The 56,708-nt window shown below is 62.0% G+C and carries 60 protein-coding genes (1 of these 60 running past the window's edge); 22 read left to right on the plus strand and 38 right to left on the minus strand.

What is annotated here, in order from left to right; all coding sequences use genetic code 11:
* The 5 genes from ACYP01_RS14585 to ACYP01_RS14605 all read right to left on the minus strand — a co-directional run.
* Positions 1-258 (minus strand): MBL fold metallo-hydrolase (locus tag ACYP01_RS14585; protein ID WP_459680758.1); only part of this gene is annotated, 258 nt, incomplete at its 3' end.
* Positions 255-1,343, minus strand: coding sequence for an S-(hydroxymethyl)mycothiol dehydrogenase (locus ACYP01_RS14590; RefSeq protein WP_007730860.1), 1,089 nt, complete (start codon positions 1,341-1,343; stop codon positions 255-257). The genes ACYP01_RS14585 and ACYP01_RS14590, both read right to left, overlap by 4 nt.
* Before the next feature lie 148 nt (positions 1,344-1,491).
* A complete protein-coding gene (locus ACYP01_RS14595; RefSeq protein ID WP_459680760.1) occupies positions 1,492-2,754 on the minus strand; it encodes a helix-turn-helix transcriptional regulator in 1,263 nt (420 codons plus the stop codon).
* Positions 2,755-2,776: 22 nt separating this feature from the next.
* On the minus strand, positions 2,777-3,946 hold the full coding sequence (locus tag ACYP01_RS14600) for a DUF4185 domain-containing protein (protein ID WP_459680762.1): 1,170 nt from the start codon (positions 3,944-3,946) through the stop codon (positions 2,777-2,779).
* A gap of 119 nt (positions 3,947-4,065) precedes the next feature.
* Complete coding sequence (locus tag ACYP01_RS14605; RefSeq protein WP_459680764.1) at positions 4,066-4,692, minus strand: type 1 glutamine amidotransferase; 627 nt, start codon at positions 4,690-4,692, stop codon at positions 4,066-4,068.
* Positions 4,693-4,901: 209 nt separating this feature from the next.
* Here ACYP01_RS14605 and ACYP01_RS14610 point away from each other — a divergent pair, with 209 nt between their 5' ends.
* The 6 genes from ACYP01_RS14610 (at position 4,902) to ACYP01_RS14635 (ending at position 10,236) form a co-directional block, all read left to right on the plus strand.
* The gene (locus ACYP01_RS14610) at positions 4,902-5,405 is read left to right on the plus strand and encodes a hypothetical protein (protein WP_459680766.1); all 504 of its coding nucleotides are present in this window, start codon (positions 4,902-4,904) and stop codon (positions 5,403-5,405) included.
* Positions 5,406-5,534: 129 nt separating this feature from the next.
* On the plus strand, positions 5,535-6,311 hold the full coding sequence (cuyB, locus tag ACYP01_RS14615) for a cysteate racemase (protein ID WP_235808427.1): 777 nt from the start codon (positions 5,535-5,537) through the stop codon (positions 6,309-6,311).
* 36 nt (positions 6,312-6,347) lie between these two features.
* Positions 6,348-7,031: a GntR family transcriptional regulator gene (locus ACYP01_RS14620; protein WP_003942830.1), complete on the plus strand. Its 684-nt coding sequence runs from the start codon at positions 6,348-6,350 to the stop codon at positions 7,029-7,031.
* 61 nt (positions 7,032-7,092) lie between these two features.
* Positions 7,093-7,470 carry an ArsR/SmtB family transcription factor gene (locus ACYP01_RS14625; RefSeq protein ID WP_003942971.1) on the plus strand — a complete coding sequence of 126 codons (378 nt, stop codon included), beginning with the start codon at positions 7,093-7,095 and terminating at the stop codon, positions 7,468-7,470.
* The gene (locus ACYP01_RS14630) at positions 7,467-8,063 is read left to right on the plus strand and encodes an SRPBCC domain-containing protein (RefSeq protein ID WP_042446276.1); all 597 of its coding nucleotides are present in this window, start codon (positions 7,467-7,469) and stop codon (positions 8,061-8,063) included. The genes ACYP01_RS14625 and ACYP01_RS14630 overlap by 4 nt, the downstream gene beginning before the upstream one ends.
* Before the next feature lie 133 nt (positions 8,064-8,196).
* Positions 8,197-10,236 (plus strand): YhgE/Pip family protein, encoded by a 2,040-nt coding sequence (locus tag ACYP01_RS14635; RefSeq protein WP_459680771.1) that lies wholly within the window; start codon positions 8,197-8,199, stop codon positions 10,234-10,236.
* Positions 10,237-10,242: 6 nt separating this feature from the next.
* Here the strand turns inward: ACYP01_RS14635 and ACYP01_RS14640 are convergent, their stop codons facing one another.
* From ACYP01_RS14640 to ACYP01_RS14695, 12 genes are all read right to left on the minus strand, one after another.
* Complete coding sequence (locus tag ACYP01_RS14640; protein WP_064113694.1) at positions 10,243-11,442, minus strand: DUF4185 domain-containing protein; 1,200 nt, start codon at positions 11,440-11,442, stop codon at positions 10,243-10,245.
* A 173-nt stretch (positions 11,443-11,615) separates the two neighbouring features.
* Positions 11,616-12,401: a RhlG family 3-oxoacyl-ACP reductase gene (locus tag ACYP01_RS14645; RefSeq protein WP_007730838.1), complete on the minus strand. Its 786-nt coding sequence runs from the start codon at positions 12,399-12,401 to the stop codon at positions 11,616-11,618.
* A complete protein-coding gene (locus ACYP01_RS14650) occupies positions 12,398-13,597 on the minus strand; it encodes an acetyl-CoA C-acyltransferase (RefSeq protein ID WP_459680775.1) in 1,200 nt (399 codons plus the stop codon). The genes ACYP01_RS14645 and ACYP01_RS14650 overlap by 4 nt, the downstream gene beginning before the upstream one ends.
* 79 nt (positions 13,598-13,676) lie before the next feature.
* Entirely contained in the window at positions 13,677-14,660 is a 984-nt protein-coding gene (locus ACYP01_RS14655) for an NADPH:quinone oxidoreductase family protein (RefSeq protein WP_003943088.1), read from the minus strand.
* Positions 14,661-14,691: 31 nt separating this feature from the next.
* A complete protein-coding gene (locus ACYP01_RS14660) occupies positions 14,692-15,789 on the minus strand; it encodes an acyl-CoA dehydrogenase family protein (RefSeq protein WP_192712777.1) in 1,098 nt (365 codons plus the stop codon).
* The gene (locus ACYP01_RS14665; protein WP_065455054.1) at positions 15,786-16,979 is read right to left on the minus strand and encodes an acyl-CoA dehydrogenase family protein; all 1,194 of its coding nucleotides are present in this window, start codon (positions 16,977-16,979) and stop codon (positions 15,786-15,788) included. The genes ACYP01_RS14660 and ACYP01_RS14665 overlap by 4 nt, the downstream gene beginning before the upstream one ends.
* Before the next feature lie 34 nt (positions 16,980-17,013).
* Positions 17,014-17,772, minus strand: a complete 759-nt coding sequence (gene fabG / locus ACYP01_RS14670) for a 3-oxoacyl-ACP reductase FabG (protein WP_020909429.1) — start codon at positions 17,770-17,772, stop codon at positions 17,014-17,016.
* Positions 17,773-17,817: 45 nt separating this feature from the next.
* Complete coding sequence (locus tag ACYP01_RS14675) at positions 17,818-18,852, minus strand: phosphotransferase family protein (protein ID WP_039973187.1); 1,035 nt, start codon at positions 18,850-18,852, stop codon at positions 17,818-17,820.
* Positions 18,845-19,627, minus strand: coding sequence for an SDR family oxidoreductase (locus ACYP01_RS14680; RefSeq protein WP_007730827.1), 783 nt, complete (start codon positions 19,625-19,627; stop codon positions 18,845-18,847). Before ACYP01_RS14680 ends, ACYP01_RS14675 begins: the two co-directional genes overlap by 8 nt.
* A 1-nt stretch (position 19,628) precedes the next feature.
* The gene (locus tag ACYP01_RS14685; protein WP_019745701.1) at positions 19,629-20,849 is read right to left on the minus strand and encodes an acyl-CoA dehydrogenase family protein; all 1,221 of its coding nucleotides are present in this window, start codon (positions 20,847-20,849) and stop codon (positions 19,629-19,631) included.
* Positions 20,836-21,639, minus strand: a complete 804-nt coding sequence (locus tag ACYP01_RS14690) for an enoyl-CoA hydratase-related protein (RefSeq protein ID WP_208690158.1) — start codon at positions 21,637-21,639, stop codon at positions 20,836-20,838. The genes ACYP01_RS14685 and ACYP01_RS14690 overlap by 14 nt, the downstream gene beginning before the upstream one ends.
* Positions 21,636-22,457, minus strand: coding sequence for an SDR family oxidoreductase (locus tag ACYP01_RS14695; RefSeq protein ID WP_003942864.1), 822 nt, complete (start codon positions 22,455-22,457; stop codon positions 21,636-21,638). Before ACYP01_RS14695 ends, ACYP01_RS14690 begins: the two co-directional genes overlap by 4 nt.
* 157 nt (positions 22,458-22,614) lie before the next feature.
* Between ACYP01_RS14695 and ACYP01_RS14700 the strand changes: the two genes are divergently transcribed.
* The gene (locus ACYP01_RS14700; protein ID WP_003942878.1) at positions 22,615-23,091 is read left to right on the plus strand and encodes a MaoC family dehydratase; all 477 of its coding nucleotides are present in this window, start codon (positions 22,615-22,617) and stop codon (positions 23,089-23,091) included.
* 73 nt (positions 23,092-23,164) lie between these two features.
* Here ACYP01_RS14700 and ACYP01_RS14705 read toward each other — a convergent pair whose 3' ends face one another.
* Positions 23,165-23,845: a TetR/AcrR family transcriptional regulator gene (locus ACYP01_RS14705; RefSeq protein WP_095972835.1), complete on the minus strand. Its 681-nt coding sequence runs from the start codon at positions 23,843-23,845 to the stop codon at positions 23,165-23,167.
* Between the two features lie 137 nt (positions 23,846-23,982).
* Between ACYP01_RS14705 and ACYP01_RS14710 the strand changes: the two genes are divergently transcribed.
* Positions 23,983-25,485, plus strand: coding sequence for a class I adenylate-forming enzyme family protein (locus ACYP01_RS14710; RefSeq protein ID WP_007730820.1), 1,503 nt, complete (start codon positions 23,983-23,985; stop codon positions 25,483-25,485).
* A 74-nt stretch (positions 25,486-25,559) separates the two neighbouring features.
* On the opposite strand, the gene ACYP01_RS14715 is transcribed toward ACYP01_RS14710, so the two are convergent.
* The 6 genes from ACYP01_RS14715 to ACYP01_RS14740 form a co-directional block, all read right to left on the minus strand.
* Complete coding sequence (locus ACYP01_RS14715) at positions 25,560-25,847, minus strand: putative quinol monooxygenase (protein ID WP_007730819.1); 288 nt, start codon at positions 25,845-25,847, stop codon at positions 25,560-25,562.
* 55 nt (positions 25,848-25,902) lie between these two features.
* On the minus strand, positions 25,903-26,535 hold the full coding sequence (locus ACYP01_RS14720; protein ID WP_459680784.1) for an HAD family hydrolase: 633 nt from the start codon (positions 26,533-26,535) through the stop codon (positions 25,903-25,905).
* 38 nt (positions 26,536-26,573) lie between these two features.
* Positions 26,574-27,248 (minus strand): TetR/AcrR family transcriptional regulator, encoded by a 675-nt coding sequence (locus tag ACYP01_RS14725; protein WP_007730817.1) that lies wholly within the window; start codon positions 27,246-27,248, stop codon positions 26,574-26,576.
* A gap of 68 nt (positions 27,249-27,316) precedes the next feature.
* Positions 27,317-28,708, minus strand: a complete 1,392-nt coding sequence (locus ACYP01_RS14730; RefSeq protein ID WP_030536042.1) for an MFS transporter — start codon at positions 28,706-28,708, stop codon at positions 27,317-27,319.
* Between the two features lie 250 nt (positions 28,709-28,958).
* Entirely contained in the window at positions 28,959-30,614 is a 1,656-nt protein-coding gene (locus ACYP01_RS14735) for an AMP-binding protein (RefSeq protein WP_459680787.1), read from the minus strand.
* A gap of 3 nt (positions 30,615-30,617) precedes the next feature.
* Positions 30,618-31,589 carry a phosphotriesterase family protein gene (locus ACYP01_RS14740; RefSeq protein ID WP_003943005.1) on the minus strand — a complete coding sequence of 324 codons (972 nt, stop codon included), beginning with the start codon at positions 31,587-31,589 and terminating at the stop codon, positions 30,618-30,620.
* 157 nt (positions 31,590-31,746) lie between these two features.
* On the opposite strand from ACYP01_RS14740, the gene ACYP01_RS14745 reads away from it, so the two are divergent.
* The 3 genes from ACYP01_RS14745 to ACYP01_RS14755 all read left to right on the plus strand — a co-directional run bounded on the left by ACYP01_RS14745 (position 31,747) and on the right by ACYP01_RS14755 (position 33,936).
* On the plus strand, positions 31,747-32,307 hold the full coding sequence (locus ACYP01_RS14745; RefSeq protein ID WP_003943195.1) for a QsdR family transcriptional regulator: 561 nt from the start codon (positions 31,747-31,749) through the stop codon (positions 32,305-32,307).
* A 102-nt stretch (positions 32,308-32,409) separates the two neighbouring features.
* Positions 32,410-33,114: a FadR/GntR family transcriptional regulator gene (locus ACYP01_RS14750; protein ID WP_003943086.1), complete on the plus strand. Its 705-nt coding sequence runs from the start codon at positions 32,410-32,412 to the stop codon at positions 33,112-33,114.
* A gap of 15 nt (positions 33,115-33,129) precedes the next feature.
* Entirely contained in the window at positions 33,130-33,936 is an 807-nt protein-coding gene (locus ACYP01_RS14755) for an ABC transporter ATP-binding protein (protein WP_058038325.1), read from the plus strand.
* 12 nt (positions 33,937-33,948) lie between these two features.
* On the opposite strand, the gene soxR is transcribed toward ACYP01_RS14755, so the two are convergent.
* Positions 33,949-34,389, minus strand: a complete 441-nt coding sequence (soxR, locus tag ACYP01_RS14760; RefSeq protein ID WP_003943238.1) for a redox-sensitive transcriptional activator SoxR — start codon at positions 34,387-34,389, stop codon at positions 33,949-33,951.
* 63 nt (positions 34,390-34,452) lie between these two features.
* On the opposite strand from soxR, the gene ACYP01_RS14765 reads away from it, so the two are divergent.
* Both ACYP01_RS14765 and ACYP01_RS14770 read left to right on the plus strand, forming a co-directional pair.
* Positions 34,453-35,883 (plus strand): MFS transporter, encoded by a 1,431-nt coding sequence (locus ACYP01_RS14765; RefSeq protein ID WP_007730802.1) that lies wholly within the window; start codon positions 34,453-34,455, stop codon positions 35,881-35,883.
* Between the two features lie 32 nt (positions 35,884-35,915).
* Positions 35,916-36,128 (plus strand): helix-hairpin-helix domain-containing protein, encoded by a 213-nt coding sequence (locus ACYP01_RS14770; RefSeq protein ID WP_007730800.1) that lies wholly within the window; start codon positions 35,916-35,918, stop codon positions 36,126-36,128.
* 9 nt (positions 36,129-36,137) lie between these two features.
* On the opposite strand, the gene ACYP01_RS14775 is transcribed toward ACYP01_RS14770, so the two are convergent.
* From ACYP01_RS14775 to ACYP01_RS14785, 3 genes are all read right to left on the minus strand, one after another.
* On the minus strand, positions 36,138-37,232 hold the full coding sequence (locus tag ACYP01_RS14775) for a GGDEF domain-containing protein (protein WP_083056378.1): 1,095 nt from the start codon (positions 37,230-37,232) through the stop codon (positions 36,138-36,140).
* Between the two features lie 147 nt (positions 37,233-37,379).
* Positions 37,380-38,519: an EstA family serine hydrolase gene (locus ACYP01_RS14780; protein WP_003942999.1), complete on the minus strand. Its 1,140-nt coding sequence runs from the start codon at positions 38,517-38,519 to the stop codon at positions 37,380-37,382.
* A 104-nt stretch (positions 38,520-38,623) separates the two neighbouring features.
* A complete protein-coding gene (locus tag ACYP01_RS14785; RefSeq protein WP_003943120.1) occupies positions 38,624-39,517 on the minus strand; it encodes an oxygenase MpaB family protein in 894 nt (297 codons plus the stop codon).
* Between the two features lie 95 nt (positions 39,518-39,612).
* Here ACYP01_RS14785 and ACYP01_RS14790 point away from each other — a divergent pair, with 95 nt between their 5' ends.
* A complete protein-coding gene (locus ACYP01_RS14790) occupies positions 39,613-40,233 on the plus strand; it encodes a TetR/AcrR family transcriptional regulator (protein ID WP_050794026.1) in 621 nt (206 codons plus the stop codon).
* Between the two features lie 9 nt (positions 40,234-40,242).
* Here the strand turns inward: ACYP01_RS14790 and ACYP01_RS14795 are convergent, their stop codons facing one another.
* Both ACYP01_RS14795 and ACYP01_RS14800 read right to left on the minus strand, forming a co-directional pair.
* On the minus strand, positions 40,243-40,935 hold the full coding sequence (locus ACYP01_RS14795) for a GntR family transcriptional regulator (RefSeq protein WP_003942905.1): 693 nt from the start codon (positions 40,933-40,935) through the stop codon (positions 40,243-40,245).
* Between the two features lie 9 nt (positions 40,936-40,944).
* Positions 40,945-42,087 (minus strand): acyl-CoA dehydrogenase family protein, encoded by a 1,143-nt coding sequence (locus ACYP01_RS14800; RefSeq protein ID WP_459680795.1) that lies wholly within the window; start codon positions 42,085-42,087, stop codon positions 40,945-40,947.
* 127 nt (positions 42,088-42,214) lie between these two features.
* Between ACYP01_RS14800 and ACYP01_RS14805 the strand changes: the two genes are divergently transcribed.
* Positions 42,215-43,741: an aldehyde dehydrogenase family protein gene (locus ACYP01_RS14805; protein WP_166502742.1), complete on the plus strand. Its 1,527-nt coding sequence runs from the start codon at positions 42,215-42,217 to the stop codon at positions 43,739-43,741.
* Positions 43,742-43,753: 12 nt separating this feature from the next.
* Here ACYP01_RS14805 and sfnG read toward each other — a convergent pair whose 3' ends face one another.
* On the minus strand, positions 43,754-44,878 hold the full coding sequence (gene sfnG / locus ACYP01_RS14810) for a dimethylsulfone monooxygenase SfnG (RefSeq protein WP_007730790.1): 1,125 nt from the start codon (positions 44,876-44,878) through the stop codon (positions 43,754-43,756).
* A gap of 98 nt (positions 44,879-44,976) precedes the next feature.
* Here sfnG and ACYP01_RS14815 point away from each other — a divergent pair, with 98 nt between their 5' ends.
* A complete protein-coding gene (locus ACYP01_RS14815) occupies positions 44,977-46,197 on the plus strand; it encodes an SfnB family sulfur acquisition oxidoreductase (protein WP_459680798.1) in 1,221 nt (406 codons plus the stop codon).
* A gap of 6 nt (positions 46,198-46,203) precedes the next feature.
* Here the strand turns inward: ACYP01_RS14815 and ACYP01_RS14820 are convergent, their stop codons facing one another.
* Complete coding sequence (locus tag ACYP01_RS14820) at positions 46,204-46,866, minus strand: TetR/AcrR family transcriptional regulator (protein ID WP_003943078.1); 663 nt, start codon at positions 46,864-46,866, stop codon at positions 46,204-46,206.
* A gap of 119 nt (positions 46,867-46,985) precedes the next feature.
* Here ACYP01_RS14820 and ACYP01_RS14825 point away from each other — a divergent pair, with 119 nt between their 5' ends.
* Complete coding sequence (locus ACYP01_RS14825; protein WP_459680802.1) at positions 46,986-48,380, plus strand: MFS transporter; 1,395 nt, start codon at positions 46,986-46,988, stop codon at positions 48,378-48,380.
* A 6-nt stretch (positions 48,381-48,386) separates the two neighbouring features.
* Positions 48,387-49,382: an ABC transporter substrate-binding protein gene (locus ACYP01_RS14830; RefSeq protein ID WP_003943156.1), complete on the plus strand. Its 996-nt coding sequence runs from the start codon at positions 48,387-48,389 to the stop codon at positions 49,380-49,382.
* On the opposite strand, the gene ACYP01_RS14835 is transcribed toward ACYP01_RS14830, so the two are convergent.
* A complete protein-coding gene (locus ACYP01_RS14835; RefSeq protein ID WP_030536057.1) occupies positions 49,369-50,196 on the minus strand; it encodes a helix-turn-helix domain-containing protein in 828 nt (275 codons plus the stop codon). The two genes, ACYP01_RS14830 and ACYP01_RS14835, sit on opposite strands and share 14 nt — an antisense overlap.
* Before the next feature lie 140 nt (positions 50,197-50,336).
* Between ACYP01_RS14835 and ACYP01_RS14840 the strand changes: the two genes are divergently transcribed.
* Both ACYP01_RS14840 and ACYP01_RS14845 read left to right on the plus strand, forming a co-directional pair.
* Entirely contained in the window at positions 50,337-51,005 is a 669-nt protein-coding gene (locus ACYP01_RS14840) for a DsbA family protein (protein WP_007730785.1), read from the plus strand.
* 147 nt (positions 51,006-51,152) lie between these two features.
* Positions 51,153-51,584 (plus strand): MarR family winged helix-turn-helix transcriptional regulator, encoded by a 432-nt coding sequence (locus tag ACYP01_RS14845; RefSeq protein WP_459680806.1) that lies wholly within the window; start codon positions 51,153-51,155, stop codon positions 51,582-51,584.
* Positions 51,585-51,637: 53 nt separating this feature from the next.
* On the opposite strand, the gene ACYP01_RS14850 is transcribed toward ACYP01_RS14845, so the two are convergent.
* Both ACYP01_RS14850 and ACYP01_RS14855 read right to left on the minus strand, forming a co-directional pair.
* The gene (locus ACYP01_RS14850; RefSeq protein WP_459680808.1) at positions 51,638-52,330 is read right to left on the minus strand and encodes an alpha/beta hydrolase; all 693 of its coding nucleotides are present in this window, start codon (positions 52,328-52,330) and stop codon (positions 51,638-51,640) included.
* A gap of 189 nt (positions 52,331-52,519) precedes the next feature.
* Positions 52,520-52,687: a hypothetical protein gene (locus tag ACYP01_RS14855; protein WP_225320434.1), complete on the minus strand. Its 168-nt coding sequence runs from the start codon at positions 52,685-52,687 to the stop codon at positions 52,520-52,522.
* Between ACYP01_RS14855 and ACYP01_RS14860 the strand changes: the two genes are divergently transcribed.
* Complete coding sequence (locus ACYP01_RS14860) at positions 52,610-53,413, plus strand: AraC family transcriptional regulator (protein WP_311094905.1); 804 nt, start codon at positions 52,610-52,612, stop codon at positions 53,411-53,413. The two genes, ACYP01_RS14855 and ACYP01_RS14860, sit on opposite strands and share 78 nt — an antisense overlap.
* Before the next feature lie 2 nt (positions 53,414-53,415).
* Here ACYP01_RS14860 and ACYP01_RS14865 read toward each other — a convergent pair whose 3' ends face one another.
* Genes ACYP01_RS14865 through ACYP01_RS14875 form a run of 3 tightly spaced genes read right to left on the minus strand, consistent with a single transcriptional unit; the run spans position 53,416 to position 56,071 of the window.
* Entirely contained in the window at positions 53,416-54,144 is a 729-nt protein-coding gene (locus ACYP01_RS14865) for a YdcF family protein (RefSeq protein ID WP_030536059.1), read from the minus strand.
* A gap of 55 nt (positions 54,145-54,199) precedes the next feature.
* Positions 54,200-54,727 carry a hypothetical protein gene (locus ACYP01_RS14870; RefSeq protein ID WP_459680810.1) on the minus strand — a complete coding sequence of 176 codons (528 nt, stop codon included), beginning with the start codon at positions 54,725-54,727 and terminating at the stop codon, positions 54,200-54,202.
* A gap of 60 nt (positions 54,728-54,787) precedes the next feature.
* Complete coding sequence (locus tag ACYP01_RS14875; RefSeq protein WP_054826048.1) at positions 54,788-56,071, minus strand: PucR family transcriptional regulator; 1,284 nt, start codon at positions 56,069-56,071, stop codon at positions 54,788-54,790.
* 136 nt (positions 56,072-56,207) lie between these two features.
* On the opposite strand from ACYP01_RS14875, the gene ACYP01_RS14880 reads away from it, so the two are divergent.
* Positions 56,208-56,708 carry the 5' portion of an SGNH/GDSL hydrolase family protein gene (locus ACYP01_RS14880; protein ID WP_218680062.1) on the plus strand. Its footprint extends 375 nt past the window's final position, so only the first 501 of its 876 coding nucleotides appear in the window; its start codon is at positions 56,208-56,210; the stop codon falls past the right edge of the window.

The raw sequence follows: 56,708 nt of genomic DNA on the forward strand, positions 1-56,708 counted from the left end.
CAGGTAGATCGGAGCGTCGAGTTTCTCGGCCAGCTCCGGCGCAACGGTGACGTGGTCGGTGTGGCCGTGGGTGCAGACGATTCCGATCACCTTGCGTCCACCGACAGCGTCGATGATCGGCTGCGCGGTGTGAGCTGCGTCGACGATCACCACTTCGTTGTCGTCACCGATCAGCCAGATGTTGTTGTCGACGTCCCATGTTCCGCCGTCGAGGCTGAACGTGCCCGAGGTGACGACGCGATCGACTCGCAATGTCACAGGACCACCACCGAACGGAGAACCTCGCCGCGGTGCATCGTCTCGAATGCCTTCTCGACCTCGTCGAGCTTGATGCGCTCGCTGACGAACTTCTCGAGCGGCAGACGCCCCTGCTGGTACAGGTCGACCAGAACGGGGAAGTCACGCTCGGGCAGGCAATCGCCGTACCACGACGACTTGAGGGCTCCGCCGCGCGAGAAGAAGTCCACCAGCGGCATTTCCAGCTTCATATCCGGCGTCGGAACTCCCACCAGCACTACGGTTCCCGCGAGATCGCGGGCGTAGAACGCCTGCTTCCAGGTCTCGGGACGGCCGACTGCGTCGACAACCACGTCGGCGCCGAAACCTCCGGTCAGCTCCTGGACTGCCTCGACGACGTCGTCGACCTCGGTGGCATTGATCGTGTGCGTGGCACCAAGTTCCGTGGCCCACTCCAGCTTTCGCGGATCCCGGTCGATGGCGATGATGGTATTGGCACCGGCCAGGCGTGAACCCATGATCGCTGCGTCGCCGACGCCGCCACACCCGATCACGGCCACCGAATCACCGCGTCCGACGTTGCCGGTGTTCATCGCGGCACCCATGCCGGCCATGACGCCGCAACCGAGCAGTCCGACGACAGCCGGATCGGCCGAGGCGTCGACCTTGGTGCACTGGCCTTCGTGAACGAGCGTCTTGTCTGCGAACGCGCCGATGCCGAGTGCCGGCGTCAGTTCGGTGCCGTCTTCGAGCGTCATCTTCTGCTCGGCGTTGAACGTGTCGAAGCAGTACTGCGGGCGGCCACGCTTACACGCACGACACTGCCCGCACACGGCACGCCAGTTGAGGACGACGAAGTCGCCCACCTCGACGTGAGTGACACCGGGGCCGACGCTCTCGACGATGCCCGACGCCTCGTGCCCGAGCAGGAACGGGTACTCGTCGTTGATTCCGCCGTCGCGGTAGGTCAGGTCGGTGTGGCACACACCGCACGCTGCAATGGCGACCACTACCTCGTTGGCGCCGGGATCGGGAATCGTGATGGGGACGATTTCGACGGGGGCACCCTTGGATCGGGCGATGACGCCGCGTACCTGCTGTGGCATGGCTTTGCTCCTGGCTTCGTGCGATTGAGGACGTGTCGTCACATGGCGCCGTGTTTTCACATTGCGATATGTGCACTCGTTGAAAGGTTAGCCCGAAGCAGGTGCCCGCAACCCTGGTCGAACTGACTGACCGACCTGGCCGAAAGGACTAGGGTGCGGGCTTCACGCCGGCCTCCGCGCCCGCGGCGGCCGCCGCACCCCGACTCTCGACGCCCAATTTTCGCAGGACCCCGGCAACATGAAACTTGACTGTGCTCTCACTGACGCCGAGTCGCTCCGAGATTGCCTTGTTGCGCCGTCCGGCCACCAGATGCTCGAGTACCTCGAACTCCCGCGGAGCCAGTTCCGTCAGGACGTCGCGGTTCGGTAGGGCGACGGGCGCGTCGAGCGGGATGGTTGCGCTGATCCGGTTCCCCCACCCGGGCGTCGACTCGGATTCGACGGTTCCGCCCAAAGTCTCTACCCTCGAACGCAATTGGCGTTGCACGTCAACCACGTCGGCTTCACCACCACCGTCGTCGCGAATGTCGATCGAGAGCGAAGCCGCGTCGAGCGTCCAGGCCACCCGGATACGCGAGAGCGTCTGCTGATCCGACAAGGCCAAGACCGCGCCGCGGACGACCGCGCGGGCGCCGTGCGCCACTTCACCGGGTAACCCACGCCCGTCGACGGGTGGCTCCACCAACTCCAACGCGATTTCCCGATGCTTGAGCAGCGAACGCAATTCCCCACGCATCCGCGCAAAAGCGGTGGTGGTCGACTCCTCGGCCAACTCGCGGTGCACGTCGACGGCCGAACGCAGGCCGATCAGAGCCGAGGCCGCAGTCTCCCTTGCCGAGGTTCGCGCACGTGTGTCGTCGAGATCCGCCGAGCGCAGCGTCGCCAGCATCGTCTCGAGGGTGGCCGCATGCACCTCCGTCATCTCTGCCACGGTGCGTGCACGCTCGGACGACGCTGCCCGCGACTCGGCGAGATATGCCGGACTCGCGTTCCGCACCTGGAGCTGAATTCCGGTTGCAGTCACCGCGAACAGTGCCTGGATCAATTCGAGGGATGCTGTCTTCACCGGTACGGGGTGCGGCGTCAGAACGAGAAGCGTATCGGTTCGATCAAGCATCGCGAGCACCTCACGGTCCCGGCCGGCGACAGCGCATTTTCCCCGAAAGATCTGTCCGACAGTGAGATCCGTACGGATACGGTCGAGTTCGGCGATGGTCACACGATCGACGACGGCTGGATCCCCAGCGACCTTGCGCGGCCTACCGGTGCATTCACGGGTGAAGATCACCAGGGAAGTGTGCGGCGCCATGTCCGCGATCAACGTCGAAAATCGTCGGCCGATTTCGGGTAGTGGTCCCACCAACACGTCTCGAAGGGCGGTGATCAGTAGCGCATTGTCGGTGGTGCTCACCGGTCAACGATAACCATCCGGTTCACTGGTGCAGCGTGGTCTTCATGAGCATCACGTTGTAGTCGGACCAGGTGGTGGCGAGAAAGTAGAGGTCCTGCCCCTGTGACCAGGGGTGCATGTACGCGCCGTAGAGGCCCGGAACCTCGTCGGTGCCGATCACTACGTCGGGTGCACTCCACGGGCCGGTCAGGTCCGACGCCGTCCGCAGCACCAGCGCTCCCCACTCGTTGGAGTACATCGCGACGAACTTGCCGAGATAGTCGTTGTACTGCACCGACAGTTCGCTGACATCCCCGTCGAGAACTACTGCAGCGGCAGCGGGATTGTTGGGGACCCATGCTTTTCCGTCCCAGTATTCGTACGCCGCGACGTCCGCGATGGAGGCTTCCTTGACCCGCGAGAGGCGCCCCTCGCCGAAACGTCCCGCGGGGGTACCGAAGTTGTAGACGTAACCACCGTCTTTGACAAAGGAACCCATCTGGAAGTTGTCGTTACCCGTCAACGGCAGATTGGGCCGGGACGAGGCCGGTTCGACCTGCCAGGTCTCACCGTTGTCGTGCGAGGACGCGATCTGCGAGAAGTTGGTGACCCACTCGCCCGACCCTCCCCACGAGCGAATCGACATGTAATTGACGTATTGAACGCCACCCACCGAGATACCCGTCGTCGGAATGCTGCTGGTTTCGACACCGGTGACTTTCAGACTTCCGATGATCTCGCGCGAGTGATTCGGCCGGTCGGTCGGCGAGGAGTCGATGTTCATGCCGTCGGACAGATTTCCGTCCGAGCTACGGAACAGGACGTTGCTGCGCCAGTCACCGACCACCCCGGAACACAGGGGGTCAGATCCGATGCCGACGGTGTCGCCGAAGGCTGTCAGGACCTGACCTGCGCCGTTGTCCCACATGATGCCGAGATCCGTGCCGAGAACGTTGAAACGCTCGACGGTTTGGTTGGGGCTGAGCGCGCCGGTGATGTACTCGACCGCCGAGGTGCGGCCCTGCAGTTCCGGAAGTTTCCCGTCCGTTCCGTTGAGCCAGGGAATCGGATTGGTCGGCCCACCTGATTGATCCAAGCTGCCGGTGACGTTGCAATCCCACGGGGATGCATGAGCCTGGGTCGCCCCCAAGACCGCGGTCGACGCGAGTACACACGTCACTGCAGCTATCGATATCTTCCGTATCCGGCGCATCGCTCCCCTTTCGCGGGGGAGATCCGGACTCTACGAGGTGTCTTGCTCGACCGGATCGGTTCATCCACCCACGACAACACAAGGTAACAGGTAAATCGGTCAATCAGGACAAAACGGCCTTATTCAACAGAGATCGATTTCAACCACTTCTCCATCACGGCTGCGGCAATCTCGAGCCCCTGCGACTCGGCTGCACCCAACTGCTCCATGAAGATGCGCGGACCGTCCACTCCCAACGAAGCATGCAGCGAATCGCGGTACTCGGCCAGTTCCATCCACTCGCGCGCCACCGCGGAGGACGCTTCGAGGTGAAACTGAACGGCGTAACTCTGCTTGTATCGGAAGAGTTGATTCGAATACTTGGCTGAACCAGCGAGCCGCACCGCGTCGTTCGGTATGTCGAAGGTATCCGAATGCCATTGCATTGCAAGAAATGTGGAGGGCAGATCTCCCCAGACCGGATCTTGCCGACCCTCGACAGTCAAGGTGATCTCCTCAACTCCGACTTCGGGTACCGCTCCCGTGTAGACGCGAGCACCCAGCGCTGCGGCGAGCAACTGCGAACCCAGACACACTCCCCACACCGGGACGTCGTTCTCAACCAGATCGCGAATGTATTCGATCTCGGATGCCAACCACTCGACCTCGCCCTGATCGCCGACGCCCATCGGCCCGCCCATCACGATCACGGCGTCGAACCGTCGATGTGCCGGAAGCGGGTCGGTGCCCAGAAGAACAGTCTGCACGTCTCCGTAGCTCTCCAGGACAGGCGAATACGCCGCTGGGGGTTCACACTGCGCGTGTCGTAGTTCCAGAAAATGCATGTAGGCAATTCCTCTCGAATCCGGTGCCGAAAGCCTATGGTTCTATTCGACATAAGGCACATCGACGGCGTCGGATGTGCTCTGCGCTCGAATCTCCGCTTTCATCGCCCCTTTACCGACAAGGAACGTCTGTGCGCGCACCACACCTCTTTTCGACATCGATTCGCCCGCCCTCAACTGCCGTTCGCATCGGACTCAGCGCATTCGCCTTGGCGTCACTTGCCGCGTGCTCAGGAACAAGCACCGACAGCGAGGCCGAATCAACATCCACCGCGACCACCACTGCAACCTCGACAACTCAACCCACGACGACTCGGGCTCCATTGACCACCTCGGTGATCGGTACGACGAATTCTCCACTGGCCACGACCCCAGTCGCCGCGGAAGTGACGCCCGCTGCAGCTCCCGCGATCATGCCCAACGTCGTGTGCATGAATCTTCAAGGCGCGCAGGACACCATTCAGTCGGCCGGAGTCTTCTTCTCCAGAAGTGCTGACGCAACCGGCGCGGGTCGACGCCAACTGGTCGATTCCAACTGGATTGTCGTCGATCAGACACCCTCTGCCGGAAGTCCTTTCGGGGAAATCGAAGCCGTGCTCTCGGCCGTGAAGATCGGCGAACCGAACCCTTGCTGATCGACTGAGTTTTCGAACTTCGCAATTCCGGGAACGCTGCGCCTTACTTGACAACCACCTCCGATCTCCTTCACTGTAGTCAACATTACGAGTATCCAATATATTGGATGCGAAAGGTTGGATTGCAATATGAAGGTGCAACGAATACGGCAGAGCGTCAACTCTCCGGCGGCCATGAGCGACCCCGTCATCGGAATACTCGGAGGCATGGGGCCCGCCGCTACTGCCGACTTCTACTCCAAACTCGTTGCGCTGACACCAGGTTCGACGGATCAGGAGCACCCCAAAGTTGTCATCTGGGCCGATCCCACCGTTCCCGACCGGACATTGGCACTCACCGAGAACGGCCCTGACCCCACCCCCTGGCTGATCCGCGGTGCGCGCGTTCTCCGAGAGTCGGGCGCGACGACGCTCGCCATCCCATGCAATACCGCCCACGCCTTCCTGCCCGCCATCTCGTCCCAACTGGGACTTCCCGTCGTCCACATGATCGACGAAGTCGCTCGGCACATCCGGACGCTCTCACCCGCCGTCACATCCGTCGGACTATTGGCCACCACGGGGACGGTCCGCACCGGGTTGTATCAACAATGGCTGTCGGAATACTCGATTGACGTCCTGGTGCCCGGACCTGCGATCCAGGACGAACTGGTGATGCCGGCGATCCGAGCAATCAAGAGCGGCAACGTCGGAGACGAGACCACCGACAAGCTCGTCAGGGCCGCTGATCTTCTCGTCGAATCGGGCGCGCAGGTCGTCGTGGCCGGATGCACCGAGATTCCGCTCGGACTGCCCGCCGACGCCACAACCTGTCAGATCATCGATCCGGCAACAATTCTCGCCCGCGCTCTGCTCCGGCGGGTTGCAGATGCCCGGAGACACCCTTCGATGGTCGTTTCGGGCTGACCTGCAGCAGGGAGGCTGCAGAGTACGATATCCAGTATGTTGCGTGGCGGTAAACCGGTTGAGCGAGCACGAATGAGCGACATCGCTCTCGAACGCATTCGCGAAGCGATCGTCACGGGTGAATTGGCGCCGGGCTCGAAGATCAAGGACAGCGAACTCGCCGAGTATCTGGGCTTGAGCAGAACTCCGGTCCGCGAAGCGCTCGCAAGGCTGGTCGACACCGGACTCGTGGAAGCGAAACCCGGTGCGTACACACGCATCACCACCCTCGACCGCGGCGACGTCGAGGCAACACTCGCAGTCATCGAAGCTCTCGACCAACTGGCCGTCGTCACCGCTGTACCGAATCTCACCGACGAGATGATCGGGGCGATGCGTTCGGCCAACAAGGACTTCGCTGCCGCCGTCAAGCGAAACGACATAGGCCGAGCCCTGACCGCTGACGATCGCCTACACAGCGTCATCATCGATGCTGCGGCGAATCCGCTGTTGAAGAAGCTGATTCACCAGGTTCACCCACAAATTCACCGCATCTACTACCGCAAGTTCTCGAGCCTCCTCGGGAGCCAGGACTCCGTCGATCATCACAACAGACTGATCAAGCTGTGCGCAGACCACGATGCCGAGGCGGCAGCGACGCTGTCAGCCGAACATCGACGCCATCTCGGCGGGCTGATCGGCGAACTTTTCGACGCCGACGAGTTCGCGCTCTCGGACTGACCGAGTCCGGGTACAAGTTTCGGCGCTTGCCTATATTGGTCATTGCCGATATAAATGACTGGTGCATGCATTCGACGTTCTCGGAGACCCAGTGCGGCGACGAATCATGGAACTCCTGTCCGGCGGCGAGCGCTCGGCGGGTCAGATCGCCGAAGTCGTGGCAGCGGAGTTCGGAATCTCGCAACCGACCGCGTCCGGACACCTGCGAGTACTCCGAGAAAACGGATTCGCCACCGTCCGCAGCGAAGGCACCAGGCGTCTCTATGCCGTCGAGCCCGCGCCATTGCAAGAAGTGGACCAATGGCTCGACGGATTCCGGCAGTTCTGGAGCGGCCCTCTCGACGCATTGGCCACAGAACTCGCACGCGGGAAACGACGCGGCTCGAAGCGGAGCAGATCTTCACAATCGAATTCTTCCGACGAAGGAGACTCACAATGACCGAGATCGCGAACCAGGACACCAGCCTCACCGCGGTGGAGCGGAGCATGGGTAACCGCGACATCGCAGAAGGTTCGGCTCGAACTGCCGTACTCAAGCGCCGCTACAACGCGTCGGTCGACGACGTCTGGGATGCCATCACGACCCCTGACCGCATCAACCGTTTCTTCCTTCCGGTGAGCGGAGACTTCCAGGTGGGCGGCTCGTACGCCTTCGAAGGCCAGGCAAGTGGCGAGATCCTGGCCTGCGACGCCCCACACCTGCTGCGACTGCAGTGGACACCGCCCGGCGATCGCGGATACAGCGATCAGGTCGAGATCCGGCTGACTGCAGACGGCCCCGACGCCACCTGGCTCGAGTTGGAGCACGCCTCCGTCGCCGATGTCTTCCGCAACGACCCGGACACCGGCTGCTACGGCGTCGGAACCGGCTGGGAAGGCCCACTTCACTACCTGGGCGAATACTTGCGCGGCACTCTCCCTGATGCGCCGAGCACCGAGTGGTACACCTTCGACGAAGCAGAGGAGCTTCGTCTGGCCAACTTCCGAGGGTGGGAGTGGGCAAAGATCGAGGCAGAGCACGGCGACCGATAACGCCCAATTCTTCGAAAACGGTCACAGGATGGCCGTTTGCTTTGTATCGTGACCGAGCTGGACGTATGTCCAGCAGTTTTGGTGGCTTCCTTTCGTGCCACACCTGCTTCGGTCCACGAGAAGAGAGCTCCACATGGCGCCACAACCCGTAGTCGACAACGCGGCCACGACGCGACGAACGCACATCATCCGGACAGTTCTCGCTGTCCTCGTCATCGCACCGCTGTCGATTGCGGCGTTCTACATGTGGGCACTGTGGGATCCGGGCGACACGGTCAACCGCTTGCCCGTCGCCATCGTCAACGCCGATGCGGGCACAGAACTCGACGGAACACGTCTGCAAGCCGGCGATGAAGTTGTTGCCGCGCTCGTCGAGAGCGGAGACGTTGCATGGAAGGTCGTCTCGGAACAGGAAGCCGCCGACGGCGTCAACGACGGCACCTATTACTTCTCGGTCGTCATTCCGAAAACTTTCAGCGCGGATGTGGCCAGTGCCGCATCAGGTTCGGGCCGCAAGGCCGAACTCGACGTCTTGTACAACGACTACAACAGTCTGGTCGCCGGCCCGGTCGGTGAAAGCATCATCGCTCAAGTGCGCTCGGCGGTCTCCGAGTCGATCGGCGAGCAGTCCATCGACCAGGTGCTGGTCGGGTTGAGTGAACTCGGAACAGGATTCGGTGAAGCAGCAGCAGGAGCGCAACAGCTGTCCGACGGATCCTCCGAAGCGCTTGCCGGAACCAACGAGCTCTACGCTGGAAGCAAGGAACTCGCCACCGGCATGGGCGAAGCAAATCAGGGCGGCAAGGAGCTGGCCGCCGGAGCCGGCGAGCTGGCTGCCGGAGCTGGCGAAGCTGCTGCAGGCTCGGGCGAGCTGAGCAGCGGACTCAACCAGTTGGTCGGGGGCACCGACGAACTCGGCGCAGGCGCCCGACAGATCAGCGAAGTGGTCGACATGGTCACCACCCCGGTACTCGACCTCGCGGGGTCCTCGGACGCCGTCGTCGGTCAGATCGACGCCCTCACGTCGATGCTTCGAAACTCGGCCGATCCGGTCTCCGCCGGACTCGTCGAAGCCCTGGGTGGACTGCGGGCTTCCCTGACTGCACAACCGTCGGACGACGACGTGATCGGTCAGCTCGGTCAGCTTCGCGACGGCGCGCGGGAAATCTCGCGGCAGCTCACTGATCCGAGCAGCGACTACCGTGGTGGGCTCCTTGCCGCCGCGGCCGGTGCAGGTGAACTCAACACCGGCCTGGGCCAACTGTCCGACGGCGCAGGCCAACTCGCTACCGGTGCACAGGAACTCTCCACCGGGCTGGGGCAGTTGGACACTGGAAGTATTGCGCTCCGTGACGGTCTCGGGCAGCTATCGGCCGGCGTCGGCGAGCTCGACGCGGGCAGCGCGCAACTCGCCACCGGTTTGTCCGACGGTGCCGCCCAGGTACCGCAGTTCACGGACGACGAGCGCGCCACCACGGCCAATCTCCTCTCTTCCCCGGTTGCCGTCGACGCGCGGAACAACTATCCCGCAGCCGGTTTCGGGCCGGGAGCCGTACCTGCCGTGATCTCGGTGGCACTGTTCCTGTGCGGAATTCTCACGTGGTTCGTCGTCCGCCCACGACGCGGACGTTCACTGAACTCGCACACCAGCGTGGTACGTGAGGGGCTGCGCCGCTACCGCATTCCCGCCCTGGTCACCTTGGTCGCGGCGCTCGTGTTGTCGGTGGTGTCACTGACCGTGGCAAACGTCGAACCACCTAGTGTTCTGGCGATGATCGCAGTGATGATCCTGGTGGGTGCCGCCGCGGTCAGCTCGGGCAGGCTCTTCACCGTTGTGTTCGGTGCCGTCAACGGAACCTTCATCGCTCTGGGCGCCTTGATGATTCAGATCTTCGCCTTCGGCGCGGTATACCCCATCGAACAGATGCCGACGGTTCTGCAGTGGCTGCACGCTCTGATGCCACTCACGTGGGCGCGCAACGCCATGCGCATGGTCCTTGTCGGATACTACGGCCCGAAATTCTGGGTGGCGGTAATCGCTCTGGCTGCCTTGGTGATCGGAGCCGTCCTGTTCACCATCTGGTGGCGCCGCCGACAAGAACCGCCGACCGACGCCGATGACGACGCGCCGATCACCGAGGAGATCGTGTACCTCCAGCAAACGCAAGCGTGAGCCGGATCAGCGAACGAGCGTCGTACGCATCAACATGACGTTGTAGTCGGCCCACGTGGTGGCAAGGAAGTACAGATCCGAACCACTGGACCACGGGTGGATGTATGCGGCGTAAATACCGGGAACCTCGACCAGATTGACCAGTGTCTCCGGTGCCGTCCACGGACCGACCGGACTGGGAGCGGTTCGCATCACGATCGAACTGAACGCGTCGGCGTACATCGCCACGAACTTGCCGAGGAACTCGTTGTACTGAACGGAGACCTCACCGATGCGGCCGTCCATGACGGGTACGGCCGCAGCGGGATCGGCAAGGATCCAGCCGTTTCCGTTCCAGTACTCGTAGGCGGAAAGATCGAGGATCGCCCCCTCTGGCACGCGAGAAAGTCGAACCTCGCCGGATCGTCCCGCGGGGGTTCCGTAGTTGTAGACGAACCCGCCGTCCTTCACCATCGAGCTCATCTGGAAGTTCTCGCTACCGGCGACGGGGGCGACACCCGCGGGAAGAACCCCACCGATGTTGGGGCGCAAAGTTTCCGGACGAGTGGTCCACGTTTCGCCGTTGTCTGAGGAGGTGGCAATCTGCGAGTAGTTCGTGCTCCACTGCCCGGCCTCGCCCCAGTTACGCACCGACATGTAGCTCAGATACTGCACACCGTTCACTGCGATGCCGCTCGTGGGGATGCTGGAGGCCTCGACACCCGGAATCTTCAGACCGGAAATGATCTCACGCGCCTGAGCTGTGCCGTCCATCGGCGCACTGTCGATGCGCATACCGTCGGCGAGTACCCGATCCGAGCTGCGGAAGAGTACATTGCTTCGCCACTCGCCCACCAAACCGTCGCAGCCGGGGTTACGACTGAGCCCGGTGGTATCGCCGAAAGCGGTCAGAATCTGCCCCGCACCGTTGTCCCACATGATGCCCAGGTCGGTACCCAGGACATTGAAGCGATCAACGGTCTTGTTTGGACTGTATGTCCCGGTGACCTTTTCGATCGCGGTAGTACGACCGGATAGACCTGGCAACCCTCCGGTGTTGCCGTTGAGCCACGGCGCCGCATTGGCCGGACCACCGCTACTACCGACGCCACTGACTCCGACGCAGCCCGGCGCAGCCATCGCCGGCGAAGCCACCGCCGTGACGGCAGCAGCTGCCAGAGCAGCAACTACCCCGAACACCCCCAACGATCTCCCCGCGCGAAACATGACTCCCCCAAGGCCGGGATTGTTGGTGTTGTCGTCGTCGTTCCCCCCGAACCTCGGACAATCTAGCAACTGCAGTCACAGATAACCCAATCAGACAAAGACGCGAAAAGGCCTGAAAGTCATAGTAGTTCAGACTTTCAGGCCTTTTCGGACAGAGAAGATCAGTCAGTAGGTCAGCGCGCTCCGCTCGCACCGCCGTCGAGTGGAATCACCGCGCCGGTCAGATAAGCCCCGGCACGTGAAGCCAGGAAAATGGCAAGACCTGCAGCATCCTGGGGAGTTCCGACCCTGCCCAACGGGACCGAGTCCGCCACAGCCTTTGCACTCTGTTCGTCCTCGAGGAGGAATGCCATCATCTTCGACGGGAACGGGCCCGGCGCAATGGCATTGACCGTGATCTGTTCCCCCGCAAGCGTTGCCGCGAGCTTGCGCGTCAACATGTGCACCGCAGCCTTACTGGCTCCGTACGAGAAGTTCTCCGAACCCGACACCACGAGTCCGTCGATCGATCCGATATTGATCACGCGCGCGGGATCTTCCGCCGTGGCTGCAGACCGCAACTGCGGCAACAGCTTCTGCGTCAGTAGGAAGATTGCCTTGACATTGATGTCGAAAATCTTGTCGAAGCCTGCGGCCGGAAAATCGTCGACGGGAGCTCCCCACGTGGCACCGGCGTTGTTGACCAGTACGTCGAGCGTCGGCGAAATCTCGGCGACCTTCGCAGCGAGGCTCTCGACCCCCTCGTCCGTGGACAGATCGGCCGGATGCGAAATGCAGGTGCCGAACTCCGAAAGCTCTCGCGCGGCTTCGTCACAGGCTTCGGCCTTTCGGGCCGAAATGACGACCGTCGCTCCGCCTTCGACAAACCCGCGAGCGATCATGTATCCGATGCCGCGTGATCCACCGGTGACCACAACGGTCTTGCCACTGACGTCGAACAGTCCCTCGATCAAGCTCATGCGACCTCGAAAAGCCCGGCAGCACCCATACCGCCGCCGATGCACATGGTCACCACCACGAGCTTGGCTCCGCGCCGTTTTCCTTCAAGAAGAGCATGGCCGACCAGACGAGCCCCCGTCATTCCGTACGGATGGCCGACGGAGATACCGCCGCCGTCGACGTTGTACTTCTCGGGATCGATCCCGAGCTTGTCGCGGCAGTACAGGGCCTGAGAGGCGAAGGCCTCGTTGAGTTCCCAGAGATCGATGTCGTCGACCTTCAGGCCGTGAAGATCCAGCAGACGCGGAATCGCGAACACCGGTCCGATGCCCATCTCGTCGGGAGCGCAACCCGCGACAGCCATGCCACGGTAGATACCGAGAGGCGCCAACCCGCGGCGTTGCGCCTCGCCTGCCTCCATCAGCACCGACGCCGAAGCGCCGTCGGAGAGCTGAGACGAGTTGCCCGCAGTGATGGACGAATGAGCACTGACAGTCCCGTCGGCCAGAACCGGTCGCAGACTCGACAGCCCTTCCAACGTGGTGGAAGCGCGGTTGCCTTCGTCGCGGGTCTGCGTCACGGACTCGCTGCGGATCTCACCCGTCTCCTTGTCCTGCACCTGCTTGATCGAGGGCAGCGGGACGATCTCGAGATCGAACCGACCTGCGTCCTGGGCCGCTGCGGTCCGCTGCTGGGAGATGAGCGCGAACTCGTCCTGCTGCTCGCGGGTGACTCCGTAGCGCTCGGCGACGATCTCGGCCGTGTGCAGCATCGGCATGTAGATCGACGGCTTGTTTTCCTTCAGCCACGGATCAGCCGCGCGGAAGTTGTTCATGTGATCGTTCTGGACCAACGAGATCGATTCGACTCCGCCGCCGACCGCGATCTGCATTCCGTCGTCCACGATCTGCTTTGCTGCGGTCGCGATGGCCATGAGCCCGGACGAGCACTGACGATCGATCGTCATTCCGGACACCGAGTCCGGAAGCCCGGCCCGCAGTACCGCTTGCCGCGCGACGTTGCCGCCGGAAGAGCCCTGCTGCAGCGCGGCGCCGAGGATGACGTCCTCGACCTCGCCGCCCTCGAGGCCCGCGCGCTGAACTGCATTCGAAATGGCATGTGCAGCAAGCTCTTGAGCCTGAGTGTTGTTGAACGCGCCGCGGTACGCCTTACCGATCGGGGTACGGGCGGTGGAAACGATGACAGCTTGCCTCATCGGGGAATCCTTTCGTCGAACACGAAGTGCTGTGCGCCTTTATTAACCGCCGGGGGTTAATAAAGGCGCACAGCAAGAATCAGGGCTGGAACACGACGCGACCGACAGTGGTGCCGTCGCCGAGGCGACCGATACCGTCGGCAACGTCCGTCAACGACAACCGCTCACTGATCAGTGGTTTGACCAAGCCGGCATCGGCGAGCCTGGTGAGCTCGACGTGGCAGTCGTCGATGGCCTGCTGGTTGTAGGCCTTGTACAGCCCCCAGTGCAGTCCGATGATCGAATAGTTTTTGATGAGAGCGTGATTGAGTGCCGGCTGCGGGATCGTGCCACCGGCGAAGCCGATGATGACGATCCGTCCCTCGAAGGCGATGCACTTGGTGGACTTCGCGTATGCGTCGCCGCCGACCGGATCGAAGACCACGTCGGCGCCCTTGCCGCCGGTGAACTCCTTGACCGCTGCCACGAAGTCCTCACTGTGACGGTCTACGACGAGGTCTGCGCCGAGCTTGCGCGCGTACTCGGCCTTGTCCGGGCCGCCGACGACACCGATCACCTTGGCGCCTGCCGCCTTGCCGAGTTGCACTGCCGCACTACCGACACCACCCGCAGCAGCGTGGACCAACAACGTCTCACCCTCGAGCAGTTGGGTGCGGCGATGCAGAGCGAACCACGCTGTCTGATAGCCGATGCTCAGAGCGGATGCTTCCGCGTCGTCGAGAGCCGACGGCGCCGGGAACGTGTTGTTCTGATCCAGTACCGAGTACTCGGCGAATCCGCCGGACGGCAGACTCGGATTACCGATCACCCGGTCCCCCACTGCGAATTTGGTCACCGATTCACCGACCGAGACCACTTCACCACACAGTTCGACACCGGGTGTGAAGGGCAGCGGCGGCTTGATCTGGTACTCACCCCGGCACATGAGGACGTCGGGGAAGTTGGCCGGAGCCGCCAGCACCTTGACCAACATCTCCGTCGCATTCGGGGTGGGATCCGCGGTCTCCTCCAACGCGAGCACATCGCGGGGTTGACCGAGTTCGTTGACGCGCCAAGCCTTCACAGCAATTCTCCAGACAGATAGTGGGTGAGTTTCAGGACGAGATCGGGAGGTCGACCAACTCGGCGAGGCGTCCCCGATGCTGATACGCGGTTCCCAGCGACAGCTGATCGCTCTTCGCCCGTTTGAGGTACAGGTGCGCCGGATACTCCCACGTCATTCCGATACCACCATGAAGTTGGACGCACTCCTCCGCAGCATGAACCGCGACGCCGCTGCAGAATGCCTGGGCCACCGTCGCTGCGATCGCCGCATCGACGTCGCCGCGTGCATAGGTGTCCGCCGCATATCGTGCTGCCGCTCCCGAAGAGCTGACTTCGAGCCAGAGATCGGCGAGGCGGTGCTTGATCGCCTGGTACGAACCGATCGCCCGGCCGAACTGCTTGCGCTCCTTCACATACGCGAGAGTCGTTTCGAGGCACCACTGAGCTACAGCGAACTGTTCGGACGCCAGCAGTGCGCTTCCGCAGAGCAACGCTTCCTCAACCGCTTGCGCCGCGTTGCCGCTGTCGACACGGACCGACGACGACCCCGAGAACTCGACGTCCGCCAATCGGCGCGTCATGTCCAGGGACAGAACCGGCGTGACGGTGGCGTCGGCGATCCGAACGGTGTGCAGCTCCAGACCGCTCTCACCGGCAACCGGAACAACAAGAACATCGGACTCGGCGACGCCGGCAACCGTCGTGACGCTGCCGACGAGTCCACTCGCCGTTGCCTTGACAGTGGGTGTGAAAGTTCCTGGTGCAGTGGACAACGGGACGATCAGAGCAGCCGTCGAATCCCCCGCCGCCAATTGACCGAGCACCTCGGTCTCGCCGGCCTTCAGCAACGCCGTGGTCGCCAGCACAGCGCTGGTGAAGAACGGAACGGGAGCGACCGCACGTCCGATCTCCTCCATCACGACCGCCGCCTCACGCGTCGACGCACCTGCCCCGCCCAGTTCTTCGGGTACCAGCAGTCCCGCCAAACCGAGTTCCGACGCCAGCGACTTCCACAGCCCGGTGAAGTCGGCGGACACGTCGTCGTACGCCGTGACCACGGTGTCGGCACCGGCACGCTCGCTCAGCAGTCGTCTGACGCTGGCTCGCAGATCTTGTTCGGTCTCGGAGTACAACAGATCGGCGCTCATCGGGGTAAGTCCTTCCATGCGATGTCCTTGTCGACGCGATGCTCGGGCGGCAACCCGAGTACACGTTCTGCGATGACGTTGCGCAGGATCTCCGACGTTCCGCCCTCGATCGAATTGCCCTTGGCTCGCAGGTACCGGTATCCGGGTTCACGCCCGGTGAAGTCGACGGAATCCGGTCGACGCAGCGTCCAGTCGTCGTAGCGCAGACCGGCTTCGCCGTGCAGCTCGAGGTCGAAACCCGAAATCTGCTGAGCCAAACCGGCAAACGCGAGCTTCATTCCCGAGCCTTCGGGGCCGGGCTGGCCGGCGGCGAGCTGCTGGCGCAGTCGCTCACCGGTCAGACGCGCAACTTCGGATTCGGTCCAGAGCCGCATCAACTCGTCGTGCATCGCCGGATTACGCAGCTCGGGCTCGTCACGCCAGGCCTGAGCGACCTTTCCGATCATGCCTCCCTCACGCGGTGCGCCCGAACCGATGGCAACACGCTCGTTGTTCAGGGTGGTGGTCGCAACCTTCCACCCCTGGCCTTCGGCTCCGAGGCGATTGGCGTCCGGAATCCTGACGTCCGTGAGGAATACCTCGTTGAATTCGGCCTCGCCGGTGATCTGACGCAGCGGCCGGACATCGACGCCCGGATCGGTCATGTCGCAGATGAAGTAGCTCAGACCCGCATGCTTGGAACGTGACGGATCGGTCCTGGCCACGAGAATCGCCAGCTGCGCATTCTGCGCGCCCGACGTCCATACCTTCTGCCCGTTGACTATCCAGTCGCCGCCGTCGCGGACGGCGCGGGTAGCGACGGCCGCGAGGTCCGAACCTGCGCCCGGTTCACTGAACAGCTGGCAGTAGACCGTCTCCGCAGTCCACAACGGGCGCAGGAACTTCTGCTTCTGCTCCTCGGTGCCGAAGGCAGCGATGGTCGGTGCCGCCATGCCCAGTCCGATCCCGTTCTTGCCGGTGGCCGGGCCCGGTGCACCGGCGGCCTCCAGCTGAGCGTTCACCTGACGCTGAAAGCTCTGCGGTACACCGAGTCCCCCATGACCTTCGGGGAAATGAACCCACGCCAGTCCGGCGTCGAATCGTGCGCCGAGGAAATCCGATACCGACACGCTGTTCGGATCGTTCTCCGCGAGAAGCGTGTTCACCTTTTCGGTGAGATCACGCGATACTGCCTCTTCGTCGAAAGCCATGCCCATTCCTTCGGTTCGAGCGGTGAGCGGACGGTCAGTCCTTCGGTCCACCGGCGACGTAGACGACCTGACCGGAAACGAAGCCCGCGCCTTCGCTGACGAAGAACGACGCGGTGTGCGCGATGTCCTCGGGCTGACCGACACGGTTGACCGGAATCTGCGAAGCGGCAGCGGTCTTGAAGTCCTCGAAGCCGACGCCCATGCGCTCGGCCGTTGCGGCGGTCATCTCGGTTTCGATGAATCCGGGGGCAATAGCGTTCGCGGTCACGCCGAACTTGCCCAGCTCGAAGGCCAATGTCTTGGTGAAGCCCTGCATTCCGGCCTTCGCAGCGGAGTAGTTGACCTGTCCACGATTACCGAGAGCCGACGTGCTCGAGAGGTTCACGATGCGGCCGAACTTCGCTTCCACCATGTACTTCTGCACCGCACGCGACATGAGGAACGCTCCGCGCAGGTGGACGTTCATCACCGAATCCCACTCGGCAACACTCATCTTGAACAGAAGGTTGTCGCGAGTGATACCGGCATTGTTGATCAGCACGGTAGGTGCACCCAGTTCTGCGGCCACACGATCCACTGCTGCAGCAACCGAAGCCTCGTCGGAGACGTCAGCGCCGACGGCCAGCGCCTGTCCGCCTGCGGCCTTGATCGCGTCGACGGTTCCCGCACACGCCGCTTCGTCGAGGTCGAGCACGGCGACGGCAAAACCGTCTTCCGACAGTCGCTTCGCTACTGCCGCACCGATTCCGCGTGCTGCACCCGTAACAATTGCGGTTCTACGTTCCTGGCTCACTGGCCCTCCATACTTTCGTGATTCGACGGACACCGGACGATCTCGTCAGATCCCGGCCTGATCTGCAATTTCCCTGGCTTTGGCGACCAAGGCGTCAATACGTTCCACGGTGGGAGTTCCGCTCTCGGCGGCATTCTGCGGTTCGTCGCGGGCGCGACGCATCACGCCCTCGGCGATCACGGCAATCTTCCACAGTCCCAACGTGTGCCAGAACTTCAGCGCAGCAGGATCCCGTCCGGTGGCCTCGAGATAGATCCGGGAGATCTCCTCTCGCGAGGGGAATCCCGGGAGTGCCGATGCCGGGAAATCGCCGCCGGTATTCTCACCAGCCGCCGGCCAGTACGCCAACAAGCTTCCGACGTCCGCCAACGGATCACCGAGTGTGCACAGTTCCCAGTCGAGGGCCGCGACAACTTCGCCGTTGCTCGCCGAGGTGATCACATTGCGTAGGTGAAAGTCGCCGTGCACCAACGTGGTTTCAGTGTGATCCGGCTGGGCTGCAATCAGGCGTCGGGTGAGATCGTCGAGATCAGGGCATTCCCGCGTCTTCGACTGTTCCCATTGACCTCCCCAACGCTTCAACTGCCGTGCAGCGTAGGGCTTGTGGCTCGCCAGGTCGTCGAGACCGGCCTGCTCGAGGTCGACGGCGTGTATCTTCGCCAGCGTCTGAGCGAGCGAGATTCCGATTGCCCGGCGACGATCTTCCGACAACGCCTCCGCAAGAGGCATTCGGTCCACCACTTCGCCGTCCACGAATTCCATGAGGAGCAGCGGAACTTCGGTGACGGCAGGATCCTCGGTCAACCCGAATACTCTCGGCGAAGGCACGTCGGTGGATTCGAGAGCGCTCAGGATTCGAGCCTCACGCGCCACGTCGTGAGCCGAGGCCAGCAGATGCCCCAGCGGTGGGCGTCGTAGCACCCAGCGATTGCCGTCCTGATCGCGAACCAGGTACGTGAGATTCGACTGCCCCAAGCCGATTCGATCGAAGGACAACGGCCCGGAAAAGTCGATCCCCAGGCCTGCGATCCACCCGGTGACCGCTTCGGTATCGAGTCCCACTACTCCGACGCTAGCCACCGACGGACGCTCCCTGCCGGAACGGGAGTGCGTCACCCAACAACTGGCCACCGTCGATGGTCATGATCTCACCGGTGATCCACTGGGCTGCATCCGAAACCAGGAAGGCAATGGCAGCGGCCACGTCCTCGGGTTCACCGATGCGTCCGAGAGCAGTCGACGCGGACACCGCTTCTTCGTGTTCTTTCCACAGAGCTTCGGCGAGTTTGGTTCTCACCACTCCCGGCGCAACGGCATTGACACGAATCTTCGGTGACAACTCGAGCGCCAACTGCTTGGTGATGTGGATCAGAGCAGCCTTCGACGCGTTGTACGTACCGATTCCCGCCTCGAACGCCATGCCGCCGATCGAAGCGGTGTTGACCACGGAACCACCGTGCTCGCCCATCCAGGCCCGCGCTGCGAGGCCGGTCCACAGGACTGGAGCCCACACGTTGACGTCGAAAGTCTTGGCGAAGCGCGAGTGATCCTGGTTGATGATCGGCCCGAACGACGGGTTGGTGCCCGCGTTGTTCACCAAGATGTCGAGACTGCCGAAACGCTCGATCGTCTGCTCGACGCACTTGCGTGCAGCATCCTCGTCCGTCGCGTGAGCGCCGACGCCGATCGCGTTGCCGTTCACCTGCGCGGCAGCCGCATCTGCGGATTCCTGTGAGCGCGAAGTCAGTACGACGTTTCCGCCCGCCGCCGCAATCGCCTGCGCGGTCGCGAGGCCGATGCCCCGCGATGCGCCTGTGACGATTGCCGTCTTACCTGTGAGATCCAGTCCTGCCATGTCAGTTCGCCTTGACTTCGCGGTACTTGCGCAGTTCCTGCTTGGCGATGGCGCGCTTGTGCACCTCGTCCGGGCCGTCGGCCAGGCGAAGGGTGCGCATGTGGGCGTAAGCCATCGCGAGCGGGAAGTCGTCGGTGACGCCGCCACCGCCGTGAACCTGGATGGCGCGGTCGATGATCTTGAGCGCGATGTTCGGTGCCGCAACCTTGATGGCTGCGATCTCGGTGCGCGCTTCCTTGTTGCCCACCGTGTCCATCATGTGTGCGGCCTTGAGTGTGAGGAGTCGAACCATCTCGATGTCGATACGAGCCTCGGCGATCCAGTCCTGGATATTCGCGTTGTCACTGACGGGCTTCCCGAAGGTGATGCGGGTGGATGCGCGCTTGCACATCAGTTCCAGTGCGCGCTCGGCCATTCCGATTGCACGCATGCAGTGGTGGATGCGGCCGGGGCCGAGGCGGGCCTGGCTGATCGCGAATCCTTCACCCTCACCGGCGAGAATGTCCTTGGCCGGGACGCGCACGTCCTCGAAAGTGATCTCGCCGTGTCCTTCGCGGTCCTGGTAGCCGAAAACCGGCAGGTTGCGCAGGATCGTGACGCCGGGAGCATCGATCGGCACGACCATCATCGACTGCTGACGGTGGGTGGCGGCATTGAAGTCGGTCTTACCCATGACGATCAGAACCTTGCAGTTCTGGTGCAAGGCGTTGGAAGCGAACCACTTACGGCCGTTCAGCACGTACTCGTCGCCGTCACGGTCCATACGGAGCTGGATGTTGGTGGCGTCGGAGCTGGCAACCTCGGGCTCGGTCATCGCGAAAGCGGAACGAATTTCGCCTTCGAGAAGCGGCTTGAGATACTTCTCCTTGTGCTCGTCGGTGCCGAAGAGCGTGAGCACCTCCATGTTTCCCGTGTCCGGAGCGGCGCAGTTGGTGGCCTCGGAGGCCAGGTGGCTGCGGCCCATGATCTCCGCGAGCGGTGCGTATTCCAGGTTGGTCAGGCCGGGGCCCCATTCGGGATGGGGATGGAAGAGGTTCCACAGCCCGCGGGCCTTGGCTTCCTTCTTCAAGTCGTCGATGATCGGCGGCTGGAAGTGCGGGTTACCGGACTCACGCATCTGCTCTTCGTAGACCGCTTCGGCCGGGTAAACGTGCTTGTCCATGAAATCGAGCAGTTCGGCCTGGTACTTCTTGGTGCGATCCGAGAACTCAAACACTGACATGTGAACTCCTGACAGAGAGGGAAGGAAAATTAGGGGCTCGATGTTCGAGATGGCTGTTGACGCCCTCGACGACATCCGGGCCGTGAAATGCGTTCAGCATCAGCGATTCCGCACGCCCGGCGGAATCGGTGAAGGTCGAGTGCGCGTCGGCACTCATCTGAGATTTGATGACGGAGAGGGACGTCGGCGAGCAGTTCGCCGCGATGTCCTCGGCGTAAGCAATCGCCGCGTCCAGAACGTCACCGCCGGTGACCAGGTGGTCGATCAAACCGATGCGGTACGCCTCGTCGGCATCCACCATCCGGCTGGAAAGCAGAAGATCGACTGCTCGACTGTGCCCGACCAAGCGGGGCAACATCCAGGAGATGCCGTACTCCGCAATCAGGCCTCGACGCGCGAACGCGGTAGTGAATCGTGTTGCGCTCGAACCGAAACGAACGTCGCAGTACAGAGCCTCGACCATTCCGAGCCCTGCGGCGACGCCGTTGACGGCGGCGATCAGCGGCTTGCGGATGGTGGTCGGGAAATGACGGTCTCGCGGCCGGACAAGATCACTTTCGGAGACTTCGCCGACGTTCTTCAAATTGCCGAGGTCAGCCCCCGAGCAGAATCCTCGGCCGGAGCCGGTGACAACAATTGCTCGGACACTGGGATCTTCGTCTGCCACGGCCAGAAAGTCGTAGTACTGATCTTCGAGCTCGTTGGTCCACGCGTTGAGAACGCGGGGCCGATTGAATGTCAGAACCAGCACCGCTCCTCTCTGCTCGGAGAGAACGAGTTCCTCGGTCATCGTGTTCCCGCGAGGAGCGACGCCTGGTACCGGCGCATCCCGCGCAGCCAACGGTCGTAGTCGGCGCCCTTCTGCCGGTACATGTCCAGAACGTTCTTGTGCGGAAGGATGAGAAATTCTTCGGCATCCACTGCCGCAAGAACGATTTCGGCGCATTCGGCAGGCTCGAGAACATTGCCTGCCGCAAGCACGGCTCCGGTTGCGGCCTTGCCGACCGGATCGCCGGAGTTCTCACCTTCATAGAGAAGCTTGGTGTTGACGCCCATCGGGCACAAGCAACTGACGCGAACACCCTGATCTCCGTAGGTGATCGAGAGCCACTCGGCAAACGCGACCGCGGCATGTTTGGTCACCGAGTACGCGGCGGACCCGACCTGACTGAGCAAGCCGGCCGCAGAGGCCGTGCTGATGAAGTAGCCCTCCCCGCGCTCCGTCCAGCCTGGGACGAGGAGCCTGGCAGCGCGAATGTGGGCGCGAACGTTGACGTCGATCGTCGTGTCCCAGACGTCTTCACTGATGTCGAGGCCCATGCCACCGGTAACGCCGGCATTGGCGAAGTAGAGGTCGACCGGGCCGAATTCCTTTTCCGCCTGCGCGATCAGGCCCGCAATGACCGTCTCGTCGGAGACGTCGCCACCGGCAGACACGGCCGCTCCGGGACGCTCCGCGTTGATCGCCTCTGCTACTGCCGAAGCTGCTGCCCCGTCCAGGTCAGCCACTACGACGCGAGCACCCTCGGCAGCCAGTCGCTCGGCCAGTGCACCGCCGATTCCCCCGCCGCCACCGGTGACAATTGCTACCTTCTGGGCAACCTTCATGAGCGATTCCTCTCGCTTGCGTCATACCTACGCGCTGACAGTGATCCACGTCTCCCCTCATGTATAGTTGAATCCGGCGTCAGTTTCAACCGTCGAATCGCGACGGTCACCCGAACGGCCCGTTCCGACCTCCTGAACTGCGAGTAAAGGGATAACGATGACTGAAAACCAATTGCCCGTCCGCCCGTCCACCTTCGCCGAGCTCGAGAAGCTCATCGGCCAGGAACTTGGCCCGACGGAGTGGTACGACATCACCCAGGAGCGCATCAACGCGTTCGCCGAAGCCACAAACGATCATCAGTGGATTCATGTCGACCCGGAACGAGCCGCATCGAGCCCGCTCGGCAGCACGATCGCGCACGGACTCTTCAGCCTCTCACTGGGACCCCAGTTCTCCTATCAACTCATCCACTTCGACGGCTTCGCCCACAGCCTCAATTACGGCTACGACAAGGTTCGCTTCCCCGCTCCCGTTCCCGTGGGATCCCGGGTCCGCATGCGCGCAACCGTCGTGTCCGCGGAGCAGTTGCCCGGCGGAATCCAAGTGAAGATGAGCCAGGTGGTCGAGCGCGAGGGTTCCGACAAGCCCGTCGTGGTCGCCGAATCCGTCGCTCGCGTCGTCGAAAAGAGCTGAACCGAAAAGAGCTGAACCGAGACTGGGACGCCCGGCCGCTCGAACATCGATGCAGCCGGGGCGGCCCACCTCGTCAGAGACGGTCGGGGAACTTCAGAGCGTTCGCCCACAGATCGGTCACAGTGGCGACAATCTGATCGAACTCCGGTGAACGCCCGTCCACCTCACCCTCACGAAGGGTGAACAGACTGTAGGCGAGTCGACTCACCATGCCGGACAGAGCAATCGACGCCGTCATCGGATCCAGCGTCGTGTCCGCGATGCCGCGGGACTGCAGATCTGCAATCCCGCGGGCATTACGGCGTATGAACGCATTGGCGCGCTCGCTGCGGAACTTCCGGAACTCCGGGTCGATGTGAGCAACCTGCTCCATGAGTCCCATCAACTTCGCATTGCGTTGATACGCGGCCAGATACGCTCGATTACTTGCCTCGAGCACGGCGTACGGATCGTCCGCGCCCGCAACGCGTCCCATGCCCGGGTGCATCATGTCGTCTCGCGCGACCTCGAGGACGGCGGCGAACACCTCTTCCTTGTTCGCGAAGTACGTGTAGAACGATCCCGTCGCGCAACCGGCCTCTTTGGCGATGTCGATCAAACGTGCATCGAGATAGCCGCTGCGCTCGAAAACCTTACGGGCAGCAGCAACCAATGCCGCACGCGTGCGTGTCCCCCGCTCGGTAGTCGGTCGATCCCGGAGCAGCGCGGGCGGAGCCACCGGTAAGGCGGCAATTCGCGATTCGTCGTCGAGCACGGTGCGCTCCTCATCCTTCCGATCAACATCATTTTCGGGACAATCCCACCAGACTCGATGTTGACGCCGGATTCAAGTGTACGCTCTGGTGAGACCCAGGACACACAATCGGTCGATTCCTCCCGAAAGGCAGAACCATGGTTAGCGTTCTCGACCCGGTGACCCGTCACGCGGAAGCCACTCCGGAAAATATTGCAATTCGCGGCACGGATAATCATTGGACATACCGACAGCTCCACGACGCGTCTCTGGCGTTTGCCGGCCGCATTCGCGACGAAGGGTTGAGCATCGGCGACCGGGTTCTGCTCGCGGCGCCGTCGGTGCCTGAATTCATCGTGGCGTACATGGGGATTCAGGCTGCAGGTTGTGTCGTGGTGCCCATCAACACGATGTCGGCGCAACCCGAAGTCGAGTACGTACTGGACGACGCCGAGATTTCGCTGGCGATCGCCTGGCACCAGCTCGGTCCCGCAGTTCAGGATGCAGGGAGTGCGCGCGGCGTCCCGGTGTGGACGCTCACCGAAGAATCGGCGAAGGCCGACCATCCACCGGCAACGGTGGTCGACCGCGACACAGCGGACACCACGGCGATTCTCTACACCTCCGGTACCACCGGACGTCCGAAGGGCGCTCAGCTGACGGTCGGGAATCTGTTGTCTGCCGGTGAGATCGGCGCCGAGAGCAGCCGCGGAAATCCCTCGGACCGCACCGGTACCGGACTGCCGCTCTTTCACATCTTCGGCCAGGGTTCGGTCATGATGGCAACCTTCACCGGCGGCGGATCACTATCCCTGCTCGCCCGGTTCGACCCGGCCGCCATGCTCGATCTGGTGCGCCGGGACAAGCTCACCATCATGGCGGGCGTCCCCACCATGTGGAATGCCATGCTGCACGCCGCAGCCGACGTGGACAGCTCCGACTTCGAACAACTGCGGATCGCAATCTCCGGTGGCGCATCACTTCCCGGTGAAGTCGCTCGCGCCTTCGAAGCACGGTTCAACTGCACAATCCTCGAGGGCTACGGCCTGACCGAGACGAGCGCATTCGGAACTTTCAACAGCATCGACCGCGTCGCAAAGATCGGATACACCGGCCGCGCCGTACCGCGCACCGAGGTCGAGGTCCGTGATCACGACGGAAATGTCTGCCAGGCAGGCACAGTGGGCGAGGTATTCATCAAAGGACCGACGGTCATGAAGGGCTACTGGAAGCGCCCGGCCGACACGGCCGCCGTCCTGTCCGACGACGGATGGTTCCGCACCGGAGACCTCGGCGAGACCGACGCCGACGGTGACCTTCGCATCGTCGACCGCGTCAAGGACCTCATCATCCGCGGTGGATACAACGTCTATCCAGGCGAGGTCGAAGAGGTGCTCTACCAGCACCCCGACATCATCGAGGCCGCGGTGATCGGTATACCCGACGACTACTACGGCGAGGAGGTTGCGGCGGTGGTGGCCGTTCGCCCAGGCTCCGACCTCGAAGCAGATGACGTCACCTCGTGGGCTCGGGAACGTCTGTCCGCCTATAAGATTCCGCGGGTGGTCCAGTTCATCGACGCGCTCCCGAAGGGTTCGACGGGAAAGATCCTCAAGCGATCGATCGACCGCACCGAACTCCTCGCCCAGAAGCAGAACTGAAAACACAGGTGAACCCCGGCGAGATTTCGCCGGGGTTCACCTGTCCATGCGCTCAGAGTGCCCTGTCCATACGCTCAGAGTGCGTCGAAGTACTCGATCTGCGGGGCGCCTGCGAGGAAGGGCGCCATCGCCTTTCCCGCGGCCTGGAAATGCTCGGACGATCCATGGGCCTTGATCGCAGCACTGTCTTGATACAGCTCCATGAACTTGTACGAATTCGTATCCGTCTTCGAGCGGATCAGTTGATACAGAACCGTTCCGGGCTCTTCCGTGCGCACCTTCTCGGCAAGTTCGGCGACTACGGCTTCGAACTGTTCGCCGCTTCCGTCTTTGACGGTGATATCCGCGATGACAGCAATCATTCATTCCTCCAAAAGTGTTCCAGCAGTATTCGAGTGTTACCGAGAACCTACAGTTTCACTGCATGGGCAGTAGTCCGAACGTCGATTCCAACTGACTGCGAGTGCTTTCCGCATCGGTGTGGAGAATGCCGGCGATCCCCAATCGTGCCGCGCCGTCGAGGTTCTGTTGCAGGTCGTCGATCATCACGGCGCCTTCGGGCGCAACACCCAGCCGCTCGCACGCGATGGTGTAGATCTGACGAGAGGGCTTACGAATCCCGACTTCCGAGGAGATCACCACTTCGTCGGCGAGGTCCTCGAGCACAAAACCCGCGTAGCAATCACGCCCGAAAGCATTGGACACGAGCGCAACAGGGTGACCCGCCGCTCGGACGTCCGCAATCAGTCGCACCATCTCTTCGTCTCGGACAAGCCCGGCCTGCATACGGTCGACCAATCCTTCGCTGTCCACGACGGCGCCGTACGCTCGTAGCCGTTCCCCGAATCCTGCTTCGAAGGCCTCCTGGTCGATCTTTCCGGATTCGTGATCGGAGAGCAGTCGCTTCGAGACGTCGTCGCGGGAGAGCAGGGTCAACGGAAGTCGTGGGTCGCCCCCAAGCGAGGCTCCGAAATCTTCGAAGGCTCGCAGCACACTGGAGGTGAGAACTCCACCGAAATCGACGAGCACTGCCGTACGCGTGGGTGTCATTGCTCCATCAGACACCAAACATGAACCCGGCGTCAACATCAATTTCGGCGTAGCGAGAATTGCAAAGTGTTGATCCACAACCGGTTGACGGTATCGAGCAGACCGTCGAAGGTCACTCCGGCGGCGCCGTCCTCGCCGCCGCGGGATACGAAGTACCCGAACGCAAGTCGACTGATCATCCCGGAGAGTGCCCGAGACGTCAGTAGCGGATCCAGATTCGCGTCCGCCAGTCCGGCCTTCTGCAGCTTCTCGATACTGCGCGCGTTGCGTCGAACAAACGCGTCAGCACGCTCGAGGCGGAGAACCCGGAACTCCGGATCGATGCTTGCTACCTGCTCGAGCAGTCCCATCAGCTTCGCGTTCCGTCGGTACGCCTCGAGGTACGCGCGGTTACTCGCCGCGATGACCTCAGCAGGATCCGCGCCTTTCGGAGTGTGCGGCATACCCGGATGCATCATGTCTTCGCGTGCCAACTCCATCACTGCCGCGAAGATCTCTTCTTTGCTCGCGAAGTAGGTGTAGAAGGTACCGGCCGAGCACTGCGCCTCCACAGTGATGTCGATCAGCCGCGAGTCCAGATAGCCGGACCGTTCGAAAACGGTGCGGGCCGCATCGATCAACGCTCGCCGCGTACGCAAACCACGCTGAGTGGAGGGGAGTTCCCGTGACACTGTCGACGAAGCATCTTCGGAGCCTGTGCGTGCTGCAGCCATGCTCCAGTTATACGTCAGACGCCCGCTACCGGTGACCGATAGCGGGCGTCTGCTCGAAACCGAAAGAGTTACTTGGCGTACAGGTGCGCGCCCGGAATTGCGTTCGGATCGTCCCGAACTTCCTTCGGGTTGGTCTCTTTCAGCACCCAGGCACTGAAGAAGGTCACCAAGCCCATGAGTGCCACGAACACGGCAACCCATGTCGTGGTTCCGGTCTTCGCGATAAGTGCTGTCATGATGAACGGAGTGCCACCGCTGACCGTGATCGCAGCCAACTGGTAGGCCAACGATGCTGCCGAGTAGCGCACGTTGGGTGCGAACAGCTCACCCATGTACGCCGCGATCGGCCCGTAGGTCATCGACTGGAACACGCTGCCAACCGTCACCGCGATGAAGAACAGCGGCAGGGACTTGGTGTTGATCAACCAGAAGTACGGGAATGCCCAGACCACGATCGCCGCGGCGCCGATCAGGATCATCGGACGACGACCGATCTTGTCGGACATCTTCCCGGACCACAGCACCACGCCGACTGTCAGCAACGCGCTCAGGAGCGAGATGATGAGCAGTGAGTTCCGCTTCAACCCCAGTTCGGTTGTGCCGTAGCTGAGCACGCCGGCGATGCTGATGTAGAACAGTGCATTGGTGGCGGCCAGAAGTCCGCAACCGAGCAGAATCTTGCGCCAGTGATCCTTGAGCGCCTGCGCCAGCGGAGCCTGAACGACGACGTCCTTTTGGTTCTTCTTGGCGTCTTCCTGCAACTCGAGGAATTCCGGCGTGTCCTCGACCTTCGTCTGGATGTACAGAACCACAGGGAAGAGCAGCGCGCTGGCGAAGAACGGAACTCGCCAACCCCAGCTCAGGAATGCATCATTGGAAATGGTCGCGGTCGCGACGAGGAAGACCAGGTTGCCCAGCACTACACCGAACGAGACACCCATCTGACCGAAAGTGCCTGAGAATCCGCGCTTCTTGGGACTCGCGGATTCGGTGAGGAGAAGGACGATTCCGCCCCACTGGCCACCGCAGGCGAGACCTTGGATGAATCGCAGTGTCACCAGAAGAATCGGAGCGACGACGCCGATTGCCGAAGCACTCGGGATCGCGCCGATCAGGAACGTCGCGACAGCCATCAGCAACAGGCAGGTGACGACAGCGGGCTTACGCCCATACTTGTCGCCGAAGTGTCCGGCGACCAAACCGCCGATGGGGCGGGCAACGAAGCCGGCCCAGAACGTACTGAACGAGAGCAATGTGCCCATCAGTGCGGATGAATCGGGGAAGAACACATGCGGAAAGACCAGTGCCGCAGCCGTTCCGTACAAGAAGAAGTCGTACCACTCGATGGAACTGCCGAGCAGTCCCGCGCCTAGAAGTTTGCGGTGCGCCTTCTTCTTCTTCCGTTCCTGATCGGACAGGCCCCCTGCCTGCGTGCTCGAATCCACTGCCGATCTCGTCATGGGTTACTCCTCGATGGGTCGGACGCTCGTCGCGCCGGGAGTTGAGAAGCGGAACCGGGCCAGAAGTAGAAACTGACACCAACTTCAACTCTGTGGCGTTGCGATCAGTCTGCGATACAAAAAGAGTGATGTCAATCACTGAAATGCATTGCCGCATAGGGGACTAAATCCCCTACCGATGCTCGTCAGCCACCACGACGAATGGCCGGCTCACCTTGTCGGCGGCCGGCAATTCGTTTGTCAGGCAGATCTAGTTCGGTACCCGCAGTTCACGACGAAGAATCTTGCCGCTCACTGTTTTCGGGAGGTCATTCATGACCTCGACGATGCGTGGATACTTGTATGCTGCAAGCCTTTCCTTGCAGAACTCGACCAGATCCTCGGTGGTCGCCTCGGCACCGTCCTTGAAGGACACGAAGGCCTTCACGGTTTCGCCGCGATACGGATCCATGACACCGACGACAGCAGCCTCTCGTACGGCGGGGTGTTCGTAGAGAACATCTTCCACTTCGCGTGGCCACACTTTGAAGCCCGACGCATTTATCTGATCCTTCATCCGGTCGACGATGTAAAACCAACCGTCGCCGTCCATGAATCCGATGTCGCCGGTGTGAAAACGCCCGTCCGGCATGGCATGTGCGGTCTCGTCCGGCTTGTTCCAGTATCCGAGTGCAACCTGGGGACCGGAGACCACGATCTCGCCGTACTCCCCGACCTGTACCGGCTTGTCGTTCTCGTCCACCACCTCGGCGTACGTATTCGATACCGGTACGCCGACAGCAACGGCCCCCGACGCCGGATCTACCGGCGCTTCAAGCGAATTCGGCACCACGATTGCCGGGCTGTTCGTCTCGGTCAGCCCGTAGCCGTTGTGAATGTAGTGACCGAACTTCGCCCGGAACGCTTCCAACGCCGCGTGCGGGATCGGCGCGCCACCTGAATACACCGACTCGAGAGAGCTCAAAGATTCCTTCGAGACTGCGGCGCTGTCCGTCCACGCGATGAATACCGTGATCGCTCCGATGATCGCGGTAGCCCGATGCTCCGAAATTGACTCCGCTGCAACGATGGGATGGAATCGGCAGGTCAGAATCGTGGGCGCGCCGGCTAGGAGTGGAGCCGCGACGTGCCCGATCAACCCGGTGATATGGAACAGTGGCGCCACCGCGAACATCGCGCCGCCGGGGCGCAACCCCAGCCAGTCCCGATAGATCTGCGCTGCGAACACGACATTTGAGTGCGTGTTCATCGACCCCTTCGGCGGGCCGGTTGTCCCTGACGTATAGGGAAGGTAGGCAAGGTCTTCCGGGGACAGATCGACCTTCTCGGGCTTCTGCCCTCGATGAGCCTCGATCAATTCCAGTAGATCCGGAAATCCATCGTGCCGAATCCTGGACGCCGAACCGAAGATCCGTTCATCGTCGCGCGACTGAAAATCCAGTTCCGACGTGGTGATCACCCGTCTCACTGCGGTGCCCTCGGACGCAGTCGCCACGGTCTCGGCCGAGGACTCGAGACAGATGACTGCCGCCGCTCCGCTGTCGGCCAGTACGGTGGACAGCTCACGGTCGCGGTACATCGGATTGACCGGAACGACGACGGCACCGAGCTTCCAGACCGCGACTGTCGCGATCACGAACTGCGGAACATTCTGCAGGACAAAGGAAACTCTGTCGCCGAACCCGATTCCGTCCACGGCGAGGGCTACCGCAAGCGCGTCCGACATCTCGTCGAGTTCGGCAAAGCTGACGGTCCTGTCGAAGTACCTGATGATCGGGGCGGTGCGATCGCGCTCCAGCGAAGCACGGAACATCGCGAGGGCGTTGGCATGCTCGATGTCCACGTTCGGCGGAGTGTCGGCGTCGTAATTGGCGAGCCAGGGCTTGCTCTCGTACACGTTGGTCATATCTCAGCTCTCGAAGTACCGACGTGGGTTGTCCACCAGCATCGCCTTGACCTGGTCTTCGGTGACACCACGTTCGAGCAGCGCCGGAATGACATCATCACTGATATGGGTGTAGTTCCAGTTCGGAAGTGCCACTTCTCTTGCCGCGCTGGGGAAGTAGTCGATGAAACACGACGCGTCATGTGCCAGAACCATCTTCTCCGCGTAACCGCGACGGGCCATCTCCACCACGGTGTTGACACGATCCTCGAACGACAGGAACGGTTCGAGACCGAAACGGTCCATCCCCAGTAGCGAACCGGCATCGGCCAGCGCACACAGGTAATCGAGATCGGTGGTGTCGCCGGAGTGACCGATGACCACCTTGGTCAGATCCGCACCCTCTTCGGCCAGAACCTTCTGCGCGACCAGCCCGGATTCAGTGTGCGGGTTGGTGTGCACGGTGATCGGCACTCCCGTTTCCACCTGCGACTGTCCGACCGCGCGCATGACCCGCTCGACGCCGGGGGTAAGGCCCGGCTCCTCGATGGCGCACTTCAGGAAGGAGGCTCGGACACCGGTTCCGGCGATTCCTTCCCTGATGTCCTTGACGAACAGTTCGACCATCGGCTCGGGGCCGTCGAACAGCAATCCCGGTCCGGTGTAATGGAATTGGAAGGGAATGTCGTTGTAGGTGTAGATGCCGGTAGCAACGATGATGTTGAGATCGACCTGCTCGTTGATCCGGACGATGCGCGGAATGTACCGGCCGAGGCCGATCACCGTGGGATCGACGATCGTGCTGATTCCGCGGGACTTCACCTCGGTCAGCTTTGCCACCGCGTCCGCTACCCGTACTTCCTCGTCCCAGGGTTCGGGGTAGTCGGGGTAGTTCTGGCGCAACTCCTCACCCAGAACGAAGACATGCTCGTGCATCAACACCTTTCCCAGATCGGCTGTATCCACCGGCCCACGAACGGTTTGTACTGAACTCATCGATCGAACCCCTGACTGTGATCGCCATCACTAACATGAGACAATGAGCTAGTGTGTCTCACGTGGCCAGGTTCGTCAATAGGCTCGATCCCCCGAGGCTCACCATTTTTCAACGGCCGAAATTGTGCAGTACCGGACAACCGGAGAGAATGTCCCGATGCCTACCGACCTCGAACGCCGACGCGCGATCGACACCGCCGCGAGCATGTACCTCGCGGAGGAACCACTCGACATGTCACTGCTCGCCGAACGTCTCGGCGTAGGCCGCGCGACGCTGTACCGCTGGGTCGGCAACCGCGACGAACTGCTCGGAACAGTGCTGGCCGAGGCCACCGAACGGACATACCGAAAGGCGATGTCACAGGCGTCGGGGCAAGGTCCGGAGTACATTCTCGACGTCTTCGGCCGCGTTATGCGATCGGTGGAATCGTCGACAGAACTGCGCGCGCTGACCAAACGCGAACCGATGGTGTTCATCAAACTCGCGATGATGCCCGGCTCCATCGAATCGATCTCCGCCTCCATCACCGCCGAAATCTTGCAGTCCCAGGTCGACGCCGGCCAACTGACGATCACGCTCTCGCCGCAAGTGCTGGGCGAAGCCCTCGTTCGCATCTGCGACGTACACCTCTACGCCCCCCTGCTCGGCCGAGAAAAGGCCGAGATCGAGACGGCCCTCGACCTGATCGCACTGCTCCTCGGCGTCACCCGCAACTGACACGCTTCGACCGCGTGAACACTACGGCGACACACCGGCCACCCGAGTCCTCAGACGTCTGATGAGTTGTTACTCTTTCGGTACCCACCCGAGAGGCAAGCCGTGTCCGACGACCACACAGGATTCACACTTCGCAGTGGTCCGCTGGTACCGCAACTCGAACAGTTGCTGCGCGGGCGAATCATGCATGGAACGTGGGCGCCGTCCGAGCGCATACCGAGCGAGGCGGCCCTCGCCGTCGAACTCGGCGTCGGGCGTTCCTCGATTCGCGAGGCAATCCGCCTCCTCGCTCGCGACGGACTACTCGAAGTCCGACACGGCGTCGGAACCTTCGTGGCTGCCGCGTCCGAACTCGAGCACGTCGACGAATTCACCAAACTTCTTCGACGCTCGAGGATCCTCGAGGTCTTCGAAGTCCGTCGCGCACTCGAGATCGAGGCCGCCAGACTGGCCGCGGAGCGGGTACAACCCGAGGACCTCGACGGCCTGCGGCGTCGGCTGACCATGCGACACAGTCATTTCGAGGGTGATGTCGAGAAGTTCGTCGACGTCGACCTCGACTTCCACACCGAAGTCGTTCGGCTGTCCGGAAACGCAGTTCTGCTCTCGCTTTTCACGTCGGTGCGTCCACTCCTTCGTGAATCCCTCGTCGAGATGATGGCCCACGAGGCCGGCGTCCCCGACACCTCACATGCCCATGATCAGTTGGTCGAGGCCCTTCAAGACGCCGACCCAGAAGCCGCGGTAGCGGCAACTCGAGCAAACATCGACACCGTCCTACGACGACTGCGTGTGCTCGACGCCTAAGAGAGGTTAGTTCTCGTGCAACACCCCACCGGCACAGTTCTGTCGACCGAACACGTGGATCTCGTCCGCGACGGCCGATACTTGTTGAAAGACATCAACATTTCGATCGAACCCGGACAACACTGGGTCCTCCTCGGCGCGAACGGCGCGGGCAAGAGCACGCTTCTGAGCCTGCTCGGAGCAACCGCCCACCCGACTCGCGGTTCCGTTTACGTCCTCGGCCACAAGTTGGGCCGCGTCGACATGAGGGAACTGCGGATGGACATCGGGCACGTGAACCCTCGTCACACGATCGGAATTCCGATCACCGTCCGCAACGTCGTGATTACCGGCCTCACCAACACCACCGAGGTGATGCCGCGCTGGTCACCGACGCCGGAGCAAGAGGCTCATGCCGACGCACTGATCGATCTACTCGGAATGAGTCCGCGTTCAGACGCGCTGTGGCCCAACTTGTCCCAAGGCGAACGGGGACGAACCCTGATCGCCCGCGCACTCATGGTCGAACCGCGCCTGCTTCTGCTCGACGAACCGGCGACCGGGCTCGATCTTGCTGCACGCGAACAACTCTTGTCGGCACTGGACGACCTCCGCAATCAGAACCCGTCACTTGCCAGCATCCTCGTGACGCACCACATCGAGGAGATCCCCAGCACCACCACACATGCTCTTCTGATCAAGGACGGCGTCGTGACCGCCAGCGGCCTCGCCGAGGATGTGATCACCACCCAGAACATCAGCGAGTGCTTCTCGCATCCCATCGAGATCGAGCGTCGTGGTGGTCGGTGGAATGCTCAGTCGCGGCCACGCGAAAGAGTGTGACCGACAGTAGTTTCAGAGACGTCTGGCGCCGGGTCCCTCCCGTCCCAGTTCGTCTCCAGGGTTGAGCAGGTTGCATGTTTTCAGTGACAGACACCCGCAGCCGATACAGCCCGTCAGTTCGTCCTGCATCCGGTTGATGGCCTGCTTGCGATCCTCGAGGCGCTGATTCCACTCCGTGGAAATCTTGCGCCAGTCTTTCTTCGTCGGAGTTCGCCCCTGCGGCAACGATCCGAATACTTCGGCAACTTCGGCCAGGGGTATCCCGAATCTGACTGCCAACTGGATCAGCGACACCCGCCGGATCGAATGCCGCGGGAACTTCCTCATATTTCCTGCCGTCCGCTCCGCAGGAACCAGACCGAGTGTTTCGTAGTAGCGCACAGCCGACACGGCGACGCCAGTGCGCTCCGATACCTCGCCGATCGAGAGAAGTTCGTCACTCTTACGGATCATTCTGCCTCCCAATGGCTGCGCGACATTGACCTGAAGCGCACTCGAGATTCTACCTTCGACAACATGCACTCCCCCACCGATGCCCCCGCCGGAACCTGGCGGCAACTCCTGAGCGGTCGATACCTCGGCACCGCTACCGTCCTCGCAGGCGGCGTTGCGCTGTACGCGACCAACGTCTACCTGACGACCAGCCTGCTTCCGACTGCCATCGACGACATCGGCGGTCAGCAGTACTACGCCTGGACCGCGACGGTCTTCCTCATTGCTTCCGTCATCTCTTCGATGTTGGTCACCAACGTCCTCGCCGCCAGGGGACCGCGCGGGGCCTACCTGATCGGCCTCGCGATCTTCGCGCTCGGCACCGTTGTCTGTGCGGTCAGCCCGACGATGGAATTGCTGTTGGTCGGCCGCACGATCCAGGGTTCGGGCGGTGGCCTGCTGGCCGGTCTCGGTTACGCCGTCATCAATGCCGCGCTCCCCAGACATCTGTGGACTCGCGGGGCCGCGCTGGTTTCGGCGATGTGGGGAGTCGGCACCTTCGCCGGCCCTGCAATCGGCGGTGTCTTTGCTCAGTTCGGAGCCTGGCGATGGGCTTTCGGCGTCCTGGTCATCGCGACGATCGCAGTCGCCGCTCTCGTCCCCAGCGCGCTACCGGCACATGAACCGGGCAGCACCACCAGTAGCCCGGTGCCGGTCCTCTCGCTGGCATTGCTGACTGCGGCGGCTTTGCTGGTCAGCGTTGCCGGAATTCTGTCCAACCTCGCCGTGACCGCCGCAATGGTTCTCGCCGCTGTGCTGCTACTGATCGCTTTTGTCGCCGCTGACCGTCGCTCGCGCCACGGCGTACTACCGCCGTCGACGTTCAACGCGTCATCTCTCAAATGGGTGTACCTGACCATCGTCGTCCTCGCCGTCGCGTCGACCGTCGAGACGTTCATTCCACTCTTCGGGCAACGACTTGCCGGCCTGGCGCCTCTCGCGGCCGGATTCCTCGGGGCCGCACTCGCTCTCGGCTGGACTCTCGGCGAAATCCCGAGCGCCTCGGCCACGACCCCTCGTATCGTGCGACGAATCGTTGTCAGCGGTCCGATCCTCGTCGCGATCGGGTTGGGCATCATGGCAGCATTTCTCACCGAACACGCCGGCGCCGGTGCGATGGTCGCGTGGGTGATCGGACTGCTGTTCGCCGGCGTCGGAATCGGCATCGCCTGGCCTCATCTTGCAGTCGGGGCGATGACCTCGGTCACCGATCCCGGAGAAGGTGCGCGTGCCTCCGCTGCCATCAACACCGTTCAGCTGATCGCCAATGCTTTCGGTGCAGCCCTGGCCGGAGTGCTGGTCAACATCGGCGAACCGTCGACGCTTCGTTCTGCGCAATTGCTTCTCTTCACCTTCGCCGCTGTCTCGATCATCGGCATTGCCGTGGCAGCTCGCGCACTTCCGCGAACGACCGACAAAATCGGCAGCCCCGAAATCGTTCACGACGCTCGCTAAACTGTGAGAAACCCACACGGAGGAGTTGGCCAGTGACAGAACCGGATCCGGGCACAGTGGAAACCGACTTCCCGAAGACGGGAGCTCCCGCACAGCGCGCGCTGATCGCAGCGGGTTACACCCATCTCGCGCAGCTGACGTCCGTGTCCGAGAAGGAACTCGGCGCTTTGCACGGGATGGGACCGAAGGCCTTGAGGATTCTGCGCGAAGCACTCGCCGAACGTGGTCTGAGCTTCGCCGACTGAGCTCTCACATCAGACCAAGCTCGCCCGCACCTGGTTGCCACCTTCGCGCTTCGCTTCGTACATCACCGAGTCCGCGACGCGGAAGAGTTCGGCAAAAGCAGCGTCGACGGACTCACCCGGATTCCGGGGCGCGGTGCGGATCGCCATTCCGATGCTCGCGCTCGTCGGAGGGTCATCGTTCGCTCCGTCCATCGCGGAGCGGATCTGTCCTTCCAGCCTGGAGATCACGCTGACCGGTACCCGTTCGACCACGACGAACTCGTCACCGCCCATACGAGCAGTCAAGGCGGACTGGGTTGTCCACAAACGGATGCGCAGTGCAGTTCGCATGATCGTGCTGTCTCCTACGTCATGGCCGTGAACGTCGTTGATCGTCTTGAAGCGATCGAGGTCGATCACCACTACGAGCAGTGCATCCGCTTCGGTGACCGGAGCGCCCATCAAGTCATTCACCCGACGCGCCAATCCGCGACGGTTGAGCAGTCCGGTCAACGGGTCGATGTCGGAGGTAGTGGCATCCGAACCCAGGACCGCCAGAACAATCTGTGACACAACAGGAATCACGATGATCGTAGCCAGCACAACCGAGATCTTCGCCAGTCCCAAGCCGACGTCCGCTGCTGGCCCGAACAACAAAGTCCACCCCGAAAGCACCGTGACGGTCGAGGCGAAGACCAAGTGACCGACTTGGAGTTTCGGATTGTGGAAGAACGCGATGTAGCCGCCGATCGACGCGAAAACGACGCACGCGATGAGTCGTCCCAGCGGTTCCGAGTCGGTTGCGGCCGCCGCCGCAATCGCGACGTCGGAACCCACGACAAAGGTGTACGACCACAGCGGCGTAGGCGGAAACAGCCACCAGATCAGGGCCGCGCCGAGGCACAGCGCGATGACCGCCAGATTGACCGCTCGCCAGAACGTACCTTGCGGACCGACGTCACTGAATCGCGCCGACAGCAACACCAGCCCCATCCAGAATGCTGTTCCGCCGACCAGCGCCCGGCAGGAAGTCAAGAACCCGCGGTCCTGGAGGTACCTGCTGAAACTGTGGAACTGGTCCGGCAACTGCCACCAGCGCATGACGACGTCGACCAAACCGTTCATCGCCGATCAGCCGATGCAGCTCCGCAACTTTTGGGCGTACTTCGACGAAACGGACTCGCTGATTTCCCCCCGGAGCACACTGGCATATCCGGCAGCATAGTCAGCGGCGACAGACAAAAACCGTTCTGCCGGATTTGAATCGGTCGATCAACTCAAAGCGTCGTAGGCCGCCGATACGTACTGCGCCGATCTCTCGGAACCGAGCAGACCCGGCCCCATCTTGTTCATCACGTACGAGAACGTCATGCGCTTCTCGGTGTCGATGATGATCTGCGAGCCACCCCAACCTCCCCAGAAGCAGATTCGCCCCTCCGGAATGAACGGGACGGACTCGGGCGTCGGCAATCCGAATCCGACGCCGAAGCGGACCGGCACGCCGAGGACGAGGTCGACCCCGTACGACTGCTCCTCGAAGATCTTGTCGATCGTTTCCTCCGACAGCAAGCGAACGTCACCGACCTTGCCACCGCACGCGATCACCGATTGGATCCTTGCGAGTGCCCTCGCATTCGAATGACCGTTGGCCGCACCGATCTCGGCGGCGCGCCACCCGTCGGTCCACGAACCTGTAGCGTCAGCGGGCGGCGCGGTGAATGTCTTCACCATGATGTTGTCCATCCCGAGTGCCGCGATGTCGATCGGCAACGGCGGTGGCGCAATCACATTCGAGACTCGCCCGTATTCCGACTTCGGCAAGCCCAGGCGGAAATCAGCATCGAGTGGGCCGGCGATTTCCTCGTCGATGAAGCGGCCGAGGGTTCGTCCGTCGATGCGCCTGACGACCTCGCCGATCAGGTGGCCGTAGTTGAGGGCGTGGTATCCGGATGCCGTACCCGGTTCCCACCACGGAGCCTGTGTCGCCAACCGGGCGGTGGCATATTCGTCGTCGCAGATGTTCTCGAGGGTGAACGGTTGGTCCCACCCCGACACACCCGAGGTGTGCGACAACAGTTGCCGGACCTGAATTCGGTCCTTGCCCGCTGCTGCGAATTCCGGCCAGTACTGCGCGACCGGGGCGTCGAGATCAAGCAACCCGCGGTCGACGAGCATGAGCGCGGCCAGTGCGGTCACGGTCTTGCTGCAGGACCAGACATTGGTGACGGTGTCGCGAGACCAAGGAGCAGTGTGCTCGAGGTCGACCCAACCGCCCCACATGTCGACGACGGATTCGCCGTCGATCGTCAATGCGATCGCTGCCCCGACGTCCTCGCCGGAATCGAGATTGCGTGCCAGCGCCTCCTTCAAGCCGGAGAATCGCTGGTCACATACGCCTTCGATGTTCGCCACTGACAGCCTCCACAGGAATGATGAAACTTGACGTCAACTTCAACTACGTTGAGTATGTGTCCGATTCACCTGTGGTGTCAATCACTTCAAGTGCCAGAGTCGGCTCAGACCAACGGGATTCCCTTGGCGATGCGCCGACGCAGATCCCAGAGATAGAAGTTGTAGGGAAACATCCGCAGAATCTTCGGACTGAACCGATTGACCAGCGCGGCGACGCGCATGGATCGGTCGAAGTTACGCTGCTGACGCACTGACCACGGGAGCCGCATTTCGTCACGAAAGGCTTGGGGCAGGAACCCGGTGGTGACAAATCGGTTGAGCGGACCGACCACGGGATGCAACAACTTCGGCGTGAAGGTCGCCGACGCGATCCCGTAGAGATGCTCACGAATCGTCTCGTCGATCGCCACCTTGTCGAGGTTCTCGTTCCAGTAGACCTCGAACGCATCCCGGTCCGCCGGCCACATGTCGCGTCGCATCTGAAGGGTTGTACCGAACGTGGCGCTGCGCTGATAGAACGCATCCCGGGTGACCGGATCGAGATCCCCGTACAAGATTTTGTAGACGTCCTCGAAGCCTCGGTACAGGCAGGCGGCTACCCACAACTGCAGTTCCGGATCGAACGCGTTGTACTCGACCGCACTGTTCTCATCGGAGCGAACATGCTTGTGCGAGCCATTGACTGCGCGCCGGTACAGCTTCTTTTCTTCGTCCGTCGCCAGGCTCGCCACCGCGAGATACGTCAGCGTCGTCCGGGTTCGCTTCACCGGATGCCGATCCAACCGACCCGTCTCGACCTTGCTCTCATACACGCCGTACCCCACCGCCGGGCGCGCCAACTGCATGATGACGTTGGCGCCGGCTGCCAACAACCCGAGACCGGACATCGCCTTTTCGACTTCCGCATCGATGTCGATCGCTTTGGTGTCGACCGCTTCGATACCGCCGACTGCCTCGGTTTCCCCGCGCCCGCCCGTCGAATCCCTACTCACCGTCATGGCAGAACCCCTTCGAAGTCATATCTGCGAACGCATGTTCTCAGATGAGTGAAACGCTGAAATGCCAAGATGTCAAGCAATCTCGGGATGCAAAGATGGTCTTCATGAATGACCAACCGCGTTCGTACGGTGGCGTCGACGGCGCGCTCCGCGTAGCCCAACGACGGGAGGCACTGATCGAGGCCGGTCTGGAACTCATGGGGTCGGCCGAACCTGAACTGACGGTCCGCGGAGTGTGCAAGCAGGCCGGTGTCGCGGCGAGGTACTTCTACGAGAGCTTCACCGATCGTGATGCTCTGATGTCAGCCGTCTACGACACCGTCATCACGGATATTGCCGTTTCGACCCAGGCTGCAGTGGACGCCGCCGAGACCGAACGCGGCAAGGCGCTCGCTGGAATCGCGAACATCGTCCGCACTATCGCGAACGATCCCCGTCGCGGACGTCTACTGTTCTCCAGCGCCCTGACGAGCCCTGTCCTGGCCGAGAAACGCCAAGCGTCGACGACGATATTCATCGGTCTCCTGGCCGCCAACGCGAAGACCTTCTACCGATTGAACGACAGCGGTCATCTGACCCTGACGGCCACGTTCCTGGTCGGCGGCCTGGCGCAGACCCTCAGTGCATGGCTCGACGGGTACATCGACGTGACGGAAGAAGAACTGGTCGCCGAATGTGCGGCGATCCTGCTCGCACCCGCCCTGCCGCCGTCTTGAGCTCCTGATTCAGTCCCAGATCCCGATGTTGTCGAGGTGAGCGAGAAGTCGAGCAGCGCCGTCGGAGAACTGCAGACTCATCTGCGCGTCCACCTGTTCTCGATCGTGCTTCTCGAACGCCGCGATCAAAGCATCGTGGCTCGATACCGCAAGCTCACCCCAGCCTGGATCCGTCGCGTAGAGACGAGCAGGGGTGTACCGAATCGCGCCGAACAGGAACCATGCCAACTTCGCACCACCCGCAGCGCGATTGATCAGGCGATGGAACTCGAATTCGCACTGCTCGATCGCAGCTGCATCCGAAGCGTCGACCGCCGCTCGCAAATCGGCATTGAGTTCCGTGAGTTCCGCGAGTTGATCAGCGGTGATGCTGTCCATCGCCCGCAACGCCAGCTTGACCGCGATCTGCCCCTGCAACCAGAAGATGTCTTCGATGTCCTGGCGACTGAGGGGCGAGACGAGATAGCCGCGATGCGGAACCAACTCGACCATCCCCTCGCCGCGTAATGCGACGAGGGCTTCTCGCACCGGCGTGACGCTGACCCCGAGGTCGGCCGCGGTTTCGTCCAGCCTGACGAACTCGCCCGGACGGACCGAGCCGGACATGATCAGGTTGCGAACGTGGTTGGCCACGTCCTCCGACAACTGTGGACGTCTCCTCAGCTCAGATGTCGCTCTCCGAGTGCGTGCAGACGTTGCCACAACCGATCCTCACAGTCCGTACGTTTTGCCGATGATGTCTCGCTGAATCTCGTTGGTACCACCATAAATGGAGGACACAAGAGTCTTTCGCACATGGTGCTCCATGTCGAACTCAGTCGCGTAACCGTACCCACCCATCATCTGCATCCCCTCGAGCGCGACCTTCTTGGCGGTCTCGGTCAGCTTGAGCTTGGCCATCGACGCTTCCCGCGGGAACATCTTGGTCGGGTTGGCGTCGACCATTCGGGCCACGCTGTAGACCAGCAGACGGCCGCATTCGATCTCCGTGGCGAGATCCGCGATCCGGTGGCGAAGCGCCTGAAACGATCCGACCGGACGGCCGAACTGCTTACGCGTGGTGACGAATTCGAGGGTGTCGTCGAAAGCGCGCTGCGCGGTCCCGAGCATCATCGCCGCGAGGATGAGGCGTTCGATGTTGAGTCCGGCCATGAGTTGACGCCAGCCGTTGCCGACTCCCCCGACCACCGCGTCGTCGGGCAGGAATGTGTCGGTGAAGTAGAGATCGTTGACCTCCTTGCCGCCCATGGTGTCGATTCCACTGATCTTCAATCCGGAGATGTCGGCCGGGACATGGAACATGGTCAAGCCCTCGTGCTTGCCTTCACCTCGGGACGTGCGAGCCACCAGAAGGATGTTCTCGGCGAAGTGCGCGTTGGAACACCACGTCTTCTGGCCGTTGATCAGCCACCCACCGTCGACCTTCTCGGCGCGGCAACTCAGATTTCCCACGTCGGAGCCCGCTTCGGGTTCGGACATCGAGATCGACTGAGACGCGCCACGGACGATCCCGCCGAGCACTGCCTCCTTCTGGGCCGGACTGCCGAACTTCTCGTATGCAGCCCCGGTGATGACGGTCGGGCCGAGTCCACCGATCGGCGCCATGCCCTTGGCGGCTTCCTCCAGGAAGATGCACAGGTCGACCGTGCTTCCGGCGGATCCGCCGTATTCCTCCGGGACAGTCAGCCCGAGCCATCCCAATTCCGCCATCTTCTCGTAGAACGCCTGGTTGTGGTTATGGGCGCCATGATCGGTCAGCAGGTCTCGCTGCTCACGGGTACCACTTTCCTTCTTGCAGAACGACGCTACCGACTTGGCGAAATCAGACTGCTCCTGCGTGAAATCCATGTACATCGAAAACTCCCGAGTGAGATGAGGCTGGAGGCTTGTCGGAGCTCTGTCCGACGCATACTGTGACTACCAGCACAGTAAATCACATCACATATATGTGATGCACCGACATGTGGAGGATCTGAAGAACATGACAGAACAGCTCGGCCGCCAGAGCACGTCCACGTCGACAGATCCGAGATCGGACGATCACACTTTCGCGAGCCTCGACCCTCGCAACGATTCCGTGGTCGCGCAGCACCCCATTGCAGACCAGCGAGAGATCGAGAAAGCGGTCGCCGCAGCACGCACGGCGTCGAAGTGGTGGGATCAACTCGGATTCCAAGGCCGCCGGAAAGTGCTCGGCAATTTCCGGGCCGCGATCGCCACTCACGCCGAATCGATGGCGGCGATCATTTCCGCCGAGACCGGAAAACCCAGCGACGACGCACTACTCGAAGTCATGCTGGCCGTCGAACATCTCGACTGGGCGGCACGCAACGCACAGAAAGTGTTGCGCCGCAGACGCGTCGGTGCAGGACTGATCAGCGCCAACCAGTCTGCATCCGTTGGCTACCGGCCGATGGGCGTCGTCGGCGTGATCGGCCCCTGGAACTATCCGCTGTACACACCGATGGGGTCGATCGGCTACGCACTGGCCGCCGGCAACGCCGTAGTCTTCAAACCGAGCGAACTCTCACCAGGCGTCGGCGTCGAATTGGCCCGGCTGTGGAACATCGCCGCACCCGGACACCCTGTCCTGCAGACCATTACCGGTGACGGAAAAACCGGTGCACTTCTGTGTTCGTCCGGTGTCGACAAGATCGCATTCACCGGTTCGACCGCTACCGCAAAGCGCGTAATGGCCGCCTGCGCGGACACCCTCACCCCCCTGGTCGCCGAATGCGGCGGCAAGGACGCCATGCTGGTGGACTCCGACGCCAACCTCGATGCGGCCGTGAGCTTCGCGGCATTCGGGGCAGTGGGCAACGGCGGACAAACCTGTGCCGGCGTCGAACGAATCTACGTCGCAGCGCCCGTGTACGACGCCTTCCTGTCCAAGCTCACCGCCGCGCTACGAGACGCCCACGCCGGCGCCACCGACAGCTCGACCTACGGGCCGATGACGCTGGGAAAGCAGACTGGGATAGTCCGGGGCCAGATCGAAGACGCTCTCAGTCGCGGCGCGAAAGCTGTACTCGGCGGACTTGATTCGTTCAACGGTCCGTTCATCGATCCGATCATCCTGACGGATGTTCCGGAGGATTCCACGGCGATCACCGAGGAGACGTTCGGCCCGAGCGTCGTGGTGAACAAGGTCGCCGACATGAACGAGGGGATCGAGCGCGCCAATGCATCGAAGTACGGCTTGGGCGCCTCGGTGTTCACCAAGAGTTCGTCGAAGGGCCGAGCGATTGCCGAAAAGCTCGAATGCGGTGTCGTCACGGTCAATTCGGTTCTCGGATTCGCCGGAATCGCCGCCCTGCCGTTCGGCGGGGTCGGCGATTCCGGATTCGGCCGTATCCACGGAGCCGATGGGCTGCGTGAGTTCAGCAGTGTGAAATCACTGGCCGTTCAGAAGTTCAACGCTCCACTGGACCTGCTGACCATCGAGCGAAAAGCCAGGGACATGAAGATCTCACGTTGGATGCTGGCGAAACGCCACGCGAAGTCCTGAGAGATCAGGCGATCAGCCGGCGGTGACGAGCACCTGCTCGTCGCTGTCGGCTGCTTCGAGTTCACGAACCAGCGGAAGCACCTTGGCCCCGAAGTATTCGATCTCCTCCTGGAAATGCAGGAATCCGCCGAGAATCAGATCGACACCGCGACGGCGATATTCGACGATCCGATGCGCGATTTGTTCCGGCGTGCCGATCAGTTGTGAGCGGAAACCGTCGTTGTACTGAACCAAGTCCTCGAACGTCGAATCCGCCCACATCCCGTCCTTGGACGCGGTCGATGCGCCGGCCTGTTGGACTGCATTCTTGAATCCCTCGACCGCAGGGCGGTTGGCCTTGGCGATGATCTCGCGCAGTGTGTCCTTTGCTTCCGCCTCGGTGTCGCGGGCGATGATGAATCCGTTGAGCCCGAACTTGACCTCCCGATCGTTCTCACGAGCAACACGGCGAACGTCGACCAACTGTTCGGTGACGCCGTCGTAGTCCTTGCCGTTACTGAAGTACCAATCCGAATACCGGCCCGCGTTCTCACGGGCTGCCGCCGAGTTACCACCTTGGAACAGTTCGGGATTGGGGCGCTCCGGAGTGTTGAGAGGCTTCGGCTTCAACGTGAAGTCGTGGATGCGGTAGAAGTCGCCGCGGAAATCGACGTCGTCCTCCGTCCAGATCTTCCGAAGAACCTGAAGGAACTCGGCGCTACGCCGATAACGCTCGTCGTGCTCGAGCCACGGCTCGCCTAGATGTGTGAACTCGTCCTTGAACCAACCACTGACGACGTTGACGGCAAAACGACCGTTCGACAAGTGATCGGCGGTAGCGCCCAGTTTCGCCAACACGGCCGGCTGCCAGAGTCCCGGATGCACCGCGGCGATCACCTTGAGCTTCTCGGTGGCCAGGAGAAGCGCAAGGCTGAAGCTCGTGGATTCGTGCTGGAATTCGGCCCCGTAGCTCGCCTCGTAACGTACCTGGCTCAGGGCGTACTCGAAGCCGTTGTTCTCGGCGGTCTGCGCCAGCTTCTTGTTGTACTCGTAATCCCAGCTGGTCCGCTGCTCGATGTCGGAGGTGACCAGACCACCACTGACATTGGGCACCCAGTAGGCGAACTTGATCTCGTCGGCGATACGTTCAGTAGACATGAAACCCAGCAAACATGCAGTTCCCAGTGGTTTCCAGGGTAGCGATCACACAGGTTGTAAGTGTTGGGTGGGTGCTGCGACTGTGAAACGGTGGCAGCATGACTGCTGTGGACATTCAGGAGATCGCGCACCGCATCACCAGCGAGGACGAGGCGCTCTCGGTGGCGTCACAGCTGTCCGACGAGTTCGCGGCAGGTGCCGGAGTCCGCGATGCGCAGCGCCTCCTTCCCCACGACGAGGTTCGCACCCTGGCGCGGTCCGGCTTGCTCGGACTCTCGGTGCCGAAGGAGTTCGGTGGCATCGACGCAAGCACCGAGACGTTGGCCGAGGTCTTCCGCCTACTCGCCGAGGGCGATCCCAGCATCGCGCAGATTCCGCACAGCCACTTCACTTTCCTGGAAGCGCTCCGGTACCAGGGGTCTAACGAGCAGAAGCAGTTCTTCTACGCCGAAGCATTGTCGGGCAAGCAGTTCGCCAACGCCCAGAGCGAGCGCGGCAACAAGACCATCGACATCGACGGCACCACTCTCACCCCCGACGGGGAAGACTTTGTGCTCGAAGGTCGAAAATTCTATTGCACAGGAGCGCTTTTCGCAGATTGGATCGTGGTGCGTGCCGCCAATGCGGATCAATTCACCGAGACCGGCGCACAGGTGAAATCCGCGGTCTACCTACCCCGGAATACTCCCGGACTGTCGATCGTCGACGACTGGGACGGCATGGGACAGAAGACAACTGCAAGCGGAACCGTGACCCTGGAATCCGTTTCGGTGCCGCGGTTCAATGTCGTGCCCTTCACGTCGCTCTTCACTCGCCCGACCACCTACGGAGCACAGGCCCAGATCCTGCACGCCGCGATCGACACCGGCATCGCGTCGGCTGCACTGCGTGAATCCGTGAAACTCGCGGCAAAGGCGCGTCCCTTCTTCGAGGCGAAAGTCGATACAGCGGTGGAGGATCCACTGCTCGTTCAACTCGCCGGCGAAGCGGCAATCGAGGTTCGCGCTGCCAGATCCCTCTTGGCGGAAGCAGCGCGATCGATCGACGTGGCGCGTCGTGATCCCACCGAGGACTCCACGGCCCGAGCATCCATCGACGCTGCAACTGCCAAGGTGGTCGGCGCCAGGGCGTCATTGGCGGCCACGAGCACTTTGTTCGAGATCGGTGGCACCAGAAGCGCGGGCGAATCGGCGAACCTCTCCCGATTCTGGCGTGACGCGCGCACGCACACCCTGCACGATCCGACGAGGTGGAAGATCCAGCACATCGGCCGGTGGACACTGTCCGGGACAATCCCACCGCGGCACGGACTGCTGTGAACACACTCAGTCGGAGTTCATATATCCGCTGATCAAGACTTCCAGTCCTTCCAAGTAGCTCTCAGTCGTCGTCCCTCCCGGCCAGTCCTCGAGCACCTCACTGAGCACCGGCAGTTTCTCGGGCCCGATTTCTCGGATCTTGACCGCGAGAGGTGACACGCTGCCTTCCGGTCGCGTAGTGGTGTCGTAGATGTTGAGCAACGCGCCGAGTGTGTAGTTCCACAGCGCTCGATAGACCAACAGTGCGCGACGAGGTGACATACCGAGTTCGACACACGCGGCCATCGCCCGATCGACCAAGACCACAGCGCCGCTCCCACCACGGCCACCGCGCTGAAGCAACTCGATGATCCAGCGCTCCGACGCCAGCTTTTCGAAGATCGCGGTGAAGATCGTGCGAAGCCGTTCGACCTGATCCTGCGGCAGGACCAGCGCGCCGAGATCTTGTGAGTACACATCGAGCACCGCGCTGATCAGCTGTTCCTTGTCGCCCACGTGCCGGTACAGCGCCATCGGCGTGGTGCCGAGCGACTTCGCCAACGCTCGCATGCTCAACGCGTCGGCGCCGCCGGTCTGAAGCTGCCGTTTCGCCTCGTCGACTATCTGCTCCGACGTGATCGTCGGGGGACGTCCGAGCCGCGGTGATCTCGGTTCCATCTTTTCGGCCATCCGTCGATTGTGCGCGCCCCTGCTACGACGCTCTCGCCCGGGGAACCCCTTGCATCTCAGTCGCCAGCAAGGTAAACCTAACTACTTATGAGAACGCGTATACAAATTAGGTACCTGCAATGACAACAACAACTCGAGCGGTAGCCGCACCGGCTCTGGTCCTCACAGCCGCCGCGGCAGCGCAGTTCCTGGTGGCCTTCGACATGTCGGTCATCAACGTCGCACTGCCCGACATCCAGGAATCGCTGAACTTTTCCGACGCCGCGTTGTCCTGGGTCGTCAACGCGTACGCCCTCGCCTTCGGCGGACTACTTCTTCTCGGCGGTCGTCTGTGCGACGTGATGGGCACTCGTCGAGTTCTGGTTTCCGGGCTTCTGCTGTTCGCCCTCGTCAGCATCGTCGGCACCTTCTCCGTGTCCGCCGAAATGCTTGTCGGAGCTCGGGCGCTTCAAGGCGTCGGCGCTGCACTGATCGCGCCTGCCGGGCTCGCCGCACTCAGTCAGGCCTTTCCCACCGGACGCGCCAGGGCCAAGGCATTCGGCATCGGCGCAATGTCGTCAGCACTGGGCGGCGCACTCGGTGTCGTCCTGAGCGGCATTTTGACCGAAGGGCTCAGTTGGCGATGGGTGATGTTCGCCGGCGCACCAGTGGCCCTGATCGCCGCAGTTGCCGGTGCCCGTGGCCTGCCGGCCGGCCAAGCCGCCAGAGGCGGCTCCCTCGATCTCCCCGGAGCCATCTTGGCGACGGCCGGAATCACCGCCCTTGTCGGCACAGTGATCGCCACGGAATCACATTCCTGGACTTCGGGTTACGTGCTGGGTGGATTCGCGCTCACGATCGCGCTGCTCACTGCTTTCGTTGTGGTCGAAAGCCGCTGCGCCACACCACTGGTACGACTGTCCACCCTGCTTCGACCCCGAATCGGACTGGCCAACGCCATCATGTGCCTGGTGTGCGCGGCACAGTTCAGCGCGTTCTTCTTCGTCTCACTCTTCCTGCAACGCGGGCTGGGCTATTCACCGACCACCACCGGTCTGGCTTTCCTGCCCTTCTGCTTCGGCCTGGTGGTCGGCATCCTCGCGTCCACCAAACTCCTTCCGCGTTACGGAGTTCGACCGCTGCTCGTAGTCGGGACAGCAGTCGCCGCAATCGGAACTTTCATGTTTTCGACCATGAACCTCGACAGTCCCTTCTGGGTCGTCATCCTGGTGCCTTCGCTTCTGGCGAGCATCGGCATCGGTCTGTCGTTCATGCCGCTCAGTAACGTCGCCACCGCCGACGCTCCCCCCGAAGAAGTCGGCATGGCATCCGGGCTACTGAGTACATCGCGTCAGATCGGCGGTTCACTCGGACTAGCCGTTCTCGTGAGCGTCGCCGCTTCCTCGACGGCACGTTCGGACAGCGCGCCGACCGAAGCACTGGTTTCCGGATACTCCCAAGCCCTCTTCGTCTGCTCCGGCCTACTGCTGGCCGGTACCCTCCTGTCCTTCTTCTTCCCACGAATGGATCGTTGACCTCAGATGTTCACCACCCGAACCGCATTCGGCATCGTCTCGGCGCTTCTCCTGACCGTCGCCGGCGCAAGCGCGTGCAGCAGCTCCGCCGAGTCCGACACCGCCTCTGCAACTCGCTCCGTCACCCACGAACTCGGCACCGTCGAAGTTCCGGCCTCACCGCAGCGCATTCTCGCGCTCGACGAGTACGCGGGGTTGAGTGCACTCGCACTCGGCGTGAAGCCCACCGTCGTCTACAGCACCCTGCGATCGGACGTCGCCAAGTCGATTCTGCGCGAGCAGGGCGTCGAAGTTCTCGACAAGCCGACTTTCTTCGCCAACCCCGCCGTCGAGGAGATCGCGTCCGTCGAACCCGACGAGATCTTGATGAGCAATGCCGGTCCACTACCGAGCCTGTTCGCGCAGATCAATTCCGTGGCGCCAACCTTGGTCCTCCCGTACTCGGCGCCGTGGCGTGATGTGCTCGAACAAGCTGGGGCACAGCTCGATCGAGGCAGCGAAGCTACCGCCATGATCGGAAAGCTGGAATCCGGCCTCGAAGGCGTCAAGTCCGCGGCTGCCGGCCAGAGCCTTGCGATCCTTCTCGGCTACAGCGGAAACCTGTTCACCGTGCCACCGACCACTCCCATCTCCACACTGGTCACCGAGGCCGGATTCACCAGGCCGGCATCGGAAGTCAACGCGACCAACAATCAAGACACCGGCACGATTTCCCCCGTCTCGCCGGAACTCCTACCCGAGCATGCGGCGCAGACCGTCGCCGTACTGTCCGGGCAGCAGTACGACGCATCCATCGTGCGAAACACTCCACTGTTCGACAACCTGACACCCGATCCGGCGCACGCTCTGGACGTCAGCGGTGATCTCTGGTTCGGCAGCCATCCTTTTGCCATCTACTGGATCATCCAGGATCTGGACGGCATCGCGCATGGCAAGGGGCAGAACAGTATCGGAACCCTCGACAGCGCCGACGCGCGATGGGCGGCATTCAGCGCGCTCTGACGTCCTGACGAAAGGTCAGCGGAGAAACACCCACCCGGGTGGCGAAGAACTTCGTGAAGTTCGCAGAATCGTCGAACCCCAACTTCGACGCCACCTGGGTGACCGTGTCCGTGCCGAAAGACAGCAGACGTTTCGCTTCGAGAACCACACGCTGATCGATGTACTGCTTTGCCGTCATCCCGGCAGCGGCTCGGGTAGCCCGCAGCACAGTCTTCTCGGAGTACCCGATCTTGTTGGCGTACTCCGAAACCGAACGGACCGTGGCGAAGTCACGTTCGACAACGGCATGAAACCTTTCGAACACGTCATTGTGCGCCAGCACGGAACTCTGTTCCTGTCCACCGAGATGGGTCAGTTTCAACAGAATTGCTGTCAGCGTGTGCCGCAGAATGGCCGCGCGAACGACCGGCGCGGAAGTATCCGGGCAGCCGTAGTTCAGGTTCAGGTGTTTCATACCCGTGCTGATGGTCTCGAGGTTCTCACCGGACAACTGCCACGCTGCCTGCCGACTGCGAGCGTTCCCGTCCAACAACTGCTGACTGACGGCATCGAGCGACGAGGGCGTGAACAGAACAACCGTCGCCTCGAAGTCCTGGATTCGCCCCCACTGTTGCACCTGCCCCGGTCTGACCCAGAACACGGTCCCCGGGCTCACCGCGTAGTTCACGAAGTCGATGGTGTGTAGCGCCGAGCCCTCGGTCACCAGCGCGAGCAAGTGAAATTGCGGACGTTGGGGGCCGACAAACTCTGCGCTTCCCCCGTTGATGCGAATGGTGTCCAGGCTGAGTACTTCGATCTCGGTCGCGTCAGCCACCGACGATGCGTACCCGACGTCCCGGACGGGTACTTGTCTGTTTTTCACTAGTTCGGGACTCATCTTCACCGTGACCGAATACCCGAATGCGACATACCGTCAGGGTATCAATCAGTTCACGCTCGGATAGGAATCTTCCAGTGCAGACATCACGCTCGGAAACAGCAGGCAAGACGCAACTCACCTACGTCTTCGACGCCTATTGCGGGTGGTGTTTCGGCTTCGGCCCTGCGTTGACGGAGTTCGTCCGTCAAAATGCCGATTCCATCGACTTGTCCGTGGTCAGCGGCGGACTGTTCACCGGTGAGCGCGTCGCGCCCATGTCTTCGGCTCCGTACCTGAAATCAGCCAACGCCACCATCGCCGCCCAGACCGGCGCTGTCTTCGGTGACGGATATTCACAACTGGTGACTGATGGGCGGTTCGTCATGGATTCGACGGATGCAGCGATCGGACTCGCCGCACTGCGCGCGCAAGATCCGACACGCGCCCTCGACATCGCGGAGGCCATGCAGATCGCGTTCTACCGAGACGGTCGCAGCCTTTCCGATCCCGAGACGTACCGATCCATCGCGGAATCCCTCCAACTCGACCCATCTGCCGCGGTGTCTTCCCTGTTCACCGCCGCCTCGAAGGATGCCGCCCGCGCTGATTTCGTCCGAGCACGCAGGCTCGGCGCCACTTCGTTTCCGACGCTGTTGTTCCACGGGAGCGACGGGTCCGTCGTGAAATTCGGTTCTCCGACCAGTACCGCGGCCGATCTCACCCGCGACCTGAACACGTGCGTGCGGGCGTATGCGGTGGCTTGACCCACGCACTTTTGCGAGCGAAAGGTACGCCCGGCGCCTTCAGTACGCCGAACGTACCTTTCGCTCAGCGTGACTTCACCCAAATCACTTCGGCCCCCCTTCTGGTTTGATGAACACCGAACGAATCGCACCAAAGGGGAAACGACAGTGGTTTCAGATCCGATCACGTGCCTGGAGATGGAACTTGCCGACATGTGGCAACGAGGACGCGCCCAGGCGCGCACCTATGCGCGCGCAATTCATCCCAAACTCGATCCGGCGCTCTACCCGGTTCTGGTCATCCTGAACCGTTCGGATGCGGTGCGGATGTCCGACCTGATCTGCACCCTCGATATCGAGAAGTCCACCTTGACCAGGCAAATCGACGCCGCAGCTCGACTCGGTCTGGTGGAACGAATCCCCGATCCCGACGACGCTCGCGCCAAGTTGGTAGCTCTGACCCCTGAGGCGCGAACGAAGCTCACGACCATCCGCAATCACCAGATAGATCGCTGGCGCGCCCGACTCGCGAAATGGGATACGGACGACATCACCACGCTGACAGCGCTGCTTCACCGACTGGGCAGTTCCGAGGACTGACGACAAATTAGTCGTGATGGCAGCCCACTCGAACAGCCGGACGATTTACGCCGTCACGACAATTCTGCAGCAGCACGCAGGATCAACTGGGTGACCTCGTGCGGGTGGGACGCCAAGGATGCATGGCCTGCGTCTAGTTCCTCGATCTCGCGGGCACCGATACGCTCTGCCATCCATCGCTCGGTTTCCGGCGGAATCATTCGGTCCTGCCCTGAAACCTGATACCAACTGGGCTTCCCACGCCATGCCGGCGGCCCTGACGGGTCCGAGAAGCACTGACCCGCAATGGGTTTCTGCGTCAGCGCCATGACCAATGCTTCGGTGTCGTCGAGATCCTGACTGAAACTCTCCTGAAACTTGTCCGGGGCGATCCACAAGAAGCCCTCGGCGTCCGGCGCGATGTTCACCGCGCCCGCCGGCTGATCCGTGCGGGCGAAGATACTTCCCAGGCTGTCACCCTCGTCCGGCGCAAAGGCAGCGATATATACCAGTCCCACAACGTTTTCCGCATGACCCGCGCCTGTGATCACCGCGCCGCCGTACGAGTGTCCGACCAGCAGGGTCGGGCCGTCCATCGATTCGGCCAACTTACTGGTCCGGTCCACGTCGTCGGCGAGCGAAGTAAGTGGATTCTGGACCGCAACCACTCGATGCCCGGCGTTGTGCAGGGTGGGTATGACGTGACGCCAATGAGAACCGTCTCCCCAGGCTCCATGTACCAGAACGATGTTTACCTTCTCTGTCATGACCAACTCCTCCAGATACGCAGTGCGACGAATACTCCGACGATCGGCAAGCCTTCGAAACCCAGGCCTTGCCTGTTACCCAGGTTAAGGGGATCCTGGATCAATAACCATGACCAGATTGCCAAGTTTTTGTGCAGAAACGCCGAATGCTCGAGACATCGGAGTGATCGATCCATGAGGACAACATCATCACAGCGGTACGTACCCACCACCGACGAGACTCGAACCCGGGACACCCTCTCGCACGTTCTCGAAGTCGTCCACCTTCGCGGTGATCAGATTCATCGCTGCGTCCACGGCGAGAACTTCACCGTGGAGGTACCCGCTGGGGTGCGAGCACTTCACATTGCCGAGCACGGTGACATCGTGATCAGAACGCAGGGCAAAGCCCCGATCGAACTCGGCCCCGGGGAACTCGTACTGTTACCCCATGGGCATGCTCATACGATCGAGAATGCGATGCCAATGCACCCGAAAAACGAAACATGTTGGCTTTTCGGTACTTTCACACTCGACGACGTCGCAGCGCAGCGACTGCTGTCCGTTCTGCCGGACTTCGTCGAACTGCGCGCGACACAAGGGACCCCGGTCGAGTGGCTCGAGGTGAGCAGCCGACTGTTGGGCGCCGAGGTGGACGATCCGAAACCTGGTTCCTCCGTGATGGTTTCCCGGATTCTCGACCTTCTCTTCGTCCAGATCCTCAGAGCGTGGGCTCGAGCGGACGGATCGAACGGCGGATGGTTGACCGCAGCAATGGATCCACGAATCGGGCAGGCCCTCGAGGCCGTCCACAACGACCCGTCACGCAACTGGACCATCGACGAACTGGCGACGCTGTCCACCCTGTCGAGATCGTCTTTTGCGGAGCGCTTCTCGCGACTGGTCGGCCAGACGCCCGGCGCTTACATCACCGAGCGCCGACTCGACCGTGCCGCCGAACTACTCGTGCAAACCACCGAGCCGGTCGGAACCATTGCGATAACTGTCGGCTACGAATCCGATGCCGCGTTCAGCCGCGCCTTCCGTCGACGATTCGACGCCTCGCCGTTGAACTGGCGAAAGTCCAACTCCCACAATCACTGACGTCAGGTCGCAGCGATTACGCCTGCGACCGGGATCCGGCCGAGAACTGCGACGCGGAAGTCCACCATCGCGCGCTCCACGTGATTGGCGCTCGAGACCACAACCACGCCGGTCGCGCCTCGATCGGCGAGAATCCGCGCAGAGTTGATCGCATTCTCGACCGTCGACCACGAAGTTCCCTCTTCGGTGATCCGGCCCGGGTTGACGCCGTTGGCAACGAGCCATTCGCGCATCGCCCTGGCTTCCGTTACTCCGGCCTTCGGAGCCCCACCGCTTGTGATGATCGGAGACTGCGGGTACTGACGGGCCAGCTGGAGCGCCGCCTGAAGCCGGTCGACCAACATCGGACGCATCGTGCCGTCGTCGAAGAGGCCGGCACCCAAGACGACGATGTTCGTGCCCACGGGGTTGAGGTCGAGCAGCACGGGCGACTGGCGTGTCAGCGTCTCAGCACTCGTGCACGCGAGAATGAGAGACCGCACCGGTGTTTGGCAGCCGCCCACCGTCGACAGGATGCCGTTGACGACCGTCGTCGGAGTGATGTCGGCACTCGCTGTCGCCGGCGACAATCCCACTCCGGCTGCGGCGATTACCGAAGCAGCAATCAATCCCTTCGTCAGAGACCTACGAACATTTGCCATGTAGCCGAACCCCCAGATTGTCGATTGTCCAGCCCACGGTAACGAACATTTCGTCGCGATTGCATCATTTGACTCAAATTTACTGTTCACTGACCGTCACACAGATTAAACATAAATATTGGGCAACAATTCGGGTTCGAAACCGTCATCTACCGGCATCTCGAATCGACGCGCCTGCCGCGTTACCGATCTGAGCTGCAGCATCCCCGAGCAGGTCGGCGACACTGAACGGCAACAATTCGTTGTTGCAGATCACGATGTTGCATCCGGGTGTTCCTGCTCGCCCCGTCCCGACCATCGTGTCGAAGATCAATTCGGGGTTCGCGAAGCCGACGAGCTGTGACAGATCGTCGATGAGCGGACCACCCGACCCAAGCATGGGAGGCCCGACGTACGGCGGCGGTCGAACGTCCACGATCGAAGCGACGACAAGCCGCAAGAACTCCTGGAGATAGAGATCCCGAGGCGCGTTCTGCCACACCGGATGCGAAACATACTTGCTCACCGGCGCATTCACGGAGTAGAAGTCCTCGCCCGCGTTCACCCAGGTCAAGAAGCCGTACCCCCCATTGGACGGAGAGGGCGCGGACAACTCGTCGAGGTAGGCGGAGTCGATCAACGTCTGATCACGCCACGCGCCTCGTTGCACCATCAGCTGACCCAGTCTGGCCATGTCTCCCGGCCGGATTGCCAATCCGAGAATCAGGCACGTTCACAGAGAACCACAGACCCATCACGTTTGGGAAGAGTCCGCCTCCATTCCGAGCGCGCGACGCGCTCCCAGCGCCATGGTGACCTGTACAAGATCTTTCGGTGACGACAGGTCAAGTCCCGTCAGGGAACTCGCTTTACGCAGGCGGTACACGACCGTGTTCGGGTGTACGTGCAACTGCCGAGCGGTGGTAGCTCGATCGAATCCGGAGTCGATGAAAGATTCGAGCGTCTCGAGCACGGCAGGATCGGACTCCAACGGCGACAACACATCTGCGAGGATCGGCAGCGCAGCGCTCGGGCGGGTCAGTTGATACTCGACTGCGAGATCCTCGAGACGCACGACCCCACTTGTACGGCCGTACTTTCGGGCAACGTTCAGCACCTCGCGCGCCTGCGACACCGCTGCGGGAATTGCGGGCGGTGCCGCGACATGTACGGCGGCAACCGTCGATGCACCGATGACCTTCTCGAGATCACCCAATCGTCGACACAATGAAAGATATTGCGGACTCGACGCCCAGTTCCCCTCAGCGGGTTCCGATTCCACAATGGGAATCAGTACGGCTCCGCCACTGCTCCCGAGCACCCCGAGCGCTTTGTCACGCCCCACCTGATCGAGCTCTCGTTGCAGGTGGCGCACCTTTCTCCGCTCGGCGACGGCAGTGTCCACCTCGGTCGAGGACTCGTCGTCATTCCGTTCGACGTGCAGCGCCACCACCCAGTACAGGCGCGCCAACCTGATGCCCACATCGTCGGAGACCCGATCAACATCGACACCCGTCGAAAGTGCTACGAACAATGACCTTCGCGCAGAATCCTCGTCCGTCTGGGTGGCGTGGTCGGAACCGTAGCCGGCAAGAACCGCCGACGCGGAGGCCGCGGTGTATGCATTCAAGAGTCGTCCGGTGCGGGCAAGTGCGACACCGTCTTCCGGGACCGCCCATTCGCTGATGGTCTCCCACCACAGCCCGGCTGCCAGGTGATATGCCCGCAGCACCTCACCGAGCGGAACCAATTCCTGAGCCCGTTGGCGAGCCGATTCGCTGATGTCGGCGAGCAACTCGGGCGCCAGATCGGCGCCGGTCCGCAGCATCGAAATGAACAGCTCCAGATTGCGCCTCACGATGGTGGTGACGTCGTTACGTAATGCCTCGTCAGGGAGCAACCGGTAGAAGGTGACGTCGCGGTGGACCAGATCGACTGTCTCAATGACCAGCGGATGGGTGCGTTGCGCCAGTCGGTCGGCCAGAGATCTGCCACCAACCAGGATCGGCTCGAACGGCAGATCTTTGTTTCCTGACACAAAACCCTCCACAGAATTGAATTGCCACCACAAGGCCGACCTGCCTTTTTCCTATCACTATGTAACCCACGCCACTCACGAATTCACAATCAGCGGCGTAACTGGAAGTCCCACCTTCGACCAAGAGGAGCCTCGAGTGACGTGGAAAACGCGCAGCGCAGCCATTCTGGCAGGCGTCGTGGCTGCCGGTTCGATCGCGGCTCTCGGGACCGGTGTGTCGAGTGCCGAGACACCGGTCAGCACTATCCAGTACGTCGCACTCGGCGATTCCGCGGCGGCCGGCCCACTGGTCACCGCGCAGGACTCGTCGTCACCGGGCTGTCTACGATCACTCGACAACTACCCGTCCGTGGTGGCGCGAGAACTCGGCGCTCAACTCACGGATATGACCTGCTCGTCGGCGCGATCCGCCAACGTCACGGACACCGCACAATCGACGTTCTCCGGTCAAGTATCACCGCAGGCAACAGCATTGGGGCCTGATACCGACCTCGTCACCATCACCATCGGTGCCAACGACATCTCGTTGTTCCCGACAGTTCTGAGCTGCGTCAATCCACTCCCCGAACCCACCGGAACGTCCTGCCGTGACAAGTTCACCTCCGGTGGCGTCGATCAACAGCGACAGATGATCGAA

It is taken from the genome of Rhodococcus sp. no. 34, from assembly GCF_054589475.1.

Bases quoted from the DNA above. Each gene is read 5' to 3' on its own strand.
- ACYP01_RS14685 (WP_019745701.1), bottom strand. From the start codon at position 20,849: ATGTCAGTGTTTGAGTTCTCGGATCGCACCAAGAAGTACCAGGCCGAA.
- ACYP01_RS14735 (WP_459680787.1), bottom strand. From the start codon at position 30,614: ATGACCAACGTGTACGAGAGCAAGCCCTGGCTCGCCAATTACGACGCC.
- ACYP01_RS14690 (WP_208690158.1), bottom strand. From the start codon at position 21,639: ATGACCGAGGAACTCGTTCTCTCCGAGCAGAGAGGAGCGGTGCTGGTT.
- ACYP01_RS14715 (WP_007730819.1), bottom strand. From the start codon at position 25,847: ATGATTGCTGTCATCGCGGATATCACCGTCAAAGACGGAAGCGGCGAA.
- ACYP01_RS14650 (WP_459680775.1), bottom strand. From the start codon at position 13,597: ATGAGGCAAGCTGTCATCGTTTCCACCGCCCGTACCCCGATCGGTAAG.
- ACYP01_RS14590 (WP_007730860.1), bottom strand. From the start codon at position 1,343: ATGCCACAGCAGGTACGCGGCGTCATCGCCCGATCCAAGGGTGCCCCC.
- ACYP01_RS14665 (WP_065455054.1), bottom strand. From the start codon at position 16,979: ATGGCTTTCGACGAAGAGGCAGTATCGCGTGATCTCACCGAAAAGGTG.
- ACYP01_RS14775 (WP_083056378.1), bottom strand. From the start codon at position 37,232: ATGAACGGTTTGGTCGACGTCGTCATGCGCTGGTGGCAGTTGCCGGAC.
- ACYP01_RS14800 (WP_459680795.1), bottom strand. From the start codon at position 42,087: ATGTACATGGATTTCACGCAGGAGCAGTCTGATTTCGCCAAGTCGGTA.
- ACYP01_RS14820 (WP_003943078.1), bottom strand. From the start codon at position 46,866: ATGGCCGAAAAGATGGAACCGAGATCACCGCGGCTCGGACGTCCCCCG.
- ACYP01_RS14695 (WP_003942864.1), bottom strand. From the start codon at position 22,457: ATGAAGGTTGCCCAGAAGGTAGCAATTGTCACCGGTGGCGGCGGGGGA.
- ACYP01_RS14870 (WP_459680810.1), bottom strand. From the start codon at position 54,727: ATGGCCAGACTGGGTCAGCTGATGGTGCAACGAGGCGCGTGGCGTGAT.
- ACYP01_RS14620 (WP_003942830.1), top strand. From the start codon at position 6,348: ATGTTGCGTGGCGGTAAACCGGTTGAGCGAGCACGAATGAGCGACATC.
- ACYP01_RS14680 (WP_007730827.1), bottom strand. From the start codon at position 19,627: ATGGCAGGACTGGATCTCACAGGTAAGACGGCAATCGTCACAGGCGCA.
- ACYP01_RS14740 (WP_003943005.1), bottom strand. From the start codon at position 31,589: ATGAGTTCAGTACAAACCGTTCGTGGGCCGGTGGATACAGCCGATCTG.
- ACYP01_RS14725 (WP_007730817.1), bottom strand. From the start codon at position 27,248: ATGGCTGCAGCACGCACAGGCTCCGAAGATGCTTCGTCGACAGTGTCA.
- ACYP01_RS14635 (WP_459680771.1), top strand. From the start codon at position 8,197: ATGGCGCCACAACCCGTAGTCGACAACGCGGCCACGACGCGACGAACG.
- ACYP01_RS14640 (WP_064113694.1), bottom strand. From the start codon at position 11,442: ATGTTTCGCGCGGGGAGATCGTTGGGGGTGTTCGGGGTAGTTGCTGCT.
- ACYP01_RS14765 (WP_007730802.1), top strand. From the start codon at position 34,453: ATGCACTCCCCCACCGATGCCCCCGCCGGAACCTGGCGGCAACTCCTG.
- ACYP01_RS14825 (WP_459680802.1), top strand. From the start codon at position 46,986: ATGACAACAACAACTCGAGCGGTAGCCGCACCGGCTCTGGTCCTCACA.
- ACYP01_RS14830 (WP_003943156.1), top strand. From the start codon at position 48,387: ATGTTCACCACCCGAACCGCATTCGGCATCGTCTCGGCGCTTCTCCTG.
- ACYP01_RS14850 (WP_459680808.1), bottom strand. From the start codon at position 52,330: ATGACAGAGAAGGTAAACATCGTTCTGGTACATGGAGCCTGGGGAGAC.
- ACYP01_RS14720 (WP_459680784.1), bottom strand. From the start codon at position 26,535: ATGACACCCACGCGTACGGCAGTGCTCGTCGATTTCGGTGGAGTTCTC.
- ACYP01_RS14815 (WP_459680798.1), top strand. From the start codon at position 44,977: ATGACTGCTGTGGACATTCAGGAGATCGCGCACCGCATCACCAGCGAG.
- ACYP01_RS14745 (WP_003943195.1), top strand. From the start codon at position 31,747: ATGCCTACCGACCTCGAACGCCGACGCGCGATCGACACCGCCGCGAGC.
- ACYP01_RS14785 (WP_003943120.1), bottom strand. From the start codon at position 39,517: ATGACGGTGAGTAGGGATTCGACGGGCGGGCGCGGGGAAACCGAGGCA.
- soxR (WP_003943238.1), bottom strand. From the start codon at position 34,389: ATGATCCGTAAGAGTGACGAACTTCTCTCGATCGGCGAGGTATCGGAG.
- ACYP01_RS14700 (WP_003942878.1), top strand. From the start codon at position 22,615: ATGACTGAAAACCAATTGCCCGTCCGCCCGTCCACCTTCGCCGAGCTC.
- ACYP01_RS14660 (WP_192712777.1), bottom strand. From the start codon at position 15,789: ATGAGCGCCGATCTGTTGTACTCCGAGACCGAACAAGATCTGCGAGCC.
- ACYP01_RS14805 (WP_166502742.1), top strand. From the start codon at position 42,215: ATGACAGAACAGCTCGGCCGCCAGAGCACGTCCACGTCGACAGATCCG.
- ACYP01_RS14790 (WP_050794026.1), top strand. From the start codon at position 39,613: ATGGTCTTCATGAATGACCAACCGCGTTCGTACGGTGGCGTCGACGGC.
- ACYP01_RS14730 (WP_030536042.1), bottom strand. From the start codon at position 28,708: ATGACGAGATCGGCAGTGGATTCGAGCACGCAGGCAGGGGGCCTGTCC.
- ACYP01_RS14710 (WP_007730820.1), top strand. From the start codon at position 23,983: ATGGTTAGCGTTCTCGACCCGGTGACCCGTCACGCGGAAGCCACTCCG.
- cuyB (WP_235808427.1), top strand. From the start codon at position 5,535: ATGAAGGTGCAACGAATACGGCAGAGCGTCAACTCTCCGGCGGCCATG.
- ACYP01_RS14600 (WP_459680762.1), bottom strand. From the start codon at position 3,946: ATGCGCCGGATACGGAAGATATCGATAGCTGCAGTGACGTGTGTACTC.
- ACYP01_RS14645 (WP_007730838.1), bottom strand. From the start codon at position 12,401: ATGAGCTTGATCGAGGGACTGTTCGACGTCAGTGGCAAGACCGTTGTG.
- ACYP01_RS14630 (WP_042446276.1), top strand. From the start codon at position 7,467: ATGACCGAGATCGCGAACCAGGACACCAGCCTCACCGCGGTGGAGCGG.
- sfnG (WP_007730790.1), bottom strand. From the start codon at position 44,878: ATGTCTACTGAACGTATCGCCGACGAGATCAAGTTCGCCTACTGGGTG.